The sequence below is a fragment of the Bacillus cereus group sp. BfR-BA-01309 genome (assembly GCF_022664315.1).
Lineage (GTDB): Bacteria > Bacillota > Bacilli > Bacillales > Bacillaceae_G > Bacillus_A > Bacillus_A mobilis.
This window is the reverse complement of record NZ_JAKUHE010000016.1, coordinates 1-57,671: the sequence shown is the minus strand read 5'-3', so window position 1 is coordinate 57,671 and position 57,671 is coordinate 1. Positions and strand designations below refer to the sequence as shown.

Here is a 57,671-nt window from a genome sequence, read left to right as displayed (position 1 = left end):
AATAAAAGTGCAATTTTTAGATACAGCGAATAAAAATTTTAGTAGCGAAGGTTGGTTTGCGAGAATTCGAAAGAAAGAATTTAGTAAAGATTTTGAACTAACATATAAAAAAAGATATCCTATTCAAAATGGTGTAATTCAAGATGCACTAGAAGTAGCTAAAAACGATGGATTTGATAGTAAAACTGATAGTTATGAGGCAGAAGTAGATTGGGGATTTGAGAAGAAAACGTTAAGTATTTCAAATAAAAAAAGTTACAGCGCTAAAGGATATGGAGTACTTGATTTACCAAACGAACGAGCCGCTCAAAACATGTTAATAGAAAAGTTACCAGGGAAAATGAACAAATGGCTGTATACGAATTGGGGAGAAGAAATGCTCAAGAACTCTCGTATTTACGGTCCTGTATTAATGAAACGGTATACAGGGGAGTTTGAAAATATAAAAACGAATATTGAAGTTTGGCCACTAAGTAATACAGGGACAATAGAAGATGATTTTGTAATAGAAGTGTCGTTTAAAACGAGTGAGGAAAGTATTGCAACAAAACAAAGAGAATTATTAATGAAGAGTGTAGAACAAAAAGGATGGTTGTTACCGAAAGATAGTTTGAAGACAGAGCTTATTTTTCAGTGAATAGTAAAAAAGGAATCCATATGCCATGGATTCCTTTTTCCTATATATGAGTATTAAGCTAAATCAGCTGACACGAACATATCACTATTTTGAAGGTTTTTAGAGCGTAAACTATAAGCAACGACCTTCTTTTTATGTTGCTTTACAACATCAACATGCTCTTCATGACTATAAATGTAAAAGATAAAATCTTTTTTACCGCGTTTTGCATTGATAATTAAAGGTGTGCCCTCATTGTGTGGTGGTGCATAATAGCGATCTAAAAATAATCCTTCGTTAAAATCATGAATGATTTTGGATTTTTGTTCGCCTTCTACGTTATTTCCATTGATTGTAACAGTCGCATGCTCTTCTTCAAGTTGTGGATGTGTTTCGTACTTGCTAATAATGGATTCAATAACAGTGTTAGGAAGGCTCGAAACGATAATTTTAAATGCTCCAAATATAACTAACATAACAATAAACCAAGTCGTCATAGTATATCATCCCCTTTATTCTATTTAATAATATAACTCATATGGTAATAGTACATATGGTGAAGTTTTGTATAATTTGTGAAAAATATGCCATTTTCATGAACAAAATGTTAGAAAAATCAATTTTGTTACAAAAAGTTGAAATCGAAGTATTTTAAAAGAAAAAGGTTTATAATAAAAATATAACTAATAACCACATTACTAATTATAAGGAAGTGTAACTATGAGTACTGTAACAATCGTATATGGTATTATTCTTTCCACAATTATCGTTTTATTTTTCGTTGGGGTTTCACGTTATATTCATAAATGGAAAGAAGGCGTTGCGAAATTAAATCACATTGAAGAAGAACTGAGTGATTTAATGTTACATCATGGTAAGTAAAAAGTTTATTTTTTAACTAAACAATGTGAAGAATATCACAAAACATGCTCTCATCATGGAGGCATGTTTTTTTGTTATGTGAATGATTAGGCACATTCATACATTTTTTCCATACGATACAGTGTGAATGTAGAAATGTTCGGAGTGGAAAAGAGGGATAAAATGAGTAGTTCAGGTTATGTTCCAGATAATAAAAACTTAAAGAAAAGCTCAGGAACTCCAAACCTTTTCTTTGATTCGAGAAAAAATATCTTTTTTAAAAGGGATGAGAAAAACGTTGCATATGAAGTTACGTCAACGCAGTTACCAGCGATGATAGGTGGAGCATTTGTTGATTTATTTATGACGAAAGGGCATATGCGAGAACCGCATTGGCATCCGAATGCGTGGGAATTAGATGTTGTAGTATCAGGAGAAGCAGTTACATCCATTTTAAATCCCGAAACGAATCAATTACAAAATTATCATGTAAAAGCGGGGCAAACGGTCTTTATTCCAATGGGATGGTGGCATTGGATCACAGCGGTAACAGAAGAAGTACAATTACATTTGTTCTTCAATAACGATCAGTTTGAAACAGCAGAAGGATCAGACATACTTAGATTAACACCACCAGAAGTATTTCAAGCTGCATACGGTGTAAGTGCAGAAAAATTAGGAAAGGACCTTTCGCCAATTAAGGAGTCAGTTGTAATTGGTCCTCCTAACTCCAATCGACTAAAAGGTGTTAAAGAAAGTGACGACTCAAATATAGTCGTTACGTTAAATGGACAAATAACATCATGTGAAATAGAGTAACTCTTTCTTTTATAACATATTTGTTAAATAAGCTTGGAAAAGAAAGGGTAAATGAAAGTATAAAAGAATTAGAACTTACGAGTCATGACAAATTCTCTTCGTATACTGCTTCACTATATATGAGATGGTATGTAGAAAAAGAGCTTCATGAACCAGAAAGTCAATCGTTAGAAATGATACGTAACATGTCAAAGGATGAGTATAATAAACATGTATTACAAATTCATGAATGGATGAAAAATGAAGAAGAATGGAAAAAACGGGATATCCCATTAAAAGTAGATATGGAATTTCAGCGAATTTGGTCAGATCGATTAGTAAGTGCAAACGCTAAAGGTTATATGAGTATAATGGAAAAGATAAATAGTAGAAAGTATTTCACGAAATCAATGCAAGAAGAAGTCGAGAATATCTTCAAAGGAACCGTTAATAATAGTAAGTTAGAATACGCTGGTCAAAAAGGTTGGTCTACCGCATTTGTATTGACAAAAAGTTTGTATACTACAGATAAGAAGGGTAATAAGGTAGAAGCTGTCATTATGTTTAACGATATAGAAGATCAAGATGCTATAAAAGATGAAGAGTTTAGAAAGAAATTATAATGAAATAATTTTATTATGTAAACAAGGACACTTTTTAGAAAGTGTCCTTTTCTTTTTATGATACAGGATGTCTTATTTGCTTCATTGAATATAGATTGAAAATAAGAAAGGAAGTTGAAAAATGACGATAATATATTTCGTTCGCCATGCCCACTCTACATATACAAAAGAAGAACGGGAACGGCCGTTATCTGAAAAAGGGCATTGTGATGCAGAGAATGTAACACGCTTGTTAAAAGATAAACATATTGATGTTGTAATCTCTAGCCCGTATAAAAGAGCAATTCAAACTGTGCAAGGAATTGCGAATATATATCATATATCGATACAAATAGAAGAAGATTTGCGTGAAAGATTATTAAGTATAGAGCCGGTACAGGATTTTAATGATGCTATGGAGAAAGTGTGGGGAGATTGGAATTATGCATACGAAGGCGGAGAATCAAATGATGTAGCACAAAAACGCGTTGTAACATGTATGCAAAGTATATTAAAAAAATATAAAGGTAAGAATATTGTGATAGGTACGCATGGGAATATTATGGTATTACTAATGAATTATTTTGACTTGAAATATAATTTTCAATTTTGGAAAACCCTTCATATGCCTGATGTGTATAAATTAACTTTTGATAATAATTGTTTCAGCTCTGCTGAAAGAATACAGTCTACAGATTATCAGATAAAGTGAAGCTTTAATCAGTGGGGGTTTTGTTGATCCCCCACTGATTATTAGCCTTCACCAATCGGGCTTTTACGGGCAGTTGATCCCCCATCTAACTTCTTTGCTTTCGCTGAATTTTGAGGTGGGAGTCTTACTGCCCGTTAATGCGGGGGAAATAATTTGTAAAAGTTTATCAAAAAAAGAGGAAAGAGAGAAGTTATTGTAGAAGTATGACTTTGTAACATAAAAATTATGTGTTAAAGGAGGCTGTTTACATGTTTGAGAAAGAGAAAGAAGGGCTTATTGAAGTTCACAACGTATATGAAATTGCACCAGCAGATGGAACAATTATTGGTATGGCAACGGAAGAAGAAATGGAAATTGCTGCTGAACTTGAGCTGCAGTACTATGCCCATTCTCGTTTGCTAGAAGCAAATATTCAGTTAGACGGTTCCTCCTACAAAGAGTTACTTCAGGAGTTCCAGGAGTACGAAAGAAAATCAATGAGCTTTTGGCGAGCAATACATAAGCGTTTAGCTGTGCCATGGGCATGGGTATTACGTATTGACGTTGCGAATGGCCCTATTTATGTAAGTAATGGGAATTCGTATTACGAAGAAATCGATGATGAAGAAGATTATGAATAGATAAGTAAGGAAGCAGCGTTAGTTGCTTCCTTTTTTTATTTATAGAGATTGAACAGCCTCAATAATAATATCTGGTCGATCAATTTCGATTCCGTGACCAGCATGTTCGGCAAGTATATATTGGCTATGTATTGAGAGTTGTAATTGTTCATGAATCAGTTCTTGCCACATTGATTCAAGTTGCGTCGCTTCTTCTTTTGGCATGCCGCCTTCAGTCAACTGAGTAATAGAATATTGAGGGTCTCTACCGATAACGATTAAAGGTGTTTCTAATGTTTTATGTAGCTCTTTTATTGAGTGGGCACAATTTTTCCACTCACATAGTTCAGAAGCTGTCGCTTTATATAATAGAGGAGAGGTAGAAAATTCAATGTATTGTCTTGATTGATTAACGAGTATAGATTTTAGTTCATTATAAAGCATGTCTACATTCATTTTGGAGTACGTATTATATTTTTGAAGCCACATATCATCCGAGTCAGTCTGATCAGAAATTGGTAAATGAAGTTCATCTAGTCGGTGTAAGTTCATGGAAGTAGAATCAACTAAAATAAGTGCCTCCAGCTTATCTTCATGTAGCATCGCAAAATGTTGTGCGCATAAGCCACCATAGGAATGACCGATTAGAATGATTGGTTCGTGAATAGCCAGTTTTTGTAGCATCAAATGAAGTTCTTTTGTTACTTGTAACGTAGTACGTGAATAATTCCCTAGCTCACTTTTTCCGTAACCTGGGCGATGGTATGAAACGACTGTAAAGTGCTGTGAAAGCTTTTCTATAATAGGAAGCCAATCATAAAATGAGCAAGTCATTCCAGTTTGAATGACTACCGTTTGTTTACTACTTCCTTTTATATATACTTCTATAGTTTGCCCCAATACCTCTACAAGTTTATAAATAATAAACCCTCCTAACTAAGCTTGAAATAATTTTTGACAAGCAAAAACAGTGCACCAAACGCCTATACCGAACAGGACAGATGTACTAAGTGAAAAAGAGTTTTTTAGACCAATATAGACGATAAATAATAGTAGTGCGGATGCAGGAAATCCATATAATACGCCTATCGCAAATTGACTTAATTCTTGTTTGTTTCCGCCTTCAAAAGAAATCCAAAATAGACTTAGTAAACTAACGAGTGGAAGGGCAGCAATAAAGCCGCCTATCGCACTGTAATGTTTAGCGACTTCAGTAATAACGCCGATAATAAGTGCCGAAACAATTACTTTAACGAGGAAATGCATATTTTGCCTCCTGCGCTAATAACGAAAAGGCTTTTTCAATTAATTGTTGTTCTTCTTTTGATAACTGAGATTCTAATATTTTTATCTTTTCTTTATCTAGTAAAGTATGCTTTTCTAATCCTTCAATACCTTCTATCGTTAATGTAAGGTTTACAACTCTTTCATCTTGTTTGTTTCTTTCTTTTATAATAAATCCTTTTTGAATAAGGCGCTTTACGTGTTCAGATGCTGTGTTATGAGAGAGACTAAGCTCAGTAGCGACTTTTCCAATTGTTATATCTTTCTCGCGAGAAACGATTTGTAAAATACGAATAGCTTGATGGGAAAGGTTGTCTTCATATTCGTATCGTAAGTGATAATAAATACTCTCCCAATGTTGATTGATGTCTTTCATAATGATAAATCCCCCTATTTTTATATCGTATAGTAAGATATATTCGTTACTTTAGAAGCAAAATCCTTTTATTTGGATAAAAAATGTTGAAAAAGTTTATTTTTATTGAAATATAAGGTAATCTATGTGTAAAGGTATACATTTAGGAAGAGAGAGGATGATAGCTGTGAATACATTCAAATGGATGAGTCATGAACAGATGTATGTAGATGAAATACATGTTGAAAAATGTGGTCCTCTTTCAGTCGGCGTATATGGGGGAAATCAAGAAAGTGATGCATATGAACGAGGAGATGCGGTACTTGCTTGGTGGGATCCTGAATTACAATTTGAATTTGTTATGATTTTTGATACACACCATAAAACAAAAAATATTGATTATATAATAGAAGCAATCTCAGAAAGAAAAGAGAAACTAAAAGAGTTATTTTCCTACCCGATACATTTAGCTTTTCATCATACACATATGTACTTATTAGCGTTATTTACAGATGAATTGTTTATTGAAAAATGTGATCAAGATGATGAGGAACTTGCATGCTTAATTTGTTTACGAAAAGGCGAATTTTTATATTGGCTATCAGTTGGTGATTGTTTCGCATATTTATTCCATTCTGAGAAAACGAAGAATGGTAAAGGGCGATTAAATAAACGAAAGAATTACGAATATATCGGTAGGAAAAATATTTTTGCGGCAAATACACCTTGCTTTACGTCAGGTGTAAGAGGATTAGAAAAAGGAATGAATCATATTGTAATGGCAACGGACGGTATTTTAGAATGTGATAAACAAAGGTTTGATGATGATCAATCATTAGTAGAAATATTGCACGACGGAAGTTGCTTACAGATTGAACCAGTATTAACAAATGTACTGCAGTGGAAAGGTAGAGATTGTGCCACTATTATTGGATGGTCTATTGATACTGAAAATAAACGATGCGCTAATTAATATAAAAGGAGTTCAAGGTTTTTTATCCTTGAACTCCTTTTTGTTAAGCGATATGGATGTGATACGTTTTTAACCATTCATTTACTTGAAGCATGTATTCCATAGCACTTCTTGCTTCAAAATTGTCAATTTCTTTATTGCTTTCATCGGCAATGGCAAGTAATGTAGAATGATTAATAAGTGAGAAAATAGGATTGTTTTTATTACTGCACATGTCGAGTGATAAATGACGGATTGTTTGCAGATAATGTGGATCTTGTGAAGTTGGATAAGCACTTTTTCTTCTATTACGTACATCATCAGGTAAAGCAGGCTGCAGTGCTCTACGTAAAATGCCTTTTTCAATATTATCAATGCTTTTTATATTGAAAGGAACGTTCCATAAATATTCAACTAATCGATAATCGCAAAACGGTACACGAACTTCGAATCCTACAGCCATACTCATACGGTCTTTACGGTCAAGTAAGAACGGGAGAAATCTTGTTAAAAATAAATAAAACATTTGACGTTGTTTTGCGGATTTTTTACTTTCGCCTTCAAGAGTAGGTACTTCAAGTATCGCTTCTTGGAATCGTGCATCAATATAGTTTTCTAGATTGCATTGGTTATTTACGTCATTTAGTAGAAGAGGAGAAGTATTCTTCCAATTTGTTAGCCACGGAAACTTATCTACATATAGTAATTCTTCTTGGTGAAACCAAGGATACCCACCGAATACTTCATCAGCAGATTCTCCAGATAAAGCTACAGTTGCATCTTTTTTCATTTCGCAAAATAGTAAATATAGTGAAGTTTCCATTTCGCCAGCACTCGGTAGATCTTTTGCACGAAGGGGAACGAATAAGTGATTTGCTAATTCTTCAGCATTCACAATAATGTCATGATGCGATGTCCCTACATGTTCAGAAACGCGTTTTACCCAAGGAGCGTCTAAACCAGTGCGAGCAAATGTCAGCTCGAAATCTTTTGCGCTATTTACAAAGTCAACGGAATACGTATGAAGTGTTTTATTTTCAGCAGCAAATTCTTTTCCCGCTAGTGCAGTAATCCCGCTAGAATCTAATCCTCCTGATAACATACAGACGAGAGGAACATCTGCAATTAATTGTCTTTTTACTGTATCTTGTAAAATAGATAAAATATGTGATGATGTATCTTCAGTAGAGTCTGTATGAACTTTACTTTCTAAATTCCAATACTTTTGAACTACTTTTTTATCACGTGTAAACGTTATAGAATGTCCAGCACGCACTTCTTGAATATGTTTAAAGACGCCACACCCTGGAGTTCGAAATAATCCTAATCCAAATATTTCGTTTATGCCATCCGAATCAATTTCAGCAGGAACAGATGGATGAGCCAATAGTGCTTTTATTTCAGATCCGAAAATAATGCTGTCATTTCTTTCTGTATAAAAAAGCGGCTTTACGCCTAAATGATCACGTGCTAAAAACAATTGTTGCTTCTGATCATCCCATAAGGCGAAAGCGAAAATTCCGTTTAAATGTTGTACGCAATCTTCTTTCCATTCTAAATAAGCATGTAGTAACACTTCTGTATCTGAATGCGTTTCAAATGCATGACCACATTTTCGAAGTTGTTCTCTCAGTTCACGGAAATTATAAATTTCTCCATTATAAGTAAGAGCATACGTATAATCACCAGCACGAAATGTCTTCGGCTGTGTCCCACCTTCTGGATCAATAACAATTAAACGCCGGTGTGCAAAGGCTGCACGAGGTGAAAACCAAAATCCTTCAGCATCAGGACCACGATGCTGAATACTATTTGCCATCTTTTCTAAAATAACATGTTGATTTGAAAGATCTTTCTTCCAATCTACCCAACCTGTAATTCCACACATACACATCTCATCTCCTAATTTAAAATGTTGAAAAGTAGATTAACGAAATAAAATGTACACTAAGTTAAAGAGTGACTATATAAATAGTGTACTACATGAATTAAAAGGCAGACTTGAGAAAATTTTCTTGTAATACATAGTTATGTGAGACAATGGCTTAGGGAAAGTATTCCATAACATACAAAAAATAAAAAAAGATGAGAGGAATTTTTTTGTAAGACGTTATATAGGGTGTAAAAGCTTTTACAAAAAAATAAGGGGAATCGCTACATGAAATCAAATGAGAAAAATTTTATAAAAAGATTACAACGGCAAAAAGAAGATGCGCTGGAATTCGTTGTTGATACATACTTACCACTCATAAAAGGAATCACGCACAAAGTTCTTCTTCCAGTTCAAAATGACGGACTCATTGAGGAATGTGTAAACGATATATTTCTTTCCATTTGGAATAACGCAAATAAATTTCATGGAGAGCCAAGTGACTTTAAAAAATGGATTGCGGCAATTGCGAAATTTAAAGCGATTGATTATTACCGGAAAGCGACTAGAAAAGTAGAAATTATTTCAGATGAGTTTCATATTAGTACGGAAAAGTCAGCTGAAGATGAATTAATCGTTATGGAAGATAGGGAAGAGTTATTGAAGCTTATTAATCAATTAGAACCGTTAGATCAAAAGGTGTTCATTATGAAATATCTTCTCGGTATGAAGACAGAAGAAATAGGAGACAAGTTAGGATTAACCAGGGCAGCGATCGATAATCGCGTGTACCGTGGGAAAAAGAAACTACAACAAAATGCTACGAATATTAGTTTTGGAGGTAGTGCAATATGAAAGATATTTATGAATTATTAAATGATATTGATATAGATGAAAAAGAACTTGAAGAAATTGAGGCTTCTGAAATTGAAAAAGAAAAAGTAAAACGGAGTGTAAAACAGTCGATACGTACGAAGAAAAAGATGAGAAGTTGGAAAAAAGGTGTTGCTGCTGCATCTATTTTAGTAGGATTATCAGTTGCAACACTGGGCATTGGATTTCCTACGTATGCCGGGGGATTGCCAATTGTAGGTGACATATTCCGGTTTTTAGATAATGGTAGAACAGGGTTATATGAAAACTCTAAAGCTGACGCAGGGAAGATAATGGAACCTCATTATAATTATAAACCATACGCTACAGTACTAAATATGACAAAAGAAAGCAAGGGAATTAAGATAACGATTAATGATGCGATTTTTGATGGGAAGACAGTATCAATAAACTATTCTATAGAAAGTAACAGAGATCTAGGCGAAAATCCAAGTATGTTGGATTTTTTAACTATTAAAGGAGCAGGTGCCCAATCAGGCAGCAATAAAATTACTAAAGTCGCAGATAGAAAATATACAGGTTTAATAAAAACAAGTAGCGATCTAGTTGGTAGTAAAGAAACTATAGTGAATGTTGAATGGAGTGTACAAAGTATAGCCATTTTAGAAACTGAAGAAGAGATAAAAGGGGATTGGAATTTTAATATTAATCTAAAAGGAATAGAAAATAAAGAGCAATTGATTGGAGGTAGTACAGAAAAAGATGGTGTCAAAGTAAATATGGAGAGAATGGAAATAACACCAATTTCGTTTATTCTATACTACAACCAAGAAGTATCTCAAGAGATAAGGGGTGTATGGGATGGAGGGGATGTCGATTTAGAAGTGAGGGATGATTTAGGTAATCAGTATTATGGAGAAGGAAATGGAGGTTTAGGTGAAGATTCTTATAATTTTAATTCGAGTAAAACATTCCAACAACTTAATGAGAATGCGACTAAGTTAATCATAACACCTCACGTTAATTTAAGAATTCACACTCCTGAAAATTATGGATCGGTAACAATAGTTGAAGGACAAGTAAAGGAGCGTTTTGTACCTCGAAGACTGGGAGGCAATAAGGATATTGTGTTAGATACTATTGTAATCGACTTAAAGAAATAAAAAAAGACTGCCTCATTGTTTTAGGCAGTCTTTTTTTCGTTAAGAACTAGTTACGAGTAACGCATGCGGATGCTGCGTTTTATACTCATCTTTCCACGGAATATTTAGGTGTTCCCACGATTCGCCGCTATCATTGGATTGAAACAGGCCGTTGTTATTTAAAGTGTAAAATGTATGTGGTTCTGCAGGATTTGTCGCAAACATCGAAATGACTGTACCAATTGCAGATGGTAGACCTTGTTGTACTTGCTGGAAAGGAGTATCTTTCGTTTTACGATAAATATAAGATTCATAAGGAATACGGTGATGAGCGAGGTCAGCACTTGGTGCAGCAGAAACGAGAATTGTATCGCAATCAGCCGGATCGATAGCCATACTGTATAAATAATGATGTTCAAGTCCTTCACTGCATGAGATCCAGTTGTTTCCACTGTTATAACTTTCGAGGTATGCGCGATCAGGTCCGCCCATAAATCCGTCACCACATGATGCATAAAGGCGATTTGGAGCGTCAGGATGCATAAGCAATTGATGAGCATCGATAGGAGCACCAAATTTTTTATCAATCCATGTATGCCCTCTATCATTACTTTGAATAACAGCACCAGCTTCAATTGAAACATGGATTGTATTTGGGGTGTTTGGATCAACTGTAATCCAGCGTACGTGATGGGTAAAAGGTCTAGGCGGAAAAGCCCACGTATAAGAAGATAATAATGATTTCATATTTTTAAGTTCCGTCCACGTTTCACCACCATTTTCTGAACGGAATAAAGCGCTCGGTTCTGTGCCGACGTAAACGACGCCATAGCCATTAACTTGTTCATTTGAGCTTATCGTTATAGAAGTAATCGAAGAATGTAAAATACCATCTTCTTTAGGAAAATCAAAGTAACGATAGGAATCTCCAATCGGCCTCCATGAATCCCCGCCATTGTCACTTAACCATAAACCTCGTCCAAATGTTCCGCAATATACACGGTTTTGTTGGAATGGATCAATTGCAATACAGGTAGGTTGCATATTTTGTAAGTGGTATGAGGTTTCATAGTTACCATATCGTTCTTTTACAACAATAAGTTCACGTTCCATACAGAGAAATAGTCGTTTCAATTCTATAACCTCCTTCAAATTTCTTTCATTAGTAAACAATATGAAGCTGAAAAAGAAGTAGTCTTATTTTTTGTTGAGAAAAAGGACTTGTTTGAAAAATAGCGAAGTGTATAGATAGAGGAAGCGAACGTTTATGGGCGTTAATTCGGGATAAAGATGGGGAGTTTGTTTCATACTAACATTCAGATATTGCACTTAAAGGAGTATTGGTATGGGACATTCACATGATCACGGTCATTCTAACAATAAAAAGGCGCTACTAATTGCTTTCGTACTAACAACAAGTTTTATGATTGCTGAAGTAATTGGAGGATTTGTAACAAATAGTTTAGCACTACTATCTGACGCGGGGCATATGTTAAGTGATGCGGTATCTTTAGCTTTAAGTTTACTTGCGTTTAAGCTTGGAGAAAAAACAGCAACAGCTGCGAAAACATATGGGTACAAGCGAGTCGAAATGTTAGCAGCATTATGTAACGGTGTCGTTCTTATTGTCATTTCAGTATACATTTTTATTGAAGCAATACGCCGTTTTAAAGAACCGGTTGAGATTGCTAGTAATGGGATGCTCATTATTGCCGTACTTGGTCTATTTATTAATATTTTATCAGCTTGGATATTAATGAGAGGCGGAGATGTGAAGGGCAATTTGAATTTAAGAAGTGCTTTCTTACACGTATTAGGCGATCTATTAGGATCAGTCGGAGCGATTATTGCAGCGCTATGTATTAAATTTTTCGGATGGACTGCTGCAGATGCGATTGCTAGTATTCTTGTGTCTATTTTAGTCATTATTAGTGGATGGCGTGTAACACGTGATACGGTCCATATATTAATGGAGGGTGCACCGCAGCACATAAATATTGAAGAGGTAAAAAGTACATTATTAAATATTACGGTTGTAAAAGAAGTTCATGATTTGCATATATGGTCTGTCACATCTGATTTTCAAGTATTAACTTGCCATTTGATTATTAAAGATAATGAAACGCAAAGTGTATTAAAAGAGGCTACGGATGTATTAAAGGAAAAATTTCATGTAGAACATGTCACCATTCAAGTAGAAATAGATGGTGAGTTTAATCATGGTGAGACAACTTGCAAAGTATGAAAGAAAAAGGATAAGAAAATGTGTCATAACATTTTTCGCACGGCATACATATATATAATGTGGCCACAAATACTTTGTAAGGTAAATATTTCATGAAATTACTTTACTTATAAAGAGTCATCTTTTATAATCAAAAGTGGTAATTGATAAAGATTATCATTTTCAATGATCGTAGAAAGGAGTTTTTTAAAAGATGAGTAGTCAACTCCGTTTTGCTGTTGAAAATCGTAAGAGGCATTTAATCGATGAGTTAATTGGAGCAGGTGTGTTTAAAATTCGCGACCGACAATTATACGAGCTGTCTTTAGAGGAATTGGAAAAAGAGTACGAAGATATGGAAGATTATGCAGATATTCAGGCATAGCTATATAGATTAGTAAAAGGTGAGCTGGTTACGATTTTATGTAACCAGCTCTATTATTATTTCATAGAAATTATTTTTGATATTTCTTTCATTGGACGAAGCCAGTTTTGAGACATCATTAGTTCCATTTGTTTTTCGTCCTGCTTCTGCAGTGCTTGAATGATAGAATGATGTTCTTCAATAGATTGACTTGCTGGAACGAAGTTTTGGAAAAACAAATATTCAAGACGTAAAACGTGAAGTTGCATATTTTCTAGAAAGGGTTCAATATATTGGTTTTTAGCAATAGAAGAAATTGCATTGTGAAATTGTATATCTAGTTGTAAAGCTTGTTTTGCGTTTTTCTTCTCTATAGAGCGCTGGAAATCATCATTTATTTCAGAAAGTAGTTTCAAATCAGCGTCTGTAATGTTTTGAAGTGCTTGCTTTCCTATAATAGAGTGAAGACCAGCCATCGTTTCATAAATGATAGGAATGTCGTCTAACTTAATAGGAGCAATTTTTGTTTTTTGCCCAGGTACCATTTCCACTAATCCAGAAAGCTCTAATATTTGCAGTGCTTCTCTTACAGGTGTTCTGCTTACTCCTAGTGCTTCAGCCAATTCCCCATCATTAATTTTTTCATCAGGCTGCAGTACACCTTCAATAATCCAATCTTGTAGTTGATTTAAAACGAGTGATTTTGCCGAAACTCTTCCTTGTTTTTTATAATTTTGAGGGATAGGCATAGTGAATTCGATCCTTTCATTGTATATTTTTCTTTTTCTCATGAACAAGCTTTAATTCGGGTTTCCCTTCATCTGGTTTTTGGCTTAAGATAAGCACCATTACAATGACACAAAGAGCCCCTAATAACTGAAAAGATTGAAACGGTACGTGTAATATAAGTACAGAAGAAATAATAGCTGCGAGTGGTTCTGTACATCCGAATAATGTCGTTTCTTTCGGAGTCAAGTATCGTATGCTGTCTAAGTATAAATAAAATGCAATAAGTGTCCCGAAAATGACGACAAATGTGATAAGCGGTAGGGTACTTAGTTTTACATATTTCATAGTTGATAATAAAATGAATTCTTTTGTAGAAATAAAGTGTAGGATCGTTACTCCAATTCCCCCAATAATCATGCCCCATCCAACGATAACAGAGGAAGACCATCTTTCTAGTAATCCCTTTGAATATAAACTATAAAAAGCAAGAGATAATCCAGATAAAATACCCCAAATAATAGCTGGTGTAGAAACGGCCAAGTTATGAACAGATCCGTTTGTTAGTAAAAGAAAAGTTCCTACTAATGAAAGGGCAATTGAAATAAAATCAATTTTTGATGGACGAACGTTCCATTTGAAAAGTAAGTATACAGTGATAAATATAGGAGCTAAATATTGCAATAATGTTGCGACGGCAGCATTCCCTTCTTTAATAGAAGCAAAATACGTGTACTGTACAGCGAGCATACCGAATAGGCCAAACAAAATCATTTTAATAGCATCCGATTTTTGTTTCCATATGCCGAATATTTCTTTTTTTCTCGTTCCGAATGACGAAATAATGAGCAAGATAACGCCGGATATAAGCAATCGAATTGTAACTAACCATTCAGTAGAAACGTGTTCATATTGGAAAAGTTGTTGTGCAGCTGTCCCGGACAATCCCCATAAACAAGCACCAATTACAACCATAATGATTCCTTTTAAACGATTTGGATCCATATAGTTTTATTTCCTTTCTCTAAAAATAAATTTTGAATACAATATGTAATATATCACGAAATGCATAAAAATTAAACTGAAATTTCTGTTTTGTGAGATGGGAATTCTAGTAGTTCCAGTTATCTTTACGATATAAGTGAGTAGGTTAAATAAAACGAGGCGAAATTATAAAATTAAATCATAATCAAGAAGATAAAAAAATAAAGATAAGAGTAATTTGGTTTGTTAAAAATATGTGTAGAAGGAGAAATGTGATGAGCTGGGTTACTCATAAACCAACATTTGAATTTGATCAATATAGTCCATATATTCGAATGAATTCTGCGTGGGTGGGACATTTAAACTTTGCTTATGATTTAGTAAGATTTGAAAAGCCAGAAATATTAGTTGAGTTAGGTACACATTTAGGAGCTTCTTTTTTCAGTTTTTGCCAAGGGGTAAAAGATGGAGGATTATCTACAAAATGCTTTGCTGTAGATACTTGGGAAGGGGATGAGCATACAGGTCCATATGGAGAAGGTGTTTTTCAAATAGTGAGTAAATATACGGACATGAGTTATCCTCAAATAGGGAATTTAATTCGATCTACTTTTGACGAGGCGGTGGATCAGTTTCAAGATGGAACGATAAATTTGTTGCATATTGATGGTTATCATACGTATGAAGCAGTTTCTCATGATTATAAAACATGGTTACCGAAACTTGCGAATAACGGTATTGTTTTATTTCATGATATTGAGGTGAAAGGTCGAGACTTCGGCGTGTATAAATTTTGGGATGAGGTCAAAGCGAAGTACCCTCATTTTCAGTTTGAGCATTCATATGGACTCGGAGTGTTGTTTCCGAAAGGTAGTAGCGATAAGTTTGTGGAAATACTAAAAAATAAAGAAGAAATACAAAATATGTATAAATAAAAGTGGAGCATGCATCATTTTAATGATGTGTGCTTTTTTTGCGTGGGGAAAAATGGTAGTCCTTAAAAGATGGGGAATAGTAAAAAGTTTTGTTGTGGCAAATATTAAAAAGGTTATTTTTGGATTGTTCTATATAAAAAATGTAACATTTTTTATATTTTCCATTGCGAAAAGTAACATCTACTTTTACAATAGAAAAGGTGTCCAATATATTATACTGGAAAAATAAATCGAAATAATATGAAAATTTTGTTTTGTCTTCGCTAATTGTATATTACATACATGTAAGACGACATACGTCATGTTATCGACTTGTAAGGAGAGAAAAAAATGAAAAGTGTAAGATTACCATCGATGCTAGAAATCATAGTTCTTTTATTACTATTTCTTGCTGTTGTCTTTTCCTTCCAAACGATTTTTGATCTCCCAATTCAATTAGCGCTATTTATTTCATGGTTTTTAGTAATTGCGCTTGGATTAAGATTAGGATTTCGTTATCAAGAATTGCAAGATGCAATTACGAAAGGGATTTCTAACGGATTAGAAGCAATACTGATTTTAGTTGCAGTAGGTGCTTTAATTGGAACATGGATTGCTGGTGGCGTTGTACCAACATTAATCTATTATGGATTAGAGTTTATTCACCCTAGCATATTCTTACTGGCAACATTAATTATTTGTTCGATAACTTCTATCGCGACAGGAACATCATGGGGAACAGTAGGAACAGCTGGTATTGCTATGATGGCAATTGGTGAGGGACTTGGATTACCACTTCCGCTTGTTGCTGGTGCAGTTCTTTCAGGAGCTTATTTCGGTGACAAATTATCACCACTTTCTGATAGTACAGTTCTTGCAGCGTCTATGGCGAAAGTAGATGTTATTGCTCACGTTCGAGCTATGCTCGTATTAGATGTTCCGGCTTATATTATTACTAGCATTATGTTTACTGTAGCTGGTTGGATGTATGGCGGCGATAATGTAGATTTGAATCGAGTAGAGTTTTTAAAAGAAGCTTTATTAAAGCAATTTGATATTAAAATATGGATGCTTGTTCCAGCGGTCATTGTTATCGTTCTATTAGCGATGAAGAAACCGTCTATGCCGACAATTGCAATGGGAGCTTTAATTGGTGCAATTTGGGCAACTCTTTTCCAAGGCATGAACTTTGGAGAGGCGATTGGAACAGCGTATAACGGATTCTCAATTCAATCTGGTGTTGAGTTTGTTGACAAGTTATTAAACCGTGGTGGAATTAACGGTATGCTTGGCTCAGTGGCCGTTATTATTTTTGGTTTAGGATTTGGTGGCTTACTTGAAAAATTAGGTGTTTTAAAAGTAATTGTATCAAAATTCGAGAAGAAATTAAATTCTGCAGGTAATGTAACATTGTCTACATTAATCGTGGCATTCTTAGCGAATATATTTGGTTGTGCGATGTACGTATCACTAATTTTAACACCGAAAATTATGGAAGATAGCTATGATAAATTAAAAATAGACCGACGTGTATTGGCACGTAACTCAGAAGTAGGTGGAACTTTAACTTCAGGTATGGTTCCATGGTCTGATAATGGTATTTTTATGGCTGGTATTTTAGGTGTAGCAACGTTCTCATACGTTCCGTTTATGTGGTTAAGCTTTGTATCATTAATTTTGGCGGTTATTTACGGATATACAGGCAAATTCATCTGGTATGTAGATGACGTTGAAAAAGGAAAGCAAGTATCATAAAATAAAAAATCACCTTCTACAACATGTAGAAGGTGATTTTTTATTTTGTAATAGGAGTTGAAGAAGTTATCTCATCCTCATATTTAGCGATTTTTTGTTGTATCTTTTTTAAGTTGTTTTCAGTGTCTTGAATGAGTTGTAAGACATTGGTCTCTTGTTGTTTCATTAATTTCAACCGCCTAAGGATTGTAGATTCTCCCTCCATAGACCAGTCGATAAATTGTTTTATTTTTTGAATGGGCATACCGGTGTTTTTTAAACATAAAATCATTTCTAAATATTTCAGTGCTTCTTCGTCAAAAACTCGATCGCCTTTTTCATTTCTTTGAAGAAAAGGAAACAGTCCTTGTTTATCGTAATAACGTATTTGAGAAATAGTTAAGTGTTGCATTTTAGCGACTTGACCGATCGTATAAAACATAGAATTCATCCTTTTACTACCAAGTTATAATGCCATCTTTATTTAGTATTTTACCATTATAGTTTGTTTCACTTAATGCATATTTAATAATAATTTTAGCACTTTCATTAGTCGTATGGCCACCTGGGGAATTACCATTAAGGTCAGTAGTTGTAAAACCCGGAGTTACTCCGAAAATTTCTGGACCGTTAGTACTAAATTCTTTACTAAAAGCTAATGTTAAAGCATTAATAGCTGTTTTTGAAGAATTATATCCTAACGCATTAATTGGATGTGTTTCACCATTAGCAAACATTGTTAAGGAAGCCATGTCAGTTGTTACATTGATAATTTTACTGTTGCTTGATTTCTTTAATAATGGTAAAAAGGCTTGCACCATTTGGAATGTTCCAAAAAAGTTAACTTCAAATCCTTGACGTAAAGTTTCAATATTTAATTCACTAGGTAGCGTATGGAAGTCTAGTGCTATGCCTGCGTTATTGATTAATAAATCTAAGTGGCCAGTCGTTTCATGAATTTTTTTGATTGCTTCTTGAATGGATTGTGAACTTGAAATATCTATTTGAATATAGGAAACGTTTGATACATGTAAAGATTCTACAGCTTGTTGTCCAAGTTGTTTATTACGAGCACCTAAAAATACGTGATAATCTTTTTCTGCTAATTGACGAACAAGTTCATATCCAATTCCTTTATTTGCACCTGTTATGAAAGCATATTTTTTCATATTGAATTCCTCCAGTAGTGTTATAGTAGGTTACAAAGGAAAGGATACAGCCTAAACTTAAGTTTAGGTCAAGAGGAATTTTTAAAAATAAATATAGAATATTTACATATATGAGTGAGAATTCTTATCATTTAAGGGGAAGTCTGTTATTATAAGAGATGTAGGTATTTTATTTTCAAGGGGATGAAAAAATGGAGTACAGAATTGAAAGAGATACAATAGGAGAAATAAAAGTTCCAGCTGATAAATTATGGGCAGCACAAACGCAACGTAGTAAAGAAAACTTCCCGATTGGAACAGAGCAAATGCCGCTTGAAATTGTAAAAGCGTTTGCGATTTTAAAAAAGAGTGCAGCACTTAGCAATCAAAAATTAGGAAAGCTATCAGAAGAAAAAGCAGAAGCAATTGTGGCAGCAGCTGACGAAGTGATTGCAGGGAAATGGAATGAACATTTTCCACTTGTCGTATGGCAAACGGGTAGTGGTACACAGTCAAACATGAATGTGAATGAAGTAATTGCAAATCGTGGGAATCAAATTTTGAAAGAGAAGGGATCTGACGTACATATTCATCCGAATGATGATGTGAACATGTCTCAAAGTTCAAATGACACATTTCCGACAGCGCTTCATGTAGCATGTGTAATTGCAGTAGAAAATCACGTATTGCCAGCAATTACGAAATTAAAAGAAACGTTAGCAGAAAAAGTAACTGCATTTGAACATATTATAAAAATTGGTCGTACACACTTACAAGATGCAACACCGTTAACATTAGGACAAGAAATTAGCGGATGGCACCGTATGCTTGAAAAAACAGAGCGTATGATTGCAGAGAGCAATACATATATGAAAGAGCTTGCAATTGGTGGTACTGCAGTTGGAACAGGTATTAATGCTCATCCTAAATTTGGTGAGATGGTGTCAGAGGAAATAAGCCAATTTACAGGTAAGCAATTTATTTCTGCACCAAATAAGTTCCATGCATTAACGAGCCATGATGAAGTTGTATATACGCATGGTGCGTTAAAAGCATTAGCAGCTGATTTAATGAAAATCGCTAACGATGTGCGCTGGCTAGCAAGCGGTCCACGTAGTGGTCTAGGAGAAATTATTATTCCGGCAAATGAGCCAGGAAGTTCTATTATGCCAGGTAAAGTAAATCCAACGCAAAGTGAAGCGTTAACGATGGTTGTAGCCCAAGTAATGGGAAATGACGCAACAATCGGATTTGCAGCGAGCCAAGGCAATTTTGAGTTAAACGTATTTAAACCAGTTATTGCATATAATTTCTTACAATCCGCTCACTTATTAGCTGATGCAATTGTTTCATTTAATGATAATTGTGCAGTGGGTATTGAAGCAGATGAAGAAGTAATTAAAGAGAACGTAAACCGTTCATTAATGCTCGTTACAGCATTAAACCCACATATCGGATATGAAAATGCCGCGAAAATTGCGAAGCATGCTCATAAAGAGGGGTTAACTTTAAAAGAAGCAGCATTGCAATCTGGATTACTAACAGAAGAGCAATTTGATGAAGTTGTCGATCCGAAAAAAATGATTGCTCCGAAAGAGTAATAGAAAAAGCCAAGGTTCTTTGTTTAGAATCTTGGCTTTTTTGATATATTTGTATGTCTTCCATTTGTATTACTGCAAGTGCCAAAATATATTATTTGTTAGCAGAAATATTCAATACTTTCATTTGTGGACAGTTTTCTTTTAAGAGTGCAATGAATTTTTCTTCTTCTTTGGGTACGAAAGTTGTCACAGAATCAAATAAATTGTAATGGATTTCTAATTGCTGCCTAGTCCAATTCTCTGAGCGAAGTGTTTTGCCAGAGAATTTAACGTGACGAATATCTTCAAATGGAATTTCAGTATGAAATACAAAACCATGTTGTACAACAAGAGATGTTTCCGTTACGTTGTAGTGAGAAAAATAGAATGAAGAAAGATTCACGACATTTAGTAGCATCATAAGAGTGAAAAAAATAGAATTTTCATTTTGGAAGAATAGTGAAATGAGAAAAATACTGATAAATAATGTAATGAAAATGACGTGAAATGGATTTTTTTTCGCTTTAAATTTCAAGTTAGTCACCTCAGTATACGTGTACTCTAATTAAATTAAATCACAACATCGTAATAAAACGAGTGAATATGCAGAATTGCATATTCACTCGTTTTATTATTCATGTAAAATTTCTTGATGGGATAAATTCAAAGGAAGTCTTTTAATAGTGGAGTGACATGAAGTGACTTACAAGAATAGAAAGTTAGTGTTAGTTATAATTAGTTGTATGATGATTCTGGGTAGTTGTGCTAATAAATTTGTTGAAGATCGAAACCTAAAGCATATATTCGTACAGGTAAGTAAAGCTTTAGTCGAGGTTGTAAATAGAATATATAATGGATAAAAGGTATTTCCGTATACGGAAATACCTTTTTTGTAGTTAAAATTGAATACTGAAGTTTTGGAATGAGTGAGTACCAGTGCCGTGTTGAATGAGGTTGTTATCACTCAAATATTGAATAGCGCATTTTACTTCTTTCAGTATAGTAGGCGGGAGACCAAGAGTATGATGTGAACCGTAAATTTGATTAATAGGTGAGAAATTTGTAATTTTGCGTAGAGACTGGACGAAGTCTACAGGATTAGTCGTTGGATAAAACGCAAAAATTGTGCCTTCATAAAGCAAATCTCCTGTGAATAAAAACGCAGTTTCATAATCGTATAGGCAAATATGTCCTGGTGAGTGACCTGGGGTATGTATAATTTGAATTTTCCTATTTCCAATATCAATCATATCTCCATCTTGTAGTAATTTTGTTGGTGTCCCTTGGAATGGCTCGAATGTTTCAGGTTGAAATGTTCTAGGTGTAGGTAAAGTAATGTCACGAGCGATGTCGTGCCTAATTTGAGTAATAGGGAGTCCTTTTATGCCGTTAATGAGCCAATCTTCTTCTAAAGCATGTACATAGATTTCTTCATATTGTGCGTGGCTACCGATATGATCCCAATGGACGTGTGTTGTGACAACTGTAATGGGTAAGTTTGTTAGTTGGTCTGTTATACGTTTCATATTATCGATACCTAGTCCTGTATCGATAAGAATTGCAGCAGTATCGCCTATAAGTAAGAAGGAATGTACTTTCTCCCAATGTCCATATTCACTAATTGCATATGTATTTTGTGCAATCTGCATTACAGTAAACCAAGGGTCTTGAGGAATAGTCATGTTCTATTTCACATCCTATTGAATGAATTTATATAAATACATTCGCTTTTCGTTGTACCAAACCCTTTTAATAGATGTTTTTATAAAAGTTTATAAAATGGGTAAACGAAGCGTTGAAGTGTTTGTTTGTTTTATGTTAAGATGATGAAGTGATAGTAAACGTTATTGGAAAATGTTTGTTTTTAGATAAACATTTCAAAGGAGTGTTTAGTGTGAGTGATATTTCAGAGAAGTTTTGGGATGCTTCGGTAGAAGAATTGAAGAAAGGGTATGTATTTGACGCGGAAGCAGAGGAATATATTTGTTTAGCTTGTGGAGAGGCGTTTATTAAGGGCGTAATTTATCAAGATAATCAAGTTTTGTATGAAGCTGAGAAGTTTGTACAATTGCATGTGCAAAATGAACACACGTCTATGTTTGATTATTTATTAAACCTGGATAAGAAATATACTGGTTTAACTGATTTGCAAAAGAAGATGGTTCAATTTTTCCATATGGGGCTGAATGATAAAGAAATTGTAAAAGAGATGGATGGCGGAAGTACTTCAACCATTCGCAATCATCGATTTACACTTCGAGAGAAAATGAAGCAAGCGAAAGTGTTTTTAGCTTTAATGGAACTGTCAGAAGAAAAATCAAAAGTACAAACGAAATTTGTACCTATTCATAGAACAGCGACGATGGTAGATGATCGCTACAATATTACGGAAGAAGAAAATGATGAAGTATTAAAAGCACATTTTACAGAAGGATTAGATGGACCGCTTTCTAAATTTCCGAAAAAGCAAAAGCGTAAATTAATTATATTACGCCATTTAGTGACGAAGTTTGATAGTAATAAAAAGTACACTGAAAAAGAAGTAAATATTGTCATAGAAAGTGTATATCCGGATTTTGTAACTTTAAGAAGATATTTAATCGAATATGGGTTTTTAGATAGAACAGCTGATGGAAGCCAATATTGGGTGAAGTTATAATCATACGGAAAAGAAAATGAATAGAAGCATATTATTATAACAACTATACAAAGAGATAGAAGTTGAAAAATAGATTTTTAATAAAAGGAGAAATGAAATTTGAAACCACCTACAGATAACAATAAAGAAGGTGCGGAGTCACATAAGTTAGAAAGTGAGAGTAAACCGATTTGGAAGTCGATGTCCATGTTTTTAGTACCGTTACTATTAAGTAATGTATTACAATCGATTGGACAATTATTCGGTATGGTAGTAGTAGGAAGATGGCTTGGGGTTAATGATTTAGCAGCCATATCAGCATTCTTCCCTCTATTTTTCTTACTCGTTTCATTTGTGATTGGTATTGGTTCAGGTAGTTCTATTTTAATTGGTCAGGCGTTTGGCGCTAAAAACGAAGATCGTTTAAAAGCTATCGTTGGTACGACGCTGACATTTACATTTATTATTGGAGTTGTGTTGGCGATAGTAGGCAGTATTTTTGCGATGGATATTATGCGCCTTATGGGAACGCCAGAAAATATTATTGAAATAAGTGTACATTATGCACGGATATTGTTTATATCGATGCCAGTCTTATTTTTATATTTCGCATATACAACATTTATGAGAGGTACAGGAGATTCTAAAACGCCATTTTACTTTTTAATTGTAAGTACAGCACTAAATATGATCTTATTACCAATTCTTATTTTTGGATGGTTAGGAGCTCCGAAATTAGATGTGTATGGAGCAGCGTATGCTTCTGTTATATCTACAATTATTACGTTTATTGTCATGTTGGTGTATTTAAAGAAGAAAAATCACCCACTACAATTAGATAGTACGGTAAGGAAATATCTTCGCATGGATGGGGAGTTATTGAAGCTATTGCTACGACTCGGTATTCCGGCGAGTATTAATATGATATTAGTTTCATTATCTGAAATTGCGGTCATCGCGTTTGTAAATCGTTACGGTTCGGATGCAACAGCAGCATATGGCGTCGTGAATCAGGTTGCAAGTTATGTACAAATGCCAGCAGTTAGCCTCGGTATTACAGTTTCTATTTTTGCAGCACAATCAATTGGTGCAAATCAATTTGATCGATTGCAGAAAGTAGTGAAGGCCGGAATTATTATGAACTATGTCATCGGTGGTGTGCTAATATCTCTTATTTACTTGTTCTCAAGAGACATACTATCACTATTTTTAACGAGTCAAACTACAATTGATATTGCTCACAGCCTAGTTATGATCACATTATGGAGCTATTTAATTTTCGGTCATGCGCAAATTATTAGTGCGACAATGCGAGCAAGTGGTACAGTATTATGGCCAACTGTTATCGGCGTTGTATCAATTTGGCTTGTTGAAGTACCTGTAGCGTATTACCTTTCTTACCATACAAGTCTTGGTATAGAAGGGATATGGATTGGGTACCCAGCAGCATTTATTGTCAGCTTAATTTTACAGTATGCATATTATAAGCTTTCATGGCAGAAGAAACGAATTACACGATTAGTGAGCTAAATATTGAAAATGTCCCTAAGTGATTTTACTTAGGGACATTTTTTGTAAAGGTATGTTTATAAATAGCTTTTCAAAGTGATATCAAAATGTTGTCTAATAAGTTTGTTATCACTCATATAAAACTCCCACGCTTTTTCAGGTTCACCGATAATTTCAAAAGATTCTTCTGTAATATATAAAGCGCAATTATCCTCTAGTGCGATTCCTTCTATATTACCTTGATGATTTTGTAAAAAGGAATGGAAGGCGTTCATTCTATTTAATTGATTATAATGTGGACAGAACCTTTTGTTCACAATCCCCCAGCCGTTGCTCTCTATATAACCAGAACCTTCATAATCTGATCGGATACTAGAGGTGAACCAACACATAGCGCCGGCGCTACACCCTGCAATGAGTGTTTCTTGCCCTAGAGCCAATAATAATTTTTCATCTAGTTTATGTTCTTTCCATTCTGTAAGCATTTGAACATAGTTCCCACCACCAAGATAAATTAAATCAGCTGAACGAATCATTTCGTCCATCTCATATTTAGAAGGTGTATCGGCTATCGTACGTAAAATTTGTACTTCACAGTGTAATTGTTTTTCAAACGTGTCTACAAATAATTTTATATAGCTTTCATCATCATGACTAGCTGTAGGAATGAATAATACTTTTGGATACTGTTTATTTGTTAATGCTATAAGTCGTTCATTAATAGGCGAGTGATTTGAATCTTGTAAGTCACCGCCACCAATGACAGCTAATTTCATAGTAAAGCACCACCTAATCATTTTCGTTATATAAAAATTCGATAGAAGAGACTTACATTCCTTCTCTATGTAATGAATAAGTAGAAAATGTAGTTTCAGTATATCGGAATAGTAAAGGTGGCGAGGGTTGATAAAAGTTTCACTTTATTGATATATAATACTTCATACTATTGTTTCAAAATATGGAAACAATATGTTTAAATAGATATAACAAAGCATGAATTCATATTGAATTAGTGCTTATACTTTAAAAAAGAATCAGAAATAATAGAGATTTTACAAATGAGTTTTTACTTTTAATAGGAACTTGTATTACAATATGGTAAAATTATTTCAATATATTTATTTAATATAAAAATACAAAGAGGGAGCGTGAAAAAAGTGGATTTTCGATTTGAATTTACAACGAAGGTGAAAGAATACTTAGATGATGAGAAGGATGAAAAAATAATAAAAGATGGACATAGAGATATCATTTTTCAGTATTTATACCCATTAGAGAGTGAAATTGGTATTTATAAAAATCCTAACTTTACTTTTTTGGCATCAGGAAGACGCTCGCATATCGTATTAGAAAACATTGAATTTAAAACAGAGGTAAATGTAAAAAGTAACATCATTGAAATTACAAAAATAGTGGATAATGTCGTTATTCCGTTAGATACGATTGTAGTAAAAGATCGGGAATTATTTGCACTTGGACGTAATGAGAAGTTTAGTGTGCAAATATTAGAGCAGTATCTCTTTGATACATTTGGAGAGAAGTTAGGTTTACGATGAATAGAACGGGGTGCTGATTTATAGGTAGTGAATTTTAGTGCATATCATTCGTGTTTGACCTTTCATTTAATTTATACTACAATTCGTAGTGTGAAAGGAGCCATACTATGTTTACTCAAAACTATAAGTTAAATGAGCAAGGGTTAAATCATTTCTTTGGACCGCTTGAAGCGAAAATTATGGAGATTGTCTGGTCTACCGAGGGTATTACGATTAAAGAAGTGCAGCAGAAATTAAGTGAAGAATCACCTGTGAATTTTAATACGGTCATGACAGTTATGAACAGGTTAGTAGAGAAATTCCACTTAGAAAAACAGACTGTGAAAAGAAGTGGTATATATCGTGCTGTGCAAACAAAAGAAGAATTCTTATCCAATCAAACGAAGAAAATGACACAGGAATTGATGGGGGAATTTGGAGATTTAGTTGTAAATCATATGCTTGATGAGTTAGAGCAGGCTGATCCGACTTTAATAAAAAAATTAGAAGACAAATTGAATCAGTTAAAAAAAGAGGATCAATGAAATGAAATGGCAAATGCGTAAAATCATATTGTTAGCAGTAATTGTTAGTACTCTCTTTTTCAGTTTGTTAGTGTATTACGTTACATATCCATTTCTATTTCAAAATAAGGCGTTCTTTCTTTCAAAGTTTTGCTTGTTTCAGTTAGAACAACATATGAAGGAATTATCGCTCATTCGTATTATAATTGCTGGATTACTATTACTTACTGTACTCATAGTATGCAAAAGAATTTGGCGACAGTTTTTCTATAGTAAAAAATTACAAAAAGTACTTATCCCTTTTATTCGAAAAGGAAAACAAATATATATATTGCCGACCTCGGAAGTTGCGGCATTTACAATTGGGCTATTTTGTCCGAAAGTTGTCATGTCAGAAGGGATGCTTCAAACATTTTCAGATGAAGAAATGGATGCAATTATTTTTCATGAAGAATATCATCAAAATAATCGAGATCCGTTAAAATTATTTTGTTTTACGTTATTAGCAGAAGGAATGATATACATCCCGATATTAAAAGGGCTATTGCAACGCTATCATGTGTATCAGGAGTTAGCTGCAGATAAATATGCAATGCGAAAAATGAAATCTAAATTCGAGTTAGGTAGCGCATTATTAAAAATAATTAAAATAAAGACAATCGAAAATCGATGTGTGACAGCTTCATTTGCAAAAACAGCAATAAATTTACGAATCGAGCAAGTGTTAAATGAAAAAGTCGTAAAGCTTAATATTCCATTACATACGAATTCGGTATATGTAACATTAGCTTTATTCTGTATATCGGTTGTACTTATTGTCGGAGAGTGCATATAGCCTCTTTTTTTAAGAATTAACACTACTTATCGTAGTGTATTTAGGGGGAATAAAATGAATGCAGCAGATTTAACAATTTGGCTTGTAGCTGGGGCAGGGGTATTGTCATTTATATCACCGTGTTCTTTACCGCTATATCCATCTTATTTATCATATATTACAGGTGTATCTATTCAAGATTTAAAAGATAATCGTGGAATGATGCAAAAATCAGCGATTATGCATACCGTATTTTTTATGATCGGATTTTCGGTAATATTTTATGCGTTAGGTTTATCGGTAAGTTGGATTGGAATAACATTTTCATCTAACCAAAAATTGATTCAACAAATTGGCGGGATTTTCATTGTTTTGATGGGGCTGTTTATGACAGGTTTGTTTCAGCCTAAGTGGCTTATGGCAGAGAAAAAGGTACAGTATAGAAGTAAATCGACTGGATATATTCGCTCAATTTTAGTCGGTATGACATATGCAGCGGGTTGGACGCCATGTGTTGGACCGATATTTTCAGCTGTACTCATGCTTGGGGCGACGAATCCTGAAGGCGCACTTCTTTATATTACAGCGTATACTCTTGGGTTTGCGGTTCCGTTTTTCGTGATGGCATTCTTTATTGGGAAGGTAAAATGGATTGTTACATATGCCAATGTCATGATGAAAATTGGCGGAGGAATGATGATTATAACAGGTATTTTACTGTATACAAATCAAATGACGAAAATTACAGCATTCTTTATTCGGCTATTCGGTGGATTTACTGGTTTTTAAAAATGAGGAGGAAGAAAAGTGAAGAAACTAATTGCGATTATACTGGCCGGGGCATTAATTTGGGCCGGAGTGAACTTTTATAATACAAAAAAAGAAGAAAAAGAAAGAAAAGCAAAACAAGCGGAGTTACAAAAAACAGAAGTATTACCACAAGTAGGATTTAAAGCACCAAACATAACGTTAAAAGGATTAGACGGGAAGCTGCATTCATTAAATGATGCAAAAGGAAAACCATATCTTATTAATTTTTGGGCATCATGGTGTGGCCCATGTGAAATGGAGGCACCTGACTTAGTTCATTTGTATGATAAATATCAAAAGGATGTTGAAATTTTTGCGGTAAATGCGACAATTGGAGATCCAGTACAAGAAGCGAGCGCATTTGCAGATCGTCACGGATTTAAGTTTCCTGTTTTACTAGATATGGACGGAGTAGCTGGATTAGATTATAAAGTATTTTCGTTACCAACGACATTTTTTGTTAATAAAGATGGGATTATCGTAGAGCAAGTACGAGGTATATTACCTCCAGATCAATTAGAAGAGAAATTTAAGAAATTAATTGAGAGTTAAGGGGATTTTGTATTGATGGAGTGGATCGTGAGGTTACAACCTGTATCTCTTATAATTGGAAGTCTATTTGGATTTATGTTGATGAAACGAAAGATGAAGAACGAAAGTGTACCATATGAAAAAATGATGGATGCAGTAACAAATGCTTTTCTAATCATTGTATTTGTATGGAAATTTGCACCGGCAATTATAAATCCAGTATGGGCTTTTAAATCGCCATTGCAAGCATTATTAGCTATAGGAAGTATGCAGCATATTATAGTAGGCTGTGTAATTGCGAGTGCATATATTGTTTGGAAAAGTAAAAAGGAGCAATTTTCGCTTCGTATTTTACTTGATGCATTGCCTATTGGGCTATGTATGAGTATTATTTTTTATTTTCTATTCCACCACAAAATAGGTGTACAAACGACACTGCCTTGGGGTGTGAAAATATATGAATCTAAATTTTTATATCATCCCATTTTCGTATATGAAATCATCCTTGGCCTTTGTATACTGGGCTTGTTATGGATGAAAAATGAAAGATTAGGAAATGGAAAGAATATAAGTGTTTTTCTAATAGTTGAAGGTTTTGCTCATATCATTATTTCGCTTATTAGTGAACAAAATTCGGTTTTATTTGGTTTATCAGCACAGCAAATAATGAGCTTTTTTGTTATTAGTTTAGGAATTTTGTTAGTGCCGAAAAAATAAAAAGATAGCCACATATGGAATGTGTCCATGTGTGGCTATTTTTTATTATATATTAAAAAATCGGCGGAGTAACAGAAAATAAAACAATGGCATTTTTCTCGAATTGATTTACCCATTTATGCTTTAAATAAGCGGGTATTTTTACGCTATCACCCGTTTCTAAAGTGTACTCTTCTTCGTTTAAATGTAATGTAATTATCCCGTCTAATACAAATGCTAATTCTTCACCTTTATGTTCTAGTACATTTTCAGATGAAGCTGTATTTGGCGGAACGGTCATAATTGCTGTTGCTAAATTCCCTGTAAAATCAGGTGATAACAATTCATATGATAAATTATCGATAATCATTTTTTTTCGTTTATGAGAACGTACAATTAAATCGTCTGTATTTGTATCTTCAAGTAAAAAGCTAAATGTTGGAACATCTAACGCTTTTGCGAGTACTTTTAATGTTTGGATAGAAGGGTTAGCAGACCCACGCTCAATTTGACTTAACATAGAGGGTGTTATACCTGCCATCGTTGCTAGTTCTTTACTCGTTAAACCTTTTTCTTTTCTTTGCTTTTCAATCTTTTTACCAATATCTATATTTTCCATAATGAAAGGCTCCTTAATCATTATTAAATTATATTTAAATAAATTAAATTAAAATTAACTGAAGTGAATAATTTGTGTTAAACTATATTAAAATTAATTTAATTATAATTTATTGAATCGTAAGCTACAAGGTTATGAGGAGGAAGAGCAATGAAGGGAATAGAAAATTTAAAAGAGGAATATCCACTAATAAATAAATTAATCGAAACAGAAGAAGTGTTTTGGCTGAATCCGAACATGGCAAAGTATGAAACGGCAATAAAAGATTCTCCATTGAATGAAGAAAATGTAAAAGATGCCGAAGAGAGGTTAAAGCGTTTTGCACCATATATTGCGAAAGTTTTTCCAGAAACGAGAGGAACGGGCGGCATTATAGAATCACCTTTAGTGAAGATACCTTCTATGAAAAGGTCTTTAGAGAAAAATTACGGGCAATCTATATTTGGGGAATTGCTATTAAAGTGTGATAGCAGGCTTCCAATATCAGGATCTATTAAAGCTAGAGGCGGAATATATGAAGTATTGAAACATGCTGAGCAATTAGCTTTGCAGCATGGTATGTTAACAGAAGAAGCTGATTATTCCATTTTAGATAGTGATACATGTAGAGAGTTTTTTGCCTCTTATTCTATCGCGGTAGGTTCTACAGGAAACTTAGGATTAAGCATTGGGATCATGAGTGCGAAGTTAGGTTTTAACGTAACGGTTCATATGTCAGCAGACGCAAAAGAATGGAAAAAAGATTTATTAAGAAGTAAAGGTGTAAACGTTATTGAGTATGAAGCTGATTATAGTAAAGCAGTAGAAGAGGGGCGTCAGCAAGCAGATGCAGATCCTAGCTGTTATTTCGTAGATGATGAAAACTCACATGATTTATTTTTAGGATACGCAGTAGCGGCATCGCGATTACAAAAGCAATTAGAAGTTTTAGAGATTATAGTAGATGAAGATCATCCTTTATTCGTTTACCTTCCGTGCGGAGTAGGAGGCGGACCTGGCGGTGTTGCATTTGGTTTAAAGTTATTGTATAAAGACAACGTGCACTGCTTCTTTGCAGAGCCTACGCACTCTCCATGCATGTTACTTGGTTTAATGACAGGACTTCATGATAAAATTGCTGTTCAAGATATCGGGATTGATAATGTAACAGACGCGGACGGACTAGCGGTAGGAAGACCGTCTGGATTTGTCGGTAAAACGATGGAATCATTTTTGAGTGGGAATTACACAGTAAGTGATGAAGAGTTGTATAGATTGTTAAAAGAACTAGCTGATACGGAAAATATTTATTTAGAGCCTTCTGCGTTAGCAGGTATGGTTGGGCCGGTAAAAGTATGTAAAGAAGATGCATATATACAAAAACAACAGTTAACAGAGAAGATGAAGAAAGGTACTCATATTGTGTGGGGAACTGGTGGTAGTATGGTTCCGGAAGATGTGATGAATGGATATTATAAAACAGGTGAGTCATTAACAATATTAGAAAAATGAGGCTAATTGTGGCCTCATTTTTTATTTAAATGACATATGTATTATTATAAATTCTTTGTTATTTTCGCATTAGTTCATTATAGTATAGATATAAAGAACGAATATCAAATAAATATAACAAAAAGCTTTATTTTACATAATAAGAGGATGTGTATACGATGTCATTACAGACTAAATATATAGCGGGTATTTCGCTTGGGGTTATGGGAGTAGGCTTTGCCGCTTCTATCCCGTTTCAAGGAACGGTAGCTGGAGAGATTATACAAGGGGGATTTGAAGCTGGGTTAGTTGGCGGACTTGCGGATTGGTTCGCAGTTACAGCATTATTCCGTCATCCGATGGGAATTCCAATTCCGCATACAGCGTTATTACCTAAAAATCGTAAACGAGTAACGAAAGGGCTCATTCATACGTTAGAAAATGAGTGGCTAACGAAAGAAAGTATTACGAATAAAGTAAAAGAAATGCAGCTAGCACAAATGGTACTGCAAATTGCTGAGAGAGAAATGCAGTCTGACGCTGTAAAAAAAGGAATTGTAACAATTGCTGAGAAGGCGATTGTTACAATAGATACGGAAAAATTAGCGGTTATTATTGAAAAAGAATTAAAAACGTATTTGCATACAATTAATACAAGTAACATATTACAAGTATTTGTTGATCAATTAGTTGTGCAAGAATATGATGAAAAGACACTTGATTACATATTAGTAAAAGTGAAAGATTGGACAGCGCAAGATGAAGCGCGTTATCAGCTCGGAAGCTTAGGCATGAAGGCGATGGAAAACATAAAAGTAGATGGATTTTTACAGTTTACTTTGAAATCGTTTATGAATATTGTAGATGAAGATAAAATTGGCGGCATTTTGCAGAAGTTTATTATTAGTAATATTAACAGCTTACAAGATGCGGATAATAGCACAAGACAACTTATATTATCGAAAATTCGCCAAGAAATTATAAATGTAAAAGAAAATGAAGCGTTACTACAAGAATTAGAAAATTGGAAAGAAAAATGGATTGCCAATTGGGATGCTACTGACAAAATTAAAGAGATGCTGGAGCAAGTACAACAAAGGGCAATTACTTTTGTGAAAAATGAAGAATTTACGGATAAATATGTTATTCCATTTTTACAAACACAAATGAATAAAATAAAAGAAGATGAACAAACTGTTCAAAAAATAGAAGAGTGGTTACAAAAACAAGTTGTCACACTTGTGGAAAAGAATCATTCAAAAATCGGAAAGCTTGTACAAGAAAACCTTGATAAGTTAGATGACAAAACGTTAATTGAAATGATTGAAAACAACGTCGGTAAAGATTTACAGTGGATCCGAGTAAACGGGGCTGTTTGCGGATTTATGATTGGATTAGTGTTAGAAGGAATTAAAGCGATTATATGAGGAAAACCTTCCACAATTGTGGAAGGTTTTTTATTTTTCAATAACACTCATATTTAAATTGTAAGCTTTCTCAATGTTTAACTTGTACGTCCCATTTCCTGTTTTAATCGAGTTTTTATACCAATGTTCTTGCTCGTTGAATTCTTTATTTTCTTCTGAAGTATTCTCTTCTTTTTTCGTTAAATCTTCAACTTGTTCCCAAGGTGTGTTCCCGTGAGCCTCTTTTTGATTTGTTACGGCGATTACAGATACATCGCTTTCTTTTGTTAAATGAACAGATACATGTGAACTTTCTTGTACAAACCAATTATTTTGTAATTGACCTGGGTAAAGGGATAGTTCGTTATTTGAAGCGCGAACTTCTACATTTTTATTTTGCGGAAGAACGAGTGTCGGTTTGACCTGTGGTGCTGAATTCCATAATGTATGTTGAACCGGTAATGATTTTAAAGTGATATACATCGTTTCCCCAGCTGTTTGAACTGAAAGGAAATCTTCTTGTTTTAAATTAAGTTTTTCATTAGCTTTCGTCGTCATTTCATATGTTCCAAGAAGGTGAATTTGATTTGTATGATTTCCCTCTATTGTTAGAGGGTGCTGTCCTGCATACACTACAATTTTTTTTATAGATTCAGGTATATCAAGTTGTCCACTTGGAATATTACTCGTTTGGCGAGTCGTATTAATAGAATGACGAACTTCATCTAGTAATCCAGTTGATAACAAACAGTAAAAAGCAATTCCAACGCTTCCTAAAACGCCGATAAAGAAAATACTAAAAATATCATATTTAATAAAGGGTTGTTCCTTCTTAGAAAATAGAAGATATAGTAAAATTTCCACGCCAAGTATAATAAATAAAACAGGCCACCATGCTGTTAAGGAATCTAATACCTCAGTCCCTTTTATAACTGAAAATAGTAAGAAGCAACCTAATGTAATAATAGAAAGCCCCATTGAAAATGTTCCAACGCGCCATGTTCTCATTCTTTTGTACCACCTTTGTTTTCTTTATTTCCAAGTAACAATTTAAAGCCACCACCAATTAAGAGGAGTGCAACGATAGATGTTTGGAAATAGCGATAATATAGCTCGCTAAGATGAATGTTAAATATAGTTGCAAAATAATCATTCAAAATAGGAAGGACTGTTTGATCTAATAAATAATAACCACCGAGTGCAATTAACCCAATACCGATCCATCTTTGATGATTGATAAAATAATCAATGATAGGTTCATCATGTACACGTTCTTTTCCATACTTTGCAGTTTGTTGTAAAGCGTCAAAGAAGCTATAGAACCAAATGATTGGAACTAAAAATAAAAACGCAGAAAGTCTTAACAAGTCAAGTAAATAGATTGAAAGTAAAAAGGCTGCCATAAGCTGAAGGCCGCGGCGTTGTAAGCCTAAATACATATGTCCCGCTCCGGGGAACATCGCTAAAATAGAAGCGAATGTTTTACTTTTCTTTCCTTGTTCACGGTGCTCCTCAAAATCTTCAAAGATAGTACGGTCAACTAATTGTTCACCACGTTCTTTTTTCTGTAGCTGTTGAACAACATCGAAGAAGTTATAAATCCATAAAACAGGCAATGTAATAAGGAAGATAAGGAAACTTTCTTGCGATGTTAAAAGTGCAACGAATATAATCATACTTCCGATTCCTGTGCAAGCTACTAAAAATGTAAGTCCGCGTTGCATAAGTCCTAATTGGAAATGGCCCAGTCCAGGGATGATTGATAGGAGAATGATATAAAATCGTTCGCTCTCTTTAGAGGACTCTGTAAACTCTCCGGTTGCTTGTTTTTTCGATTGATTAATAATAGTGATAACTAAATCTAGTAAGTTAATCGTCCATAATATGGCTAGTAAAAATAGAGAGATAAAAGCCAACTCACGCGCTATTAATTCTACTACGCAAAAAACTGCAAAAGAAAATAATAATAAAGCCCCTCCGCTATATAAAATAAACCGTCCAAATTTCTTTAAATATAAATGTCCAAGCCCGGGAATTAGCCCTAATACAAGTGCTAAAAAGGGATTTTTATTCATGCTTTAAACCTCCGTCCTTTTTTGATGTGTCTACCGATTTGTTAACAATTTGTTGTGAGATAGAAGTCTCATTTTCTTTGGAAGATTTCTCGAAATTTGATGTCGCTGTGAAAATATACTGGAATAAACCACTTACCATAAAAATAATTGTAGCCGCAGTCGCGATTATGTAGTGAATAATGGTGCGCTTTAGTGAGTTTGTTTTTATATTTTCATTAGATTGTAGCGTTTCAAAATCTATTTGCGTCATAACTTCGTTCGTAAATGAATCATCATTTATCATTGGAAGGTTTTCATGTTGATCATCAATACTTTCCATATAAAGTGCTAAACAGTGATCACATTCATAAAGGTGTTCTTCCATAGATTCACGTTCATTGCTTTCTATAAAATCTAAAGTATAATTGTGCCAATCTTCTTTTGAATAATGCGTCATAGAAACTCTTCCTCCTTCCAATGTTTTTTAATCCATTTTCTTGCCCGATACAGTTTCATTTCGACTGTTTTCACTTCGATGTTTTCCTGTAAAGCAATTTCTTGATAGCTTTTTTCTTCTAAGTAATGTGCGAGAACGACGTCACGGTAATTTTCGGGAAGTTCTCTCAGTTTTTGAGCAATAAGTAATCTTTGCTCTTTCGTCAATAATAAAGCCTCAATATTATGAGAGGATTTTATATTTTCCTCAGTTTCTTTACATAAAGAGAGTTCTTCGTTTTCTCTAGCTTTCTTTCTCTTATAATCAATAGCGTGATTGGTGGCAATACGCGCCATCCACGTTTTTAATCCACGAAATTGATAATTTGGGAGAGAGGCATGGATTTTTACGAATACTTCTTGTGTAACATCTTTCGCATCTTCTTCATGTCTTAAAATAGAAAAGATAACTTGGAAAATATAGTGACGATATGCTTGCACTAGGATACGAAAAGCATGTTCGCTTCCTTGCTGTGCTTTTTCAATTAATTGTTTTTCTTCAATGGGTCTCTCCCTCCTTTTTGACGCATTCTATTATATAGACGTAAGAAATGACTAGTCACCCTACACATGTTGTAAAAAAAGAATAATATATTTTTAGAAAGGAGGCTATATGAAAAAAGGTGTGAAAAAATGGTAAAGAGAAGTATATAATGAGCAAGTAGGAAATGTCACGGGAAGAAAGGATGTGAATGTTAGTAGGGGAAGGTCCATACTAACAAACATGAAAATTAAAATATTAATAGCAGATGATAATTCTTTTATTAGAGAAGGCATGAAAATTATTTTAAATACATATGAAGAGTTCGAAGTGGTAGATACAGTAAATGATGGGAAAGAAGCAGTGGACTATTGCAAAAAGAACGACGTTGATATCGCTCTTTTAGATGTTCGTATGCCAAATATGAACGGGGTAGAGGCGACGAAAGTCATTTGTGAAGAAACGAAAACGAAACCGCTAATTTTAACGACGTTCGATGATGATGAATATATTTTGGACGCAGTAAAAAATGGGGCGAAAGGTTATTTATTAAAAAATAATGATCCAGAGCGTATTCGTGATGCAATAAAAGGAGTATATAACGGTCAAACTGTTATGCAAGATGTAGTGCTTGATAAAATTAAGTGCAATTTAATGGAAAGCAAAGAGGAAGAATATAAAATAGATACAAGTCTTTTTACAGAAAGAGAGCTTAGTATTATCGCATTAATTGCGAAAGGTTTCTCGAATAAAGAAATTTCAAAGCAACTTTTCATATCAGAAGGAACGATTGCAAATTATATTACATCGGTTTTAGGGAAAACTGGACTAGAACATCGCACACAAATTGCGATTTATTACTTAACAGGGAAAGTAGATTAGTGATATGGAATTTTGGTTAATTGTAAGTAAATTAATTGTTTTTATATATATTGTGTTTAGTTACATTTATTTAAATGTTGTGAACTTACCATGGATTATACTGACTTTGCTTTTATATCTTTCTGTAAACGTGCTAATTTCTATATTTAAAAAAGATACGTACAAAAACATATTAACTTCTGTATCAATTGGCGTAGTTATGTTATTTGCATGGAAGGTTCATCCGTTTTTTATTTTGTTTTTACCATTGAACTTATATGAAATTATATTTCCTTATATAGAGAAGAAATGGCAGCTCTTTATCATTATGATGATTCCTATTATCTTTACAGATGAAAGTATTCGAATGACATATGGATTAATTGTTGCATTTTCTTTCCTTGTATTAACTATGGCAGAACGTTATATATCGCGTGTGTTAAAGCTTGAATCACAAAATGATAAGATGCGAAAAGATATGCAGCGGCTGACGAAAAGCTTACATGAAAATAAAGAGTACATAAAGCAATCAGAGTACACATTTAAGTTAGAAGAGAGAAACCGGCTCTCTCAAGAAATTCATGATAAAATTGGCCACTCGATGACAGGGGCGTTAATTCAAATGGAAGCGGCAAAGAGATTAATGGGGATAGATAAAGAGAAATCTGCCGAGTTATTACAAAATGCAATTCATATTTCGAAAGATGGAATTGAAAGTATTCGGGTTACATTAAAAAATATGAAGCCACCAACTGAGCAAATTGGTATTCATCGTATGAAATTATTCATAGAGGAATTTGCCGGTAAGCATGATATAAATATTCCTTTCGTATATAAAGGGAATTTAGATATGATTTCACCGATTCAGTGGAAGGTTATCGGTGAAAATGTTATGGAGGCACTAACGAACGCGATGAAATATGCTGATGCGACAGTCATTTCAATCGATATTCATGTACTTAACAAGATGGTGAAAGTACAAGTGAAGGATAACGGAAAAGGTGCAGCTCTCGTTAAGAAAGGTCTTGGGATTATGGGGATGGAGGAGCGAACAGCGTCAGTAAATGGGAAAATTATTGTGGATGGAACAAGTGGTTTTTCAGTAACAATGCTGTTGCCAATATAAGAGAATGGGACGAAGATGAATCATCTCATATAAAAAAAGTGAATAATCTCATGTGAAAAGAATGAACTTCTGCACTGAGCAGGTTCATTTTTTTTGTTTATAATAAATAGCAGAGAAACCGAAATAGGGGTGAAATGATGAATACATTAGAAATTAAAAATTTAACGAAAAAATTTGGTGATTTCATCGCGGTAGATAATATGTCTTTATCTATTAAAGAAGGAGAGATATTTGGCTTTTTAGGATCAAATGGTGCTGGTAAAAGTACAACGATAAATATGATTGCTGGGTTATTAAGAAGTAATGAAGGTGAAATTAGCATATTAGGAAAAAATATAAAGAAACATAATCGATTTGCGAAGATGAATATCGGTATCGTTCCGCAAGATATTGCGATTTATGAAGAGTTAACTGCCTATGAAAATGTGAAATTCTTTGCTGGATTGTACGGGTTAAGAGGAGCTGAGCTAAAAGCGAGAGTAGAGGAAGCACTTCAGTTTGTAGGGCTTAGTGATAAACATAAAAGTTACCCGAAAAACTTTTCTGGCGGGATGAAACGAAGACTGAATATCGCTTGTGCGATCGCTCATAGGCCGAAGTTAATTATTATGGATGAGCCGACAGTTGGAATTGATCCACAGTCAAGAAACTATATTCTCCAGTCTGTTCGAAAATTAAATGAAATGGGAAGTACCATTATTTACACGAGCCACTACATGGAAGAAGTAGAAGAGATTTGTACGAAAATAGCAATTGTGGATCACGGTAAAGTAATTGCAGAAGGTACGAAAGAACAGTTAAAAGCTATTATTACTGATACGAAAGATATTTGGGTGGAAGTGAAGTCAGTAGAAAATTTAGATGTAGAACAGTTAAAAGTGATAAACGGTGTGAAAGCTGTTCAAATTGAAGAGAACGTAATTAAAGTAAACTCGGATGCAGGAGTAAACAATTTAAATAAAATTATTCAACACTTCATTAATCATGACATTGAAATCCGCTCGTTAGAGGAACAGGCTCCAAACTTAGAAACAGTATTCCTTACGTTGACTGGAAGAAACTTACGAGATAAATAAAATGTAAATGAAGAAAAGGTAAAGGGAGGTTCATCAATTGAACATCTTCAATATTGCAGTTATGCATATTAAACGAGATTTCAGAGACGTAAGAACTTTAGTTTTTATGTTAGCATTTCCGATTGTGCTTATGCTTGTATTAGGAACAGCGTTAACGAATGCATTTAATAGTGATAGTCAATCGATTAAGGATATACAAGTGCTATATAAAGATGAAGCGAGTAGCTCACTTTCACAAGCGTTTGCAGCATTTACGAAAGAAGTCGATAAATCAGGTATTCATTTTAAAAAAGCTTCCGGCAGTATAGATGGGAAAGAAGAAGTGAAGCAAAATAAATATGCTGCTTATGTAGAATTAAATAAAGATGGTGCAAAATTTTACGGAAGTGACAAGAGTAGTATTGAGGGAAGTATTGTGGAAGGTATGCTTACAACATTTGTTGATAAGTACAATGTAGCGGCCGAAGTTGCAAAAGTTGATCCTAGTAAGGTGAGCGCAGTTATTTCAAATGGAAATCATAATGATTATATAAAAGAAACATCTTTACAAGCTGCGAAAAAACCAGGTTCTATGGATTACTATGCGGTTGTAATGACAACGATGATTGCACTATATGCTGCAATGGGGGCGAGTTCTTTAATTCGAGGAGAACGAATACGTAAAACAGGAGATCGTCTCATTGCTGCACCTATAAGTAAGGCTGAAATATTCATTGGAAAAGTACTTGGTAGCCTAGTAGCAAATGCTTTGTGCATATTACTCGTTATGTTATTTAGTAAATATGTTTTTCAAGCGAATTGGGGCGAACATCTTGGAATCATATTTATTATTTTATTAACACAAGTCTTCCTAGCAATTAGCTTCGGTTTAGGAATCGGATATATTACAAAAACACCGGAAGCATCAAGAGCAATTATTATGGTAGTAGTGCAATTAGCTTCTATTTTTGGTGGTGCATATTTCGTAATAGAAGAAAATTTCGTTACGAATTTATCACCATTAACGTGGGCAAACACAGCTGTTATGAAAATTATTTATGCAAATGATGTAGGAGCAGCACTGCCGGTAATATGTTTAAATCTTGGCATTTCGGCACTATTTTTATTAATAGCAATTATTGCATTACGTAGACGGGAGGGGCTATAGTATGAAAGATATTTTATGGCTCATACAAAAAACGTTATCTGTGCTTTTGAAAAATAAAAAAAGTTTACTCATTATAATTAGTTTACCGATAATAGGGACGCTAATCTCCTTCTCAATGTATGGGAATGTGGGGCAAGGGACGTTAAATATCGGGGTTATAAATAAAGAAAATCAATCTATAGCAAATGATACGGTGAAATTTTTAGAAGGATTAAATCATGTAAAGGTAAGTAAAATTAAAGAATCTGAAGTAGAAGATAAACTCACTTCCAAAAAACTTGATGGAGTTATTACATTAGATTCTGGTTTTTCCAAAAGTGTTCGAGAAGGGAAACCAGCTCATATTGAAATTTCATCGATTAAAGGCGATCAAGTAACAGGATTTATAAAATCATATTTATACAATTATATTGATAATGTAGCGGCTATTAGTAAAGTAGCAGGGGCAGATCAAAGTACATTTGATACTATGTACGCTGGGTATCAAAAAGGTTCATTTAAAATGAAAACTGAAACGCTAGAAGATACTTCGAAAAATAAGGATATGACAAAGCAAACGCTGGGTTATCTGATTATGTTTATGTTATTTTCAGCAGCGAACTTATCTGGTCAGATTTTAAAAGAAAAAGAGAATAGAACGTATTTTAGACTCATATCAACGCCGATAGATGGGAAGAAGTTCATATTATCTAATGTCGGGGTAAATTTGATGATATTAACAGTACAAATTCTAATTACAATCCTAGTCCTAACGAATGTTTTTCATATAAATATCAATATGCCTTTCATCTTGATGATTGGTATACTCATGCTATTTGCTTTAATAGCGATTGGAATATCGTTAGTCCTTGTCGCTTTTTCGAAAAACTCAGCATCAGCAAATGCACTGCAAAATATGATTATTGTACCGACATGTTTACTAGCTGGATGTTATTTTCCGTATGACATTATGCCCAAAGCGGTACAAAAAGTAGCTGATTTTCTTCCGCAGAGATGGCTATTAGACACTGTATCAAAACTACAACAAGGAATTCCATTCTCTGAGTTGTATTTAAACATTTTAATTTTATTCGCCTTTGCGGTCGCATTCTTCTTAATTGCTATTTATAAGTTTGGAAGAAATAATGATGCGAGAAACTTTGTTTAAATAAAAAAGGTGTGGCTTAATGCCGCACCTTTTTTGTTCGTAGTTTAGAGTATCTTTTGTAATATAGGAATGCTTTTATAGAGTACTTCGTTATGTGAAGCATGCACAACATATTTATTTCCCTCTAGAAGAAAAACGCTATGTAGAACAGCATTGCCATCACCATGTTTTGTAAGTATATCACCGACGACTTTGCCGTCTGTCCATCTCAGTTTGGAATGTGAAGGGACAACTTGTAAATATTGAATGGTTTCCTCTCCATCTCCGGCAATGAGTGTAGTTTCAATATTTCTTTTTTGTATCATAGATCTATTTTCATTTAATACAACGAGGAAAGGGTTTTTCGTGTTCATCCTACTATAAGGAAGAAATGCAATCGAAGAGCCAGATCTTATAAATAAATAATTTCCGTAATCTTTACACGGAATAACATCTTGTAATCCTGGAAAGTAAAGATGTATTGCCGCAACTGTATTCGTGTTATGTAAGGTGCTTAAATAGTGAATGAATTGTTCCATATAAAAATGAACGATATTTATTTTAGAAGAGGCATGGACAGGAAGACTACCCCCAGTCCAATAACTATAATTGGCCGGAGATCCAGCGTTTGGTGTACAGAGTATAATAAGCTGATTCACATCATTTTTATATGCGTCACTTTGAACGTAAGTACGTCCAAGAAGCCCGCCCATACTATGACAAATGAGATTTAATTTATCGCAACCTGTAATTTTTTTCGCATAGGCAATCGTTTGTAATAAATATTTTTGTGTAGAAAAAACGATGCGCTGCCGCCAGTCATAAAAACAAATGAACAAGTCTTTATTTCGTTTGTACCCCATACTTTCTAACATCTTGATGAACGGCTCATAAACAAACGCAGAAAGTCCAAAGCCCCAATTACCGGTACCTGGAATAATAATATTACTCATAGAACCGAAAAGCCCTGGGATAAAAACAATAGGGGTTTTTCCTTTTCTCATATTCTCCTCTCCTTTACCTGTTTAACATCGATTAAAAATTAAGAAATACATTTCGTATGAAAACATATTTAAATGAAACACTACGGAGTAGAAAGTAATTTGAGCGGAAGGAAATCAAAATGATAAAAAAAATATTGCGAGTTACTTCTATTATTATTGCGATTGTTATTTTTATATTAATTTGTATGCATATTGACGTTACGCTCGGAAGAAAAATGGAAGCCGGGAAAAACATGCCGACAGAGTATGCACCACATCATAGTGACTTTCAATTATATGTAGAAGGGAAGTCATTTTATAAACAGTTATTTACGGATATAAAAGAAGCGAAACAATCTATTTACACGTACTTTTTTATTTTGTCGGATGATAAAAGTAGCCATACTTTTTTAAACTTATTAAAAGAGAAGGCAAAAGAAGGAGTAAACGTCTATTTATCCGTTGATCGCATTAATGATTTATCATTCGAAAGAAAGAAGATAAATGAATTGCGGGAAAGTGGTGTACATTTTACATATAGTAGAAAACCTCAATTGCCATTCGGTTTTTATTCGCTTCACCATCGCAATCATCGTCGTATTACGACGATTGATGGGGAGATTGGCTATACAGGTGGTTTTAATATAGGAGATGAGTATTTAGGAAAAGATAAGCGATTTGGATATTGGCGTGACTATCATGTACGGCTTAAAGGAGAAGGAGCAAAAGATTTAGAAGAACAATTCGCTTTAGATTGGAAACGAGATACTAAAGAACATATAAAAAGAAGTACGAATAAAGCGAGTAAAGGGAACACATTACATACGATGACTAGCTACAATGGACATCACGTCGCTGAAACATATATCGAATTAATAAAACAAGCGAAGCATTCAATTGTCATTACAACACCTTATTTTATAGCGACAAATAAAGAATTAATGAATGCTTTATTTGAAGCGCAAAAACGTGGTGTTACAGTAAAAATACTTTGGTCATATAAACCAGATATTCCTCTTATTAAAGAGGCGGCGTATCCGTATATTCGTCAAGCTGTTAATAATGGAATTAAAGTATATGGTTATAAAAAAGGGATGTTTCATGGGAAGCTAATGTTAATTGATAATGAACTAACTGTTATCGGTACAACAAATTTTACTTCACGAAGTTTCAATATAAATGATGAGATGAATTTGTATATTCATGGTGGTTCAATTGTAGGGCAAGTTAATGAGGCGTTAACGGAGGATTTTCATGATTCAAAAGAAATGACGAAAGAATTTTTTGAGAAGTTATCGTTTTGGGAGCGTTGTAAGGAGAAAATTGCGGGATTAGTGGATTTTTATTTATAAAGGTTAATGGAAAAGGATGTCTTTTATAGACATCCTTTTTTAATGAGAAATAATTAGTTTTCATGTACAAGCAATGAAGCATCATCATTAATCAATGTCCCCACATGCTCACCTAAACAAATTCTTTTCATAACACCAGGCTCATCAAAGTTAAAGACGTGTGCGGGTAAATTATAATCACGGGCAAGTAATAAAGCGGCTTGATCCATGACTTGTATGTTTTGCCTAACCACATCGTTATAGTTTAGTTTTCTGTACATTTTCGCTGATTTATTATGTTTTGGATCACTAGTAAAGACGCCATCTACTCCTTGCTTTGCGACTAATATTGCGTCACTATTCATTTCAATGGCTCTTTGAACACTTGGATAATCGGTGGTAACGAACGGTTGCCCGTTACCACCGCCAAAAATGACAACATAACCGTTATCTAAATGATGTACTGCTCTGAGGCGAATATAAGGCTCTGCTACCGCATTAAACGGGATAGAAGTCATAACGCGTACTTCTCTATCTGTTTTACTTGTTAAAACGCCGCGAAGCATTAAGCTGTTAATGATTGTGCCTAATGTACCGATATTATCAGCTTCTACACGATCAATTCCCCATTCTTCAGCTAGATGACCTCTGAAAATGTTGCCACCGCCGATGACAATGGATACTTCGATACCTAAGTCAATAATGGATATAATTTCGTTTGCGATATGTTCTAATCGTTTGGAGTTAAAGCTATTTCCGGATTGATCAGCAAGTGCGCCGCCACTTAATTTAATTAAGACTCTTTTGTATGGCTTCATAACAATTCCCCCTATATAGATCGCAATAAAAAAGGAACAAAGGCAAATGCCTTTGTTCCTTTTTAAGAAAATGAAAAAGAAAAGAAGAAGATAGGACGAATTTTTGTACATAATTTTTCATACCATCCACTCCTTTTCATTTCGATTTGTTGTAAGTATATATCTTTTTGATTATACGAAACAATCTGATTACTTATCAAGTATATTTTATTTCTTTTTCACGAAAAGGTGTCAATGAAAAAGAAAAGAAAAATTTTCGAATTTTTTGTGACGAACTTGTAGGTTTTTGTATGATTTTGTAGGTTCGCCTATATGATGTGTGTGTAAGCTTTTATAAATACGAAATGAAAGCGTTCGCATAAAGGGGATGAACATAAATGAAAAAATTCGGATTGGCAACACAAATTTTTGTTGCCCTTGTTTTAGGGATTGTAGTAGGGGCAATCTTTTATGGTAATAAAACGGCGATTTCTTATATCACACCAGTTGGGGATATATTTATTCACTTAATTAAGATGATTGTAGTACCAATTGTTATTTCAGCATTAATTGTCGCGGTAGCTGGTGTAGGCGACATGAAAAAGCTTGGGAAACTGGGCGGTAAGACAATTCTTTATTTCGAAATTATTACGACGATTGCTATTTTAATGGGATTACTTGCAGCGAATATATTCCAGCCAGGTACTGGCGTTGATATGAGTAATTTACAGCAAAGTGATATTTCTTCTTATAAACAAACAGCAGATGCAACAGAGAAGAAAGGCTTTGCAGAAACGATTGTTCATATTGTACCGAAAAATATATTTGAGTCTATTACACAAGGTGACTTATTACCGATTATTTTCTTCTCAGTATTATTCGGTTTAGGAGTTGCGGCAATTGGAGACAAAGGAAAGCCTGTCTTTAACTTCTTTGAAGGTGTACTCGAAGCGATGTTTTGGGTTACAAATCAAGTTATGAAATTTGCACCATTTGGTGTATTCGCATTAATTGCGGTTACGGTTGCAAAATTTGGTGTAGCAACACTACTTCCTTTAGGAAAACTAGTGCTAGCTGTATACGTAACTGTTATACTATTCGTTGTGATTGTATTAGGTATTAATGCACGAATGGTTGGCGTAAACATTTTTACATTAATGAAAATTTTAAAAGAAGAACTTATTCTTTCATTTACGACAGCAAGTTCAGAAGCTGTTTTACCTAATATAATGAGAAAAATGGAAGAGTTCGGTTGTCCAAAGGCAGTTGCCTCTTTCGTAATTCCGACAGGTTATACATTTAACTTGACTGGATCGGCTATTTATCAAGCTTTAGCGGCATTGTTTGTTGCACAAATGTACGGTGTGCACATGTCACTGACAGAGCAAATTACGTTATTATTCGTTCTCATGTTAACATCCAAGGGTATGGCGGGAGTTCCAGGTGCATCATTCGTTGTTGTATTAGCAACGTTAGGTTCAATGGGGTTACCACTAGAAGGTATCGCGTTAATTGCGGGAATTGACCGCATTTTAGATATGATTCGCTCATCTGTCAATGTATTAGGAAATGCATTAGCGGCCATTGTTATGTCGAAGTGGGAAGGCGAATTCGATAATGAGAAAGCAAAACAATATGTAGAAACAGTCAAAGAAACAAAAGCAGCATAAGAAATCGTTAAGGAGTGAATAATCATGGCAACATTAACTGAAGTTAAAAATGGTGTTCGAATTGAAAAAGATTTTTTAGGTGAAAAAGAAGTACCAAACTATGCATACTATGGCGTACAAACAATGCGTGCAGTAGAAAACTTCCCAATTACAGGATACAAAATCCATGAAGGCTTAATTAAAGCATTCGCAATTGTGAAAAAGGCTGCAGCGCTTGCTAATACAGATGTAGGAAGATTGGAATTGAACAAGGGCGGCGCGATCGCAGAAGCCGCTCAAGAAATTCTTGATGGAAAATGGCATGATCATTTCATCGTAGATCCAATCCAAGGCGGAGCAGGTACTTCAATGAACATGAATGCAAATGAAGTCATGGCCAATCGTGCTCTTGAATTATTAGGAATGGAAAAGGGAGACTATCATTATATTAGTCCAAATAGTCATGTAAACATGGCACAATCAACAAACGATGCATTCCCAACAGCGATTCATATCGCAACATTAAACGCATTAGAAGGTTTATTACAAACGATGGGTTATATGCACGATGTATTTGAATTAAAAGCAGAACAGTTCGATCATGTTATTAAAATGGGTCGTACACATTTACAAGACGCTGTGCCAATTCGTCTTGGACAAGAATTTAAAGCGTATTCTCGTGTACTTGAACGTGATATGAAACGTATCAAGCAATCACGTCAACATCTGTATGAAGTAAATATGGGAGCAACTGCAGTTGGTACAGGCTTAAATGCAGATCCAGAATATATTGAAGCAGTTGTAAAACATTTAGCTGCAATCAGTGAATTACCACTTGTTGGTGCAGAAGACTTAGTAGATGCAACGCAAAATACGGATGCATACACAGAAGTATCTGCAGCACTTAAAGTATGTATGATGAATATGTCTAAAATTGCAAATGACCTTCGCTTAATGGCATCAGGTCCACGCGTTGGTTTAGCGGAAATTATGCTACCAGCTCGTCAACCAGGTTCATCAATTATGCCAGGGAAAGTAAATCCTGTTATGCCAGAAGTAATTAACCAAATTGCGTTCCAAGTAATTGGTAACGACCATACAATTTGCCTTGCTTCAGAAGCAGGACAACTAGAATTAAACGTTATGGAACCAGTACTTGTATTCAACTTACTTCAATCAATTAGCATTATGAATAACGGTTTCCGTGTCTTTACAGATAATTGCTTAAAAGGAATTGAAGCGAATGAAGATCGCTTAAAAGAGTATGTTGAGAAGAGTGTAGGAATTATTACAGCCGTGAACCCTCATATCGGTTATGAAGCAGCAGCTCGCGTTGCGAAAGAAGCAATCGCGACAGGTCAATCCGTTCGAGAACTTTGTGTGAAGAATGGTGTATTGTCACAAGAAGATTTAGAGTTAATTCTAGATCCATTCGAAATGACACACCCAGGGATTGCAGGAGCAACTCTTTTAAAGAAAAATTAACAGAAGAGGGGGGACAAGCCCCTCTTTTTTGTTTACAATATAGAAATGCTATATATGAATAGAGGTAGGGATGTTATGAGTAAGTTTACAGTAGCTTCTAATGGTTCATTAGAAACGACATTAAGAGGAGTAGAAGTATTATCAACACCACTTTTAAATAAAGGGGTCGCTTTCACGCAAGAAGAAAGAGAAGAATTAGGTTTAAAAGGGTTATTACCGCCAGCAGTTTTAACATTAGAAGAACAAGCACGCCGAGCATACGAGCAATTTTGTTCTCAGCCGGATGATTTATTAAAGAATGTATACTTAACAGCGTTGCATGATCGAAATGAAGTATTATTTTATCGTATATTAACAAATCATTTACGTGAAATGTTACCGATCGTATATACACCAACTGTTGGTGTAGCAATTCAAAGATATAGTCATGAATATCGTAAACCACGTGGTGTGTATTTATCAATTAACGATCCGTCAGGTATTGAAGAAGCATTCGCTAATATCGGTGCAACAGCTGAAAACATTGATTTAGTCGTTGTAACAGATGGAGAAGGCATACTTGGAATTGGTGACTGGGGCGTTGGTGGGATTAACATCGCAATCGGAAAATTAGCTGTTTATACGGCCGCGGTTGGAATCGATCCTAGTCGTGTATTACCGGTAATTCTAGACGTAGGTACAAATCGTGAAGAACTATTAAATAATCCATTTTATATTGGAAATCGTCACCCTCGTATAACTGGTGAAGCTTACGATGAGTTTATTGATACGTTTGTACAAGCGGTAAATAAGCAATTCCCGAAAGCACTATTACATTGGGAAGACTTTAGTTCTCGAAATGCACGAAAAATTTTAGATAAATATCGTCATGATATTTGTACATTTAATGATGATATTCAAGGTACAGGTGCAGTTTCCCTTGCTGCTGTATTATCGGCAGTGAAAGCTTCAAGTGTACCGTTAAGTGAACACCGCGTTGTTGTATTTGGTGCTGGGACGGCTGGAATCGGTATCGCAGATCAAGTTAGAGATGCAATGGTCCGCGAAGGCGTATCAGAAGAAGAATCATATAAGCGTTTCTGGTGTATTGATCGTAACGGGTTAGTTACAGATGATATGGAAGATCTTCTTGATTTCCAAATGCCGTATGCACGAAAAGAAGCGGAAGTAAGTGAGTGGAAACAAAATGATGTGATTGGACTTGCTGAAGTTGTGAAACATGTAAAACCAACAATTTTAATCGGTACATCAACGGTTGCAGGCGCATTTAAAGAAGAGATTATTAAAGAAATGGCTTCTCACGTAGAAAGACCAATCATTTTACCAATGTCGAATCCGACGCCACTTGCCGAAGCGAAACCAGCTGATTTAATCGAGTGGACAGAAGGAAGAGCATTAGTAGCAACAGGAAGTCCATTTGAACCAGTTACATATAACGGTGTAACGTATGTGATTGGACAATCAAATAATGCACTTATTTTCCCAGGGCTTGGTCTTGGAACAATTGTTGTACGTGCAAGCGTCATGACGGATGGAATGTTTGCAGCAGCTGCTGAAGCAGTTGCAAGCATGGTAGATACAAGTCAGCCAGGAGCACCTATTTTGCCAGAAGTTGAAGAGTTACGTAATATCTCGGAAATGGTTGCAATTGAAGTAGCGAAAGTTGCTGTTGCAGAAGGTGTAGCTAGAGAGAATTTAAGTGATAACGATATCAAGATTGCAGTGAAAGAAGCAATCTGGGAGCCAGAGTATCGCCAAATAAAAGCGGTAGAAAAGGTTAGCATATAGAAATAAAGCCCGTTTATTATATAAGCGGGCTTTCACTTTTACTACTGACAAAAAGTATAGGAAGTGGCACCTTTGAATTGGAATCAGTTATGGAAGAAAGATATATCCCTTTTAATTATATTAATGGTTGTTGTTCCGATTGCTGGAGAGCTTAATTTTCATCCTTTTAACGATACGTTTCGCGTTAGCTTTGGGACGCCGCTTTTCTTCTTTTTATTGCTGTTTTTAAGAAGAATCCCAGCAGCGGCTGCGGGTATTCTGGTCGGTATATGTGTCGTTTTATTCCGCGTATGTCTTGACTGGGTTATGCAAGGGTCATTTCATATGACAGAATCATTTTATTTGCGTTATCCTGTGTTCTTTTATTATTTTATTTATGGAAGTCTTTTTTCATTTTGTAGGGTGAATAAGTTTCATCAGAAACCAATCGTTATTGGTTGCCTTGGAATTACAATTGAAATTATCGCAAGTATGTCAGAACTAGCGATTTATCACATGGTCGTGCTCGGTACAACGATAACAGTTTCTGAAGTAAATAAACTTATCATTATTGCTATTTTCCGTAGTTTCTTTGCACTAGGATTTTTAAATATGATGATATTATATGAAACGAAATTAAAAGAATCACAAGTCCGAAAAGAAAATGAAAAAATGTTCATGCACCTTTCGAATTTATATGTAGAATCAGTTCATTTGAAAAAAACGTTGCAAAATGCAGAGTTGATTACACAAGAAGCATATCAACTATATCGAAATTTACAGGCGAAAAATGATTCTAGTAGTAAAACAGCATTGAAAATAGCAGGAGAAGTGCACGAAATAAAAAAGGATAATCAAAGAATTTTTGCAGGATTATCCAAACTGTTATTAGATAAAAATGTGGCGGAGTATGTAGAAGGTCATGAGCTTACAGAAATGATTGTAAGAATAAATGAAAAGTACGCTGGAATGCTAGAGAAAGATATATGTTTTTCTAAACATATAGAAGGTGAACACGCTGCATATCACGTGTATACAGTGCTATCAATCTTTAATAATTTAGTTGCCAATGCAGTGGAAGCAATTGAAGATAGAGGTCTCATTCATATTAAGTTATATAAACGAGATCAACATGTAATCTTTGAAGTAATTGATGATGGCCCTGGTATAGCACAAAAGTATAAGAAATTAGTATTTAAGCCCGGGTTTACTTCCAAGTATGATCAAACAGGAACACCGTCAACAGGTATTGGACTTTCTTACATACACGAAATGGTAACAGAGCTCGGCGGAGAAGTAAGGTTAGAAGACAATGAAAATGAAAAAGGATGTAAGTTTATCGTTTGTTTACCGGAGGGCAGTTTAAAGCGGGAAGGGGAATAGGTTTGTTTTATTATATTGTAGATGATGATGAAGTTTTCCGTTCGATGCTTTCGCAAATTATTGAGGATGGCGATCTTGGGGAAGTAATTGGAGAATCGGAAGATGGAGCTTTTGTAGAAGTAGAACAGCTAAATTATAAAAAAGTGGATATTTTGTTTATTGATTTACTCATGCCAATGAGAGATGGCATTGAAACAGTTCGCCATATAGCGCCTGCATTCAACGGGAAAATTATTATGATTTCCCAAGTTGAATCGAAACAGCTCATTGGTGAGGCATATACACTTGGTGTGGAATATTATATTACGAAACCACTAAACAAAATTGAAGTTGAATCTGTCGTACGAAAAGTAATGGAACGGATTCGCTTGGAGCGTTCCATACATGATATTCAAAAATCATTGAATAACGTGTTTCAGTGGGAGCAGCCGCAAATGCGCAATGAACCGGTGCAAGAAGCAAAAAAGATAGCAGATTCCGGACGCTTCTTACTAGCAGAACTAGGTATTGCGGGAGAGAACGGAAGTAAAGATTTACTTAGTATGCTGGAATATTTATACGGACAAGAAAAGGCGCAAACATTTGAATTTGGATTTCCTGCGTTAAAAGACACTTTTCACCAAATCACATTAAAAAAATTAGATCATATAGCTTCGGATGTAGATATAGATAAGGAGAGAAAAGCATCTGAACAACGTGTAAGAAGAGCGATTTATCAATCATTGAATCATTTAGCTTCACTCGGACTAACAGACTTTTCAAATCCAAAATTTGAAAGCTATGCCCCGAAATTTTTTGATTTCACTGTAGTGAGAAAACGAATGACAGAAATGACAAAGGATGAAATAGCGACTTCTGGACATATACGAATTAATACGAAAAAATTTATTCAAGTGTTGTATTTTGAGGCGAAAAGGTTGATGGAGATAGAGTGAAGAAGGTGCTTATAAATAAGCATCTTTTTTGTTCAATCAACATTTTATATTTTCTCGTTAAGCATGTAAAATGTTAAGTAAGAGAAAATGGTTTTACATTAAGGAAGTGTCAAAACAATGAGTTTTACATTAAATAAATCGATTATTAAAGAAGTGTGCGGAGAGACCTCCTATAAAAGAGGCGAAGCTTATTATAAATCAAATAAAGTAATCGTGAATCATTATGATGAAACGAAAGAAATTTGTGAGGCGACGGTAAAAGGGAATGAAGATTTTCACGTTACAGTAGAAAAAGCTCAAAAAGGTGATGTAGTTGCGAGATGTAGTTGTCCTTCGTTAGCATCTTTTCAAACGTACTGTCAACATGTTGCAGCCGTACTAATACAAATAAATTATAACCAGCAAACGGGCGGCATGGTCTCTGCTAGTAATGAAAACATGAGCGGAAATGATCAATTAACGAGCGGGATGTTTCAGTTGTTTGCAGACAAACCACTGCGGCCAAAAAGTAAACAACACCGTTTTGATACACGTGAAATATTAGATGTTGCGTTTATATGTTCACCAGTGGCTACGAAAAGCGGTGGGGCCCTTCTTGGAATTCAGTTAAAACTTGCGAAAACTTATTTTATAAAGCATATTAGAGAATTTCTTTCTAAAGTGGAGAAAAGAGAGGCTTTTCATTGTTCCAATGAATTTACATACACACCAGATGTACATAGCTTCAAGCAAGAAACGGATGCGGTTATTCAGCAGCTGATTAAAATGTATCATAATGAAAAAATGTATGAAGATACGTTAGAAGTACATGCGAAACAAGATGAAAGTATGATATTCATACCGCCAGCTTCATGGAAAGATATGCTCTCTTCACTTTCTAAAGTGGAGTATGTACAGCTGAAACAAAATGAGCAACTGTTTCATGGTTTGCAGATGTCAAACGGTTTATTGCCATTACATTTTGAATTTACGAAAGGAAATAATGGTGGATTCACACTTCATATAGACGGCCTAAATCGTGTTCAAGTTATGGAAATGTATAACAACGCTCTTTATGATGGGAAACTATATCATTTGCCTATGGAAGATTGTATGCGACTTATTGAATTGCAAAAGATGATGAGCCGCTCAAATAGCAATCAGTTTTATATTCCTGAAAATAAGATGGAACATTTCGTAGCGAAAGTCGTACCAGGATTAATGAAACTTGGAACGGTACGCATTGATGAAGTCATATCAGATCGTGTTGAAACACCGTCGCTAAAAGCAAAACTATATTTAGATCGAGTGAAAAATCGCTTGTTAGCAGGTCTTGAATTTCATTATGGAAATGTTGTGATCAATCCGCTAGAAGAAGACGGGCAGCCGTCTGTTTTTAATCGGGATGAGAAAAAGGAAAAAGAGATTTTAGACATTATGAGTGAAAGTACCTTTGCGAAAACAGAAGGTGGTTACTTTATGCATAATGAAGAGGCTGAGTATAACTTTTTATATCATGTCGTTCCAACGTTAAAAGGCTTAGTTGATATTTACGCGACAACAGCAATTAAATTACGCATTCATAAAGGAGATACAGCACCTCTTATTAGGGTAAGAAGAAAAGAACGAATTGATTGGTTATCATTTCGTTTTGATATAAAAGGAATACCGGAAGCGGAAATTAAAGGTGTATTAGTCGCTCTAGAAGAGAAACGCAAATATTACCGATTAGCGAATGGTTCTTTATTATCACTAGAGAGCAAAGAGTTTAATGAAATTAATCAGTTTGTAAAAGAATCAGGTATTCGAAAAGAATTTTTACATGGGGAAGAAGTGAATGTTCCGCTTATTCGGAGTGTAAAATGGATGAACGGACTTCACGAGGGTCATGTTTTAAGTTTAGATGAGTCTGTTCAAGATTTAGTTGAAAGCATTCAAAACCCGAAAAAATTAAAGTTTACAGTACCGCAAACTTTACATGCTGTCATGAGAGAGTATCAAGTATACGGATTCGAATGGATGAAAACACTTGCCTATTACCGTTTTGGCGGTATTTTAGCAGACGATATGGGACTTGGAAAAACGCTGCAAAGTATTGCTTTTATAGATTCTGTTTTGCCTGAAATTCGGGAGAAGAAGCTACCTATATTAGTCGTTTCACCGTCCTCGCTCGTCTACAATTGGTTTAGTGAATTGAAAAAATTCGCCCCGCATATTAAAGCGGTTATTGCAGATGGAAATCAAACAGAACGACGAAAAATTTTAAAGGACGTAGCGGAATTTGATGTCGTAATTACGTCATATCCGTTACTGAGAAGAGATATAAGATCGTATGCGAGGCCGTTTCATACACTATTTCTTGATGAAGCACAGGCGTTTAAAAATCCTACAACGCAAACTGCAAGAGCAGTGAAAACAATTCAAGCTGAGCATCGTTTCGGACTAACGGGAACGCCTGTAGAAAATTCATTAGAAGAGCTATGGTCTATCTTCCATGTCGTCTTTCCGGAATTATTACCGGGAAGAAAAGAATTCGGTGATTTGAGGCGCGAAGATATAGCAAAGCGCGTAAAACCTTTCGTATTAAGACGGTTAAAACAAGACGTATTACAGGAGCTTCCAGATAAAATAGAGCACTTACAGTCATCGGAGTTATTACCAGATCAAAAGAGACTATATGCTGCTTATTTAGCGAAATTAAGGGAAGAAACGTTAAAGCATTTAGATAAAGATACGTTACGTAAAAATAAAATTAGAATTTTAGCTGGCTTAACGAGATTACGACAAATTTGTAATCATCCCGCTTTATTCGTTGATGATTATAAGGGGAGTTCAGCTAAATTTGAGCAACTGTTAGAGATATTAGAGGAATGCAGAAGTACTGGTAAGAGAATTTTAATCTTTTCTCAATTTACGAAGATGCTGTCTATTATTGGTCGTGAGTTAAACCGTCAAGCTGTTCCATACTTTTATTTAGACGGAAATACACCTTCGCAAGAACGTGTAGAGCTATGTGACCGGTTTAACGAAGGAGAAGGGGATCTATTTCTCATTTCTTTAAAAGCTGGTGGTACGGGTCTTAATTTAACGGGTGCCGATACGGTTATATTGTACGATTTATGGTGGAATCCAGCTGTTGAACAACAAGCAGCAGATAGAGCATATCGAATGGGACAAAAAAATACGGTACAAGTTATTAAATTAGTGGCTCACGGAACAATTGAGGAAAAAATGCATGAACTGCAAGAGAGTAAGAAAAATTTAATCGCTGAAGTGATTGAGCCGGGAGAAGAGAAATTGTCCTCAATTACTGAGGAAGAAATTCGAGATATTTTAATGATCTAATATAAAAAGCTGTGCCTTCAAATGTATGAGGGCATAGCTTTTTTGTTGTAATAATTATATTTTGTTTTGTGCAAAGTAAAGAAATCAAATGTTATATAAATTACTTCTTTGTGCCTTTACTTTTGTATGGCTTGGCAGCTGCCTTTTTCTTTGCACTTGATTGCCAACGGTTCCACCCTTTACTTCCTGTACCTTGTCCTACACCTTTTTTTGGTTTTGCTTTCGTTTTACTCATATGATCACTCCGTTATATAAAAATCTTATTTGATAATAGTCAATGATTTAGAAAATACTCTTTATAAATGACTATGTTTACTTTAAGTAAAAATAAACTGCTTGAATGCTATAGTATAACATGAATTTGCAAGTAAACTGAAAGGAATTATAAAGAAAATGAAAAAAATACGAAATACTGCGGATTCTATATTTCGAACGATTACATTACTTGTTGTGTATATGTTAGTCTCGCTTAGCGAAACATTTTTTGGATTAACAAGGCAAAAGAAGTGAAGATGTTATATTAAAAACAATCAATAAAGCCGTAAAATAAAGAATTGAAAAATATTTTTAAATTTTTGTTGACTTTCTTTATTTTTTGTATAGAATAATCATTAATAAAATGTTTCAGAGATGTGACAACAAAACGACTATGAAAGGACGAGTAGTAGTAGGATGTAGTCTAAGCGAGTCAGGGGTGGTGTGAGCCTGATACGAAGCCTATTATGAAGAACCTCCTGGAGTTGCTAACCGAAATCCTTTACAGGAAAGTAGACTTAGCCGGGTACTTCGCCGTTACAAGAAGAACAGTATCGAGATATTTCATCTCCGTACTGTATAAGTGAGCAACCTCTGTTGCTAATTTGGGTGGTACCGCGGAACCAAAGTCTTTCGTCCCAGTTTTTTGGGGAAGAAGGGCTTTTTTTGTTGGCTTCTTTTCACAACATCCAAACATTTTAGGAGGAAACCACCATGTATCAATCATTAATGACAGTAAGAGAGACTCAAATCGCAATTAAGGAAGTTAAAACATTTTTTGAGGATCAATTAGCAAAACGCCTTGAGCTATTCCGCGTATCTGCACCATTATTCGTAACGAAAAAATCAGGATTAAACGATCATCTAAACGGTGTAGAGCGTCCAATTGAATTTGATATGTTACATTCAGGAGAAGAATTAGAAATTGTTCACTCACTAGCGAAGTGGAAAAGATTCGCATTACATGAATATGGATATGAAGCTGGTGAAGGTTTATATACAAACATGAACGCGATTCGTCGTGATGAAGAACTTGATGCAACACATTCCATTTATGTTGACCAATGGGATTGGGAAAAAATCGTTCAAAAAGAATGGCGTACTGTAGATTACTTACAAAAAACAGTACAAATAATTTATGGAATATTCAAAGAATTAGAAGATCACTTATTTGAAAAGTATCCGTTCCTTGGAAAGTATTTACCAGAAGAAATTGTTTTCATCACTTCCCAAGAACTAGAAGATAAATATCCAGAATTAACACCGAAAGATCGTGAACACGCAATTGCGAAAGAACACGGTGCAGTCTTCATTATCGGAATTGGTGATGCACTTCGTTCAGGTGAAAAGCATGATGGGCGCGCAGCTGATTATGATGATTGGAAATTAAACGGTGACATTTTATTCTGGCACCCAGTATTACAATCTTCATTCGAATTATCATCAATGGGAATTCGTGTTGATAGCAAATCACTTGATGAGCAATTAAAGAAAACAGGTGAAGATTTCAAACGTGAGTACGATTTCCATAAAGGTATTTTAGAAGACGTACTACCATTAACAATTGGCGGTGGTATTGGACAATCAAGAATGTGCATGTACTTCTTACGAAAAGCACATATCGGTGAAGTTCAATCTTCTGTATGGCCTGACGATTTACGTGAAGCTTGCAAGAAAGAAAACATTCATCTGTTTTAATAGAAGAGAGAGAGTAACTCAAGGAGTTATTCTCTCTTTTTTTATTGTGTAAACGAATGGTTTACAGTGGATTATACCAATAGTTTCTTTCTTTTTCGTCTCCTGTTATGTAATAATTTGTTAAAGGAGTTAATGACAGTAAATAAGAATCTATAAAAAACTATAAAAATTTACAATTACAGGTTTTATATTTTACAGAATTCAACCTATAATATTTTCAGGTGATGAAAAGGGGGGAAAAGGATGAAAACAACACGTACTTGTAAAATCAATTCTATTACAAAAGAACAAACGGAAGCTTTAATTACTTTGATCCGTACGTTCGAAAGTGCAAAACGATATAGTTTTAATCGTTTGATTGAGGGCGAAAACGAGAAAGAATTGATAAAAAAACTACAACCTAAATATTTGTTAAATAAACGTTTTTGTGAAGATGCGATTTTACAAGCGCAAACGATCCTTTTCTCTCAAAAAGAACTTCTTCCTGTTTACCTAGAAAACAATCAAAAAAAGTTAGAAAAGACGTTACAAAAAATAGATGATTATGAAAGTGGTAAAAAAAGACCTAAACAAGTTTTATTAGAAACTTGTTTAATTGGTTTAAGAAAACGAAAACAAAAATTAGAGCAAAGAATAGAAACGTATGCAAAACATATTAAAAATGAAACATTACCTCCTATTATTTTTGGTGGGAGGAAAAATTTCTATGAAAGAATGAAAAACAAGATATCCAATCAAGAATGGAAAGATTTGCGTACACGACAATTATATTCTCGTGGAGATAAAAGCAAAAAAGGGAATTTGAACATGCGCATTACAGTTGATGACTGTGGGCAAGGATGGTTAG

Annotated in this window: 58 protein-coding genes, 2 pseudogenes and 1 other annotated feature (1 of these 61 running past the window's edge); of the genes and pseudogenes, 39 read left to right on the top strand and 21 right to left on the bottom strand. The window is 34.5% G+C overall.

Going from position 1 to position 57,671, the window contains the following annotated elements:
* Positions 1 to 637: the 3' portion of a hypothetical protein gene (locus MR115_RS23930; protein ID WP_242243000.1), read on the top strand. It extends 197 nt beyond the left edge of the window; 637 of the gene's 834 nt are visible here — the last part of the coding sequence; the start codon falls outside the window, past its left edge; it ends in the stop codon at positions 635 to 637.
* Positions 638 to 690: 53 nt separating this feature from the next.
* Here the strand turns inward: MR115_RS23930 and MR115_RS23925 are convergent, their stop codons facing one another.
* A complete protein-coding gene (locus MR115_RS23925) occupies positions 691 to 1,113 on the bottom strand; it encodes a YfmQ family protein (protein WP_242242999.1) in 423 nt (140 codons plus the stop codon).
* 41 nt (positions 1,114 to 1,154) lie between these two features.
* Between MR115_RS23925 and MR115_RS23920 the strand changes: the two genes are divergently transcribed.
* From MR115_RS23920 to MR115_RS23895, 6 genes and pseudogenes are all read left to right on the top strand, one after another.
* On the top strand, positions 1,155 to 1,271 hold the full coding sequence (locus tag MR115_RS23920; protein WP_080685354.1) for a multidrug transporter MatE: 117 nt from the start codon (positions 1,155 to 1,157) through the stop codon (positions 1,269 to 1,271).
* Positions 1,272 to 1,336: 65 nt separating this feature from the next.
* The gene (locus MR115_RS23915; protein WP_000109006.1) at positions 1,337 to 1,498 is read left to right on the top strand and encodes a hypothetical protein; all 162 of its coding nucleotides are present in this window, start codon (positions 1,337 to 1,339) and stop codon (positions 1,496 to 1,498) included.
* Positions 1,499 to 1,660: 162 nt separating this feature from the next.
* Entirely contained in the window at positions 1,661 to 2,296 is a 636-nt protein-coding gene (locus MR115_RS23910; protein ID WP_061680581.1) for a cupin domain-containing protein, read from the top strand.
* Positions 2,297 to 2,310: 14 nt separating this feature from the next.
* Positions 2,311 to 2,898, top strand: a pseudogene (locus tag MR115_RS23905) (serine hydrolase); the annotation flags it as partial.
* A gap of 121 nt (positions 2,899 to 3,019) precedes the next feature.
* Entirely contained in the window at positions 3,020 to 3,589 is a 570-nt protein-coding gene (locus tag MR115_RS23900; protein ID WP_242242998.1) for a histidine phosphatase family protein, read from the top strand.
* 248 nt (positions 3,590 to 3,837) lie between these two features.
* Positions 3,838 to 4,209 carry a hypothetical protein gene (locus MR115_RS23895; protein WP_000461767.1) on the top strand — a complete coding sequence of 124 codons (372 nt, stop codon included), beginning with the start codon at positions 3,838 to 3,840 and terminating at the stop codon, positions 4,207 to 4,209.
* A gap of 39 nt (positions 4,210 to 4,248) precedes the next feature.
* Here MR115_RS23895 and MR115_RS23890 read toward each other — a convergent pair whose 3' ends face one another.
* From MR115_RS23890 to MR115_RS23880, 3 genes are read right to left on the bottom strand one after another with little or no spacing between them, the layout of a single operon-like run.
* Positions 4,249 to 5,088 carry an alpha/beta hydrolase gene (locus tag MR115_RS23890; RefSeq protein ID WP_242242997.1) on the bottom strand — a complete coding sequence of 280 codons (840 nt, stop codon included), beginning with the start codon at positions 5,086 to 5,088 and terminating at the stop codon, positions 4,249 to 4,251.
* A 36-nt stretch (positions 5,089 to 5,124) separates the two neighbouring features.
* Positions 5,125 to 5,454 (bottom strand): DUF3147 family protein, encoded by a 330-nt coding sequence (locus tag MR115_RS23885; protein WP_242242996.1) that lies wholly within the window; start codon positions 5,452 to 5,454, stop codon positions 5,125 to 5,127.
* A complete protein-coding gene (locus tag MR115_RS23880; protein ID WP_242242995.1) occupies positions 5,438 to 5,848 on the bottom strand; it encodes a MarR family winged helix-turn-helix transcriptional regulator in 411 nt (136 codons plus the stop codon). The genes MR115_RS23885 and MR115_RS23880 overlap by 17 nt, the downstream gene beginning before the upstream one ends.
* 124 nt (positions 5,849 to 5,972) lie before the next feature.
* Here MR115_RS23880 and MR115_RS23875 point away from each other — a divergent pair, with 124 nt between their 5' ends.
* Positions 5,973 to 6,800, top strand: a complete 828-nt coding sequence (locus tag MR115_RS23875; protein WP_242242994.1) for a PP2C family serine/threonine-protein phosphatase — start codon at positions 5,973 to 5,975, stop codon at positions 6,798 to 6,800.
* Positions 6,801 to 6,843: 43 nt separating this feature from the next.
* Here the strand turns inward: MR115_RS23875 and asnB are convergent, their stop codons facing one another.
* Entirely contained in the window at positions 6,844 to 8,667 is a 1,824-nt protein-coding gene (asnB, locus tag MR115_RS23870; RefSeq protein WP_242242993.1) for an asparagine synthase (glutamine-hydrolyzing), read from the bottom strand.
* Between the two features lie 270 nt (positions 8,668 to 8,937).
* Here asnB and MR115_RS23865 point away from each other — a divergent pair, with 270 nt between their 5' ends.
* A complete protein-coding gene (locus tag MR115_RS23865; RefSeq protein WP_000840022.1) occupies positions 8,938 to 9,504 on the top strand; it encodes a sigma-70 family RNA polymerase sigma factor in 567 nt (188 codons plus the stop codon).
* Positions 9,501 to 10,646 carry a DUF4179 domain-containing protein gene (locus tag MR115_RS23860; protein WP_242242992.1) on the top strand — a complete coding sequence of 382 codons (1,146 nt, stop codon included), beginning with the start codon at positions 9,501 to 9,503 and terminating at the stop codon, positions 10,644 to 10,646. The genes MR115_RS23865 and MR115_RS23860 overlap by 4 nt, the downstream gene beginning before the upstream one ends.
* A gap of 39 nt (positions 10,647 to 10,685) precedes the next feature.
* Here MR115_RS23860 and MR115_RS23855 read toward each other — a convergent pair whose 3' ends face one another.
* Positions 10,686 to 11,759: a beta propeller repeat protein gene (locus MR115_RS23855; protein WP_242242991.1), complete on the bottom strand. Its 1,074-nt coding sequence runs from the start codon at positions 11,757 to 11,759 to the stop codon at positions 10,686 to 10,688.
* A gap of 211 nt (positions 11,760 to 11,970) precedes the next feature.
* Here MR115_RS23855 and MR115_RS23850 point away from each other — a divergent pair, with 211 nt between their 5' ends.
* Positions 11,971 to 12,870 carry a cation diffusion facilitator family transporter gene (locus MR115_RS23850; protein ID WP_242242990.1) on the top strand — a complete coding sequence of 300 codons (900 nt, stop codon included), beginning with the start codon at positions 11,971 to 11,973 and terminating at the stop codon, positions 12,868 to 12,870.
* 193 nt (positions 12,871 to 13,063) lie between these two features.
* Positions 13,064 to 13,234, top strand: coding sequence for a Fur-regulated basic protein FbpA (gene fbpA / locus MR115_RS23845; RefSeq protein WP_000098301.1), 171 nt, complete (start codon positions 13,064 to 13,066; stop codon positions 13,232 to 13,234).
* A 56-nt stretch (positions 13,235 to 13,290) separates the two neighbouring features.
* Here fbpA and MR115_RS23840 read toward each other — a convergent pair whose 3' ends face one another.
* Positions 13,291 to 13,962, bottom strand: coding sequence for a GntR family transcriptional regulator (locus tag MR115_RS23840; protein WP_242242989.1), 672 nt, complete (start codon positions 13,960 to 13,962; stop codon positions 13,291 to 13,293).
* Between the two features lie 16 nt (positions 13,963 to 13,978).
* Positions 13,979 to 14,944 (bottom strand): DMT family transporter, encoded by a 966-nt coding sequence (locus MR115_RS23835; protein WP_242242988.1) that lies wholly within the window; start codon positions 14,942 to 14,944, stop codon positions 13,979 to 13,981.
* Positions 14,945 to 15,198: 254 nt separating this feature from the next.
* Between MR115_RS23835 and MR115_RS23830 the strand changes: the two genes are divergently transcribed.
* On the top strand, positions 15,199 to 15,858 hold the full coding sequence (locus MR115_RS23830; protein ID WP_242242987.1) for a class I SAM-dependent methyltransferase: 660 nt from the start codon (positions 15,199 to 15,201) through the stop codon (positions 15,856 to 15,858).
* A 330-nt stretch (positions 15,859 to 16,188) separates the two neighbouring features.
* Positions 16,189 to 17,592 (top strand): Na+/H+ antiporter NhaC, encoded by a 1,404-nt coding sequence (gene nhaC / locus MR115_RS23825; protein WP_063263642.1) that lies wholly within the window; start codon positions 16,189 to 16,191, stop codon positions 17,590 to 17,592.
* 40 nt (positions 17,593 to 17,632) lie between these two features.
* On the opposite strand, the gene MR115_RS23820 is transcribed toward nhaC, so the two are convergent.
* Positions 17,633 to 18,013 (bottom strand): MerR family transcriptional regulator, encoded by a 381-nt coding sequence (locus tag MR115_RS23820; RefSeq protein WP_242242986.1) that lies wholly within the window; start codon positions 18,011 to 18,013, stop codon positions 17,633 to 17,635.
* 16 nt (positions 18,014 to 18,029) lie between these two features.
* Positions 18,030 to 18,740, bottom strand: coding sequence for an SDR family NAD(P)-dependent oxidoreductase (locus tag MR115_RS23815; RefSeq protein ID WP_242242985.1), 711 nt, complete (start codon positions 18,738 to 18,740; stop codon positions 18,030 to 18,032).
* A gap of 191 nt (positions 18,741 to 18,931) precedes the next feature.
* Between MR115_RS23815 and fumC the strand changes: the two genes are divergently transcribed.
* Positions 18,932 to 20,320, top strand: a complete 1,389-nt coding sequence (gene fumC / locus MR115_RS23810) for a class II fumarate hydratase (protein ID WP_242242984.1) — start codon at positions 18,932 to 18,934, stop codon at positions 20,318 to 20,320.
* Positions 20,321 to 20,411: 91 nt separating this feature from the next.
* Here fumC and MR115_RS23805 read toward each other — a convergent pair whose 3' ends face one another.
* Positions 20,412 to 20,834, bottom strand: coding sequence for a PH domain-containing protein (locus tag MR115_RS23805; RefSeq protein ID WP_242242983.1), 423 nt, complete (start codon positions 20,832 to 20,834; stop codon positions 20,412 to 20,414).
* A 361-nt stretch (positions 20,835 to 21,195) separates the two neighbouring features.
* Positions 21,196 to 21,981 (bottom strand): MBL fold metallo-hydrolase, encoded by a 786-nt coding sequence (locus MR115_RS23800; RefSeq protein WP_242242982.1) that lies wholly within the window; start codon positions 21,979 to 21,981, stop codon positions 21,196 to 21,198.
* A gap of 212 nt (positions 21,982 to 22,193) precedes the next feature.
* Between MR115_RS23800 and MR115_RS23795 the strand changes: the two genes are divergently transcribed.
* Entirely contained in the window at positions 22,194 to 22,958 is a 765-nt protein-coding gene (locus MR115_RS23795) for a DUF2087 domain-containing protein (protein ID WP_242242981.1), read from the top strand.
* A gap of 99 nt (positions 22,959 to 23,057) precedes the next feature.
* Complete coding sequence (locus MR115_RS23790; protein WP_242242980.1) at positions 23,058 to 24,467, top strand: MATE family efflux transporter; 1,410 nt, start codon at positions 23,058 to 23,060, stop codon at positions 24,465 to 24,467.
* Positions 24,468 to 24,523: 56 nt separating this feature from the next.
* Here MR115_RS23790 and MR115_RS23785 read toward each other — a convergent pair whose 3' ends face one another.
* Positions 24,524 to 25,222 (bottom strand): peptidase E, encoded by a 699-nt coding sequence (locus tag MR115_RS23785; protein ID WP_242242979.1) that lies wholly within the window; start codon positions 25,220 to 25,222, stop codon positions 24,524 to 24,526.
* A gap of 381 nt (positions 25,223 to 25,603) precedes the next feature.
* Here MR115_RS23785 and MR115_RS23780 point away from each other — a divergent pair, with 381 nt between their 5' ends.
* The 6 genes from MR115_RS23780 to MR115_RS23755 all read left to right on the top strand — a co-directional run bounded on the left by MR115_RS23780 (position 25,604) and on the right by MR115_RS23755 (position 29,377).
* A complete protein-coding gene (locus MR115_RS23780; protein ID WP_063263726.1) occupies positions 25,604 to 26,002 on the top strand; it encodes a DUF3942 family protein in 399 nt (132 codons plus the stop codon).
* Positions 26,003 to 26,109: 107 nt separating this feature from the next.
* On the top strand, positions 26,110 to 26,526 hold the full coding sequence (locus MR115_RS23775; protein WP_063263636.1) for a BlaI/MecI/CopY family transcriptional regulator: 417 nt from the start codon (positions 26,110 to 26,112) through the stop codon (positions 26,524 to 26,526).
* Between the two features lies 1 nt (position 26,527).
* A complete protein-coding gene (locus MR115_RS23770) occupies positions 26,528 to 27,340 on the top strand; it encodes a M56 family metallopeptidase (RefSeq protein WP_242242978.1) in 813 nt (270 codons plus the stop codon).
* A 54-nt stretch (positions 27,341 to 27,394) separates the two neighbouring features.
* Positions 27,395 to 28,108, top strand: a complete 714-nt coding sequence (gene ccdA, locus MR115_RS23765; RefSeq protein WP_061676592.1) for a cytochrome c-type biogenesis protein CcdA — start codon at positions 27,395 to 27,397, stop codon at positions 28,106 to 28,108.
* Positions 28,109 to 28,126: 18 nt separating this feature from the next.
* Complete coding sequence (locus MR115_RS23760) at positions 28,127 to 28,681, top strand: TlpA family protein disulfide reductase (RefSeq protein ID WP_242242977.1); 555 nt, start codon at positions 28,127 to 28,129, stop codon at positions 28,679 to 28,681.
* A 15-nt stretch (positions 28,682 to 28,696) separates the two neighbouring features.
* Positions 28,697 to 29,377, top strand: a complete 681-nt coding sequence (locus tag MR115_RS23755) for a prolipoprotein diacylglyceryl transferase family protein (protein WP_242243027.1) — start codon at positions 28,697 to 28,699, stop codon at positions 29,375 to 29,377.
* Between the two features lie 52 nt (positions 29,378 to 29,429).
* Here MR115_RS23755 and MR115_RS23750 read toward each other — a convergent pair whose 3' ends face one another.
* Positions 29,430 to 29,975 carry a helix-turn-helix domain-containing protein gene (locus MR115_RS23750; protein ID WP_063263630.1) on the bottom strand — a complete coding sequence of 182 codons (546 nt, stop codon included), beginning with the start codon at positions 29,973 to 29,975 and terminating at the stop codon, positions 29,430 to 29,432.
* Between the two features lie 150 nt (positions 29,976 to 30,125).
* Here MR115_RS23750 and MR115_RS23745 point away from each other — a divergent pair, with 150 nt between their 5' ends.
* Together MR115_RS23745 and MR115_RS23740 are read left to right on the top strand one after the other, a co-directional pair.
* On the top strand, positions 30,126 to 31,466 hold the full coding sequence (locus MR115_RS23745; protein WP_242242976.1) for a D-serine ammonia-lyase: 1,341 nt from the start codon (positions 30,126 to 30,128) through the stop codon (positions 31,464 to 31,466).
* Positions 31,467 to 31,624: 158 nt separating this feature from the next.
* Positions 31,625 to 32,872: a DUF445 domain-containing protein gene (locus MR115_RS23740; RefSeq protein ID WP_242242975.1), complete on the top strand. Its 1,248-nt coding sequence runs from the start codon at positions 31,625 to 31,627 to the stop codon at positions 32,870 to 32,872.
* Positions 32,873 to 32,902: 30 nt separating this feature from the next.
* On the opposite strand, the gene exsE is transcribed toward MR115_RS23740, so the two are convergent.
* The 4 genes from exsE to MR115_RS23720 are packed head-to-tail and all read right to left on the bottom strand — an operon-like array spanning position 32,903 to position 35,841.
* Positions 32,903 to 33,859, bottom strand: a complete 957-nt coding sequence (exsE, locus tag MR115_RS23735; RefSeq protein WP_242242974.1) for an exosporium protein ExsE — start codon at positions 33,857 to 33,859, stop codon at positions 32,903 to 32,905.
* The gene (locus tag MR115_RS23730) at positions 33,856 to 34,926 is read right to left on the bottom strand and encodes a hypothetical protein (RefSeq protein WP_242242973.1); all 1,071 of its coding nucleotides are present in this window, start codon (positions 34,924 to 34,926) and stop codon (positions 33,856 to 33,858) included. The genes exsE and MR115_RS23730 overlap by 4 nt, the downstream gene beginning before the upstream one ends.
* A complete protein-coding gene (locus MR115_RS23725) occupies positions 34,919 to 35,362 on the bottom strand; it encodes a hypothetical protein (protein ID WP_242242972.1) in 444 nt (147 codons plus the stop codon). Before MR115_RS23725 ends, MR115_RS23730 begins: the two co-directional genes overlap by 8 nt.
* Entirely contained in the window at positions 35,359 to 35,841 is a 483-nt protein-coding gene (locus MR115_RS23720; protein ID WP_242242971.1) for an RNA polymerase sigma factor, read from the bottom strand. The genes MR115_RS23725 and MR115_RS23720 overlap by 4 nt, the downstream gene beginning before the upstream one ends.
* Positions 35,842 to 36,124: 283 nt before the next feature.
* Between MR115_RS23720 and MR115_RS23715 the strand changes: the two genes are divergently transcribed.
* The 5 genes from MR115_RS23715 to MR115_RS23695 all read left to right on the top strand — a co-directional run bounded on the left by MR115_RS23715 (position 36,125) and on the right by MR115_RS23695 (position 41,238).
* On the top strand, positions 36,125 to 36,763 hold the full coding sequence (locus MR115_RS23715) for a response regulator transcription factor (protein ID WP_242243026.1): 639 nt from the start codon (positions 36,125 to 36,127) through the stop codon (positions 36,761 to 36,763).
* A 4-nt stretch (positions 36,764 to 36,767) separates the two neighbouring features.
* A complete protein-coding gene (locus MR115_RS23710) occupies positions 36,768 to 37,868 on the top strand; it encodes a sensor histidine kinase (protein WP_242242970.1) in 1,101 nt (366 codons plus the stop codon).
* A 137-nt stretch (positions 37,869 to 38,005) separates the two neighbouring features.
* Entirely contained in the window at positions 38,006 to 38,944 is a 939-nt protein-coding gene (locus MR115_RS23705) for an ABC transporter ATP-binding protein (protein ID WP_061676604.1), read from the top strand.
* A gap of 37 nt (positions 38,945 to 38,981) precedes the next feature.
* Positions 38,982 to 40,091 (top strand): ABC transporter permease, encoded by a 1,110-nt coding sequence (locus MR115_RS23700; RefSeq protein ID WP_098586597.1) that lies wholly within the window; start codon positions 38,982 to 38,984, stop codon positions 40,089 to 40,091.
* Position 40,092: 1 nt separating this feature from the next.
* Entirely contained in the window at positions 40,093 to 41,238 is a 1,146-nt protein-coding gene (locus MR115_RS23695; protein WP_242242969.1) for an ABC transporter permease, read from the top strand.
* Between the two features lie 44 nt (positions 41,239 to 41,282).
* On the opposite strand, the gene MR115_RS23690 is transcribed toward MR115_RS23695, so the two are convergent.
* Positions 41,283 to 42,221, bottom strand: a complete 939-nt coding sequence (locus tag MR115_RS23690; protein WP_242242968.1) for an esterase/lipase family protein — start codon at positions 42,219 to 42,221, stop codon at positions 41,283 to 41,285.
* 119 nt (positions 42,222 to 42,340) lie between these two features.
* Between MR115_RS23690 and cls the strand changes: the two genes are divergently transcribed.
* The gene (gene cls / locus MR115_RS23685) at positions 42,341 to 43,552 is read left to right on the top strand and encodes a cardiolipin synthase (protein ID WP_242242967.1); all 1,212 of its coding nucleotides are present in this window, start codon (positions 42,341 to 42,343) and stop codon (positions 43,550 to 43,552) included.
* 53 nt (positions 43,553 to 43,605) lie between these two features.
* On the opposite strand, the gene pyrH is transcribed toward cls, so the two are convergent.
* Complete coding sequence (gene pyrH, locus MR115_RS23680) at positions 43,606 to 44,349, bottom strand: UMP kinase (RefSeq protein WP_000806134.1); 744 nt, start codon at positions 44,347 to 44,349, stop codon at positions 43,606 to 43,608.
* Positions 44,350 to 44,726: 377 nt separating this feature from the next.
* Here pyrH and MR115_RS23675 point away from each other — a divergent pair, with 377 nt between their 5' ends.
* From MR115_RS23675 to MR115_RS23650, 6 genes are all read left to right on the top strand, one after another.
* On the top strand, positions 44,727 to 45,998 hold the full coding sequence (locus MR115_RS23675; RefSeq protein ID WP_242242966.1) for a cation:dicarboxylate symporter family transporter: 1,272 nt from the start codon (positions 44,727 to 44,729) through the stop codon (positions 45,996 to 45,998).
* A 24-nt stretch (positions 45,999 to 46,022) separates the two neighbouring features.
* Positions 46,023 to 47,462 carry an aspartate ammonia-lyase gene (gene aspA, locus MR115_RS23670; protein WP_242242965.1) on the top strand — a complete coding sequence of 480 codons (1,440 nt, stop codon included), beginning with the start codon at positions 46,023 to 46,025 and terminating at the stop codon, positions 47,460 to 47,462.
* Positions 47,463 to 47,537: 75 nt separating this feature from the next.
* Positions 47,538 to 49,250 carry an oxaloacetate-decarboxylating malate dehydrogenase gene (gene malS / locus MR115_RS23665; RefSeq protein WP_242242964.1) on the top strand — a complete coding sequence of 571 codons (1,713 nt, stop codon included), beginning with the start codon at positions 47,538 to 47,540 and terminating at the stop codon, positions 49,248 to 49,250.
* 63 nt (positions 49,251 to 49,313) lie between these two features.
* Positions 49,314 to 50,612 carry a sensor histidine kinase gene (locus MR115_RS23660; protein WP_242242963.1) on the top strand — a complete coding sequence of 433 codons (1,299 nt, stop codon included), beginning with the start codon at positions 49,314 to 49,316 and terminating at the stop codon, positions 50,610 to 50,612.
* Between the two features lie 2 nt (positions 50,613 to 50,614).
* Positions 50,615 to 51,547 (top strand): response regulator, encoded by a 933-nt coding sequence (locus MR115_RS23655; RefSeq protein ID WP_242242962.1) that lies wholly within the window; start codon positions 50,615 to 50,617, stop codon positions 51,545 to 51,547.
* A gap of 117 nt (positions 51,548 to 51,664) precedes the next feature.
* On the top strand, positions 51,665 to 54,871 hold the full coding sequence (locus MR115_RS23650; RefSeq protein ID WP_242242961.1) for an SNF2 helicase associated domain-containing protein: 3,207 nt from the start codon (positions 51,665 to 51,667) through the stop codon (positions 54,869 to 54,871).
* Positions 54,872 to 54,971: 100 nt separating this feature from the next.
* On the opposite strand, the gene MR115_RS23645 is transcribed toward MR115_RS23650, so the two are convergent.
* The gene (locus tag MR115_RS23645) at positions 54,972 to 55,106 is read right to left on the bottom strand and encodes a DUF3934 domain-containing protein (RefSeq protein ID WP_000047588.1); all 135 of its coding nucleotides are present in this window, start codon (positions 55,104 to 55,106) and stop codon (positions 54,972 to 54,974) included.
* A 405-nt stretch (positions 55,107 to 55,511) separates the two neighbouring features.
* Positions 55,512 to 55,770: a binding site (T-box leader), on the top strand.
* Between the two features lie 70 nt (positions 55,771 to 55,840).
* Here MR115_RS23645 and asnA point away from each other — a divergent pair.
* Positions 55,841 to 56,824, top strand: a complete 984-nt coding sequence (asnA, locus tag MR115_RS23640) for an aspartate--ammonia ligase (RefSeq protein ID WP_242242960.1) — start codon at positions 55,841 to 55,843, stop codon at positions 56,822 to 56,824.
* Positions 56,825 to 57,067: 243 nt separating this feature from the next.
* Positions 57,068 to 57,671: pseudogene (locus MR115_RS23635) on the top strand (IS200/IS605 family accessory protein TnpB-related protein); the annotation flags it as partial.

Coding starts and splice junctions, on each gene's coding strand:
- MR115_RS23695 (WP_242242969.1), top strand. CDS start 40,093: ATGAAAGATATTTTATGGCTCATACAAAAAACGTTATCTGTGCTTTTG.
- MR115_RS23850 (WP_242242990.1), top strand. CDS start 11,971: ATGGGACATTCACATGATCACGGTCATTCTAACAATAAAAAGGCGCTA.
- MR115_RS23925 (WP_242242999.1), bottom strand. CDS start 1,113: ATGACGACTTGGTTTATTGTTATGTTAGTTATATTTGGAGCATTTAAA.
- MR115_RS23880 (WP_242242995.1), bottom strand. CDS start 5,848: ATGAAAGACATCAATCAACATTGGGAGAGTATTTATTATCACTTACGA.
- nhaC (WP_063263642.1), top strand. CDS start 16,189: ATGAAAAGTGTAAGATTACCATCGATGCTAGAAATCATAGTTCTTTTA.
- MR115_RS23710 (WP_242242970.1), top strand. CDS start 36,768: ATGGAATTTTGGTTAATTGTAAGTAAATTAATTGTTTTTATATATATT.
- MR115_RS23885 (WP_242242996.1), bottom strand. CDS start 5,454: ATGCATTTCCTCGTTAAAGTAATTGTTTCGGCACTTATTATCGGCGTT.
- cls (WP_242242967.1), top strand. CDS start 42,341: ATGATAAAAAAAATATTGCGAGTTACTTCTATTATTATTGCGATTGTT.
- MR115_RS23650 (WP_242242961.1), top strand. CDS start 51,665: ATGAGTTTTACATTAAATAAATCGATTATTAAAGAAGTGTGCGGAGAG.
- asnB (WP_242242993.1), bottom strand. CDS start 8,667: ATGTGTGGAATTACAGGTTGGGTAGATTGGAAGAAAGATCTTTCAAAT.
- aspA (WP_242242965.1), top strand. CDS start 46,023: ATGGCAACATTAACTGAAGTTAAAAATGGTGTTCGAATTGAAAAAGAT.
- MR115_RS23910 (WP_061680581.1), top strand. CDS start 1,661: ATGAGTAGTTCAGGTTATGTTCCAGATAATAAAAACTTAAAGAAAAGC.
- MR115_RS23865 (WP_000840022.1), top strand. CDS start 8,938: ATGAAATCAAATGAGAAAAATTTTATAAAAAGATTACAACGGCAAAAA.
- MR115_RS23730 (WP_242242973.1), bottom strand. CDS start 34,926: ATGAATAAAAATCCCTTTTTAGCACTTGTATTAGGGCTAATTCCCGGG.
- MR115_RS23800 (WP_242242982.1), bottom strand. CDS start 21,981: ATGACTATTCCTCAAGACCCTTGGTTTACTGTAATGCAGATTGCACAA.
- MR115_RS23835 (WP_242242988.1), bottom strand. CDS start 14,944: ATGGATCCAAATCGTTTAAAAGGAATCATTATGGTTGTAATTGGTGCT.
- MR115_RS23895 (WP_000461767.1), top strand. CDS start 3,838: ATGTTTGAGAAAGAGAAAGAAGGGCTTATTGAAGTTCACAACGTATAT.
- MR115_RS23915 (WP_000109006.1), top strand. CDS start 1,337: ATGAGTACTGTAACAATCGTATATGGTATTATTCTTTCCACAATTATC.
- MR115_RS23770 (WP_242242978.1), top strand. CDS start 26,528: ATGAAATGGCAAATGCGTAAAATCATATTGTTAGCAGTAATTGTTAGT.
- MR115_RS23715 (WP_242243026.1), top strand. CDS start 36,125: ATGAAAATTAAAATATTAATAGCAGATGATAATTCTTTTATTAGAGAA.
- MR115_RS23740 (WP_242242975.1), top strand. CDS start 31,625: ATGTCATTACAGACTAAATATATAGCGGGTATTTCGCTTGGGGTTATG.
- MR115_RS23755 (WP_242243027.1), top strand. CDS start 28,697: ATGGAGTGGATCGTGAGGTTACAACCTGTATCTCTTATAATTGGAAGT.
- MR115_RS23815 (WP_242242985.1), bottom strand. CDS start 18,740: ATGAAAAAATATGCTTTCATAACAGGTGCAAATAAAGGAATTGGATAT.
- ccdA (WP_061676592.1), top strand. CDS start 27,395: ATGAATGCAGCAGATTTAACAATTTGGCTTGTAGCTGGGGCAGGGGTA.
- exsE (WP_242242974.1), bottom strand. CDS start 33,859: ATGAGAACATGGCGCGTTGGAACATTTTCAATGGGGCTTTCTATTATT.
- asnA (WP_242242960.1), top strand. CDS start 55,841: ATGTATCAATCATTAATGACAGTAAGAGAGACTCAAATCGCAATTAAG.
- MR115_RS23920 (WP_080685354.1), top strand. CDS start 1,155: ATGGTAATAGTACATATGGTGAAGTTTTGTATAATTTGTGAAAAATAT.
- fbpA (WP_000098301.1), top strand. CDS start 13,064: ATGAGTAGTCAACTCCGTTTTGCTGTTGAAAATCGTAAGAGGCATTTA.
- MR115_RS23840 (WP_242242989.1), bottom strand. CDS start 13,962: ATGCCTATCCCTCAAAATTATAAAAAACAAGGAAGAGTTTCGGCAAAA.
- MR115_RS23750 (WP_063263630.1), bottom strand. CDS start 29,975: ATGGAAAATATAGATATTGGTAAAAAGATTGAAAAGCAAAGAAAAGAA.
- MR115_RS23820 (WP_242242986.1), bottom strand. CDS start 18,013: ATGTTTTATACGATCGGTCAAGTCGCTAAAATGCAACACTTAACTATT.
- malS (WP_242242964.1), top strand. CDS start 47,538: ATGAGTAAGTTTACAGTAGCTTCTAATGGTTCATTAGAAACGACATTA.
- MR115_RS23900 (WP_242242998.1), top strand. CDS start 3,020: ATGACGATAATATATTTCGTTCGCCATGCCCACTCTACATATACAAAA.
- pyrH (WP_000806134.1), bottom strand. CDS start 44,349: ATGAAGCCATACAAAAGAGTCTTAATTAAATTAAGTGGCGGCGCACTT.
- fumC (WP_242242984.1), top strand. CDS start 18,932: ATGGAGTACAGAATTGAAAGAGATACAATAGGAGAAATAAAAGTTCCA.
- MR115_RS23860 (WP_242242992.1), top strand. CDS start 9,501: ATGAAAGATATTTATGAATTATTAAATGATATTGATATAGATGAAAAA.
- MR115_RS23645 (WP_000047588.1), bottom strand. CDS start 55,106: ATGAGTAAAACGAAAGCAAAACCAAAAAAAGGTGTAGGACAAGGTACA.
- MR115_RS23705 (WP_061676604.1), top strand. CDS start 38,006: ATGAATACATTAGAAATTAAAAATTTAACGAAAAAATTTGGTGATTTC.
- MR115_RS23690 (WP_242242968.1), bottom strand. CDS start 42,221: ATGAGAAAAGGAAAAACCCCTATTGTTTTTATCCCAGGGCTTTTCGGT.
- MR115_RS23745 (WP_242242976.1), top strand. CDS start 30,126: ATGAAGGGAATAGAAAATTTAAAAGAGGAATATCCACTAATAAATAAA.
- MR115_RS23875 (WP_242242994.1), top strand. CDS start 5,973: ATGTGTAAAGGTATACATTTAGGAAGAGAGAGGATGATAGCTGTGAAT.
- MR115_RS23775 (WP_063263636.1), top strand. CDS start 26,110: ATGTTTACTCAAAACTATAAGTTAAATGAGCAAGGGTTAAATCATTTC.
- MR115_RS23830 (WP_242242987.1), top strand. CDS start 15,199: ATGAGCTGGGTTACTCATAAACCAACATTTGAATTTGATCAATATAGT.
- MR115_RS23785 (WP_242242979.1), bottom strand. CDS start 25,222: ATGAAATTAGCTGTCATTGGTGGCGGTGACTTACAAGATTCAAATCAC.
- MR115_RS23675 (WP_242242966.1), top strand. CDS start 44,727: ATGAAAAAATTCGGATTGGCAACACAAATTTTTGTTGCCCTTGTTTTA.
- MR115_RS23725 (WP_242242972.1), bottom strand. CDS start 35,362: ATGACGCATTATTCAAAAGAAGATTGGCACAATTATACTTTAGATTTT.